50 protein-coding genes, 1 other RNA gene and 1 pseudogene (2 of these 52 running past the window's edge) are annotated in these 57,671 nt (G+C 65.7%); 26 read left to right on the top strand and 26 right to left on the bottom strand.

Annotated elements, in window-relative coordinates:
* A protein-coding gene (locus AU185_RS16640; RefSeq protein WP_059100986.1) for a TVP38/TMEM64 family protein crosses the window boundary here: on the top strand, window positions 1-713 show its 3' portion. It extends 7 nt beyond the left edge of the window; only the last 713 of its 720 coding nucleotides appear in the window; the start codon falls outside the window, past its left edge; its stop codon occupies window positions 711-713.
* Here AU185_RS16640 and AU185_RS16635 read toward each other — a convergent pair.
* The 5 genes from AU185_RS16635 to AU185_RS16615 are packed head-to-tail and all read right to left on the bottom strand — an operon-like array spanning window position 710 to window position 4,624.
* A complete protein-coding gene (locus AU185_RS16635; RefSeq protein WP_059100987.1) occupies window positions 710-1,309 on the bottom strand; it encodes a carboxymuconolactone decarboxylase family protein in 600 nt (199 codons plus the stop codon). The genes AU185_RS16640 and AU185_RS16635 overlap by 4 nt on opposite strands.
* Window positions 1,310-1,311: 2 nt before the next feature.
* On the bottom strand, window positions 1,312-2,172 hold the full coding sequence (locus tag AU185_RS16630) for a TIGR03619 family F420-dependent LLM class oxidoreductase (RefSeq protein ID WP_059100988.1): 861 nt from the start codon (window positions 2,170-2,172) through the stop codon (window positions 1,312-1,314).
* Window positions 2,169-2,999, bottom strand: a complete 831-nt coding sequence (locus tag AU185_RS16625; RefSeq protein WP_059100989.1) for a TauD/TfdA dioxygenase family protein — start codon at window positions 2,997-2,999, stop codon at window positions 2,169-2,171. The genes AU185_RS16630 and AU185_RS16625 overlap by 4 nt, the downstream gene beginning before the upstream one ends.
* 6 nt (window positions 3,000-3,005) lie before the next feature.
* Window positions 3,006-3,329, bottom strand: coding sequence for a hypothetical protein (locus tag AU185_RS16620; protein ID WP_059100990.1), 324 nt, complete (start codon window positions 3,327-3,329; stop codon window positions 3,006-3,008).
* A complete protein-coding gene (locus AU185_RS16615; RefSeq protein ID WP_059100991.1) occupies window positions 3,326-4,624 on the bottom strand; it encodes an aromatic ring-hydroxylating oxygenase subunit alpha in 1,299 nt (432 codons plus the stop codon). The genes AU185_RS16620 and AU185_RS16615 overlap by 4 nt, the downstream gene beginning before the upstream one ends.
* Window positions 4,625-4,754: 130 nt before the next feature.
* Here AU185_RS16615 and AU185_RS16610 point away from each other — a divergent pair, with 130 nt between their 5' ends.
* From AU185_RS16610 to AU185_RS16600, 3 genes are all read left to right on the top strand, one after another.
* Complete coding sequence (locus AU185_RS16610) at window positions 4,755-5,672, top strand: LysR family transcriptional regulator (RefSeq protein WP_059100992.1); 918 nt, start codon at window positions 4,755-4,757, stop codon at window positions 5,670-5,672.
* Between the two features lie 162 nt (window positions 5,673-5,834).
* Window positions 5,835-6,005 (top strand): hypothetical protein, encoded by a 171-nt coding sequence (locus AU185_RS16605; RefSeq protein ID WP_156425554.1) that lies wholly within the window; start codon window positions 5,835-5,837, stop codon window positions 6,003-6,005.
* Between the two features lie 148 nt (window positions 6,006-6,153).
* Complete coding sequence (locus AU185_RS16600; RefSeq protein WP_059101146.1) at window positions 6,154-6,951, top strand: SigB/SigF/SigG family RNA polymerase sigma factor; 798 nt, start codon at window positions 6,154-6,156, stop codon at window positions 6,949-6,951.
* A gap of 18 nt (window positions 6,952-6,969) precedes the next feature.
* Here the strand turns inward: AU185_RS16600 and AU185_RS16595 are convergent, their stop codons facing one another.
* Entirely contained in the window at window positions 6,970-7,332 is a 363-nt protein-coding gene (locus AU185_RS16595) for a Zn-ribbon domain-containing OB-fold protein (protein WP_059100994.1), read from the bottom strand.
* Between the two features lie 88 nt (window positions 7,333-7,420).
* Between AU185_RS16595 and AU185_RS16590 the strand changes: the two genes are divergently transcribed.
* Window positions 7,421-8,614 carry a thiolase family protein gene (locus AU185_RS16590; RefSeq protein ID WP_059100995.1) on the top strand — a complete coding sequence of 398 codons (1,194 nt, stop codon included), beginning with the start codon at window positions 7,421-7,423 and terminating at the stop codon, window positions 8,612-8,614.
* A 10-nt stretch (window positions 8,615-8,624) separates the two neighbouring features.
* On the opposite strand, the gene AU185_RS16585 is transcribed toward AU185_RS16590, so the two are convergent.
* Entirely contained in the window at window positions 8,625-9,497 is an 873-nt protein-coding gene (locus AU185_RS16585; protein WP_231740391.1) for an extracellular catalytic domain type 1 short-chain-length polyhydroxyalkanoate depolymerase, read from the bottom strand.
* Window positions 9,498-9,585: 88 nt separating this feature from the next.
* Window positions 9,586-10,917: an APC family permease gene (locus AU185_RS16580; protein WP_059101148.1), complete on the bottom strand. Its 1,332-nt coding sequence runs from the start codon at window positions 10,915-10,917 to the stop codon at window positions 9,586-9,588.
* A gap of 186 nt (window positions 10,918-11,103) precedes the next feature.
* Between AU185_RS16580 and AU185_RS16575 the strand changes: the two genes are divergently transcribed.
* A complete protein-coding gene (locus AU185_RS16575) occupies window positions 11,104-12,540 on the top strand; it encodes a glycoside hydrolase family 183 protein (RefSeq protein ID WP_156425553.1) in 1,437 nt (478 codons plus the stop codon).
* Between the two features lie 508 nt (window positions 12,541-13,048).
* Window positions 13,049-14,635: a hypothetical protein gene (locus AU185_RS25195; protein WP_156425552.1), complete on the top strand. Its 1,587-nt coding sequence runs from the start codon at window positions 13,049-13,051 to the stop codon at window positions 14,633-14,635.
* Between the two features lie 125 nt (window positions 14,636-14,760).
* Here the strand turns inward: AU185_RS25195 and AU185_RS16565 are convergent, their stop codons facing one another.
* Complete coding sequence (locus AU185_RS16565) at window positions 14,761-16,521, bottom strand: N-acyl-D-amino-acid deacylase family protein (RefSeq protein ID WP_059100997.1); 1,761 nt, start codon at window positions 16,519-16,521, stop codon at window positions 14,761-14,763.
* Between the two features lie 90 nt (window positions 16,522-16,611).
* Here AU185_RS16565 and AU185_RS16560 point away from each other — a divergent pair, with 90 nt between their 5' ends.
* The gene (locus AU185_RS16560) at window positions 16,612-17,946 is read left to right on the top strand and encodes an aromatic ring-hydroxylating oxygenase subunit alpha (RefSeq protein ID WP_059100998.1); all 1,335 of its coding nucleotides are present in this window, start codon (window positions 16,612-16,614) and stop codon (window positions 17,944-17,946) included.
* Window positions 17,918-18,553 (top strand): TetR/AcrR family transcriptional regulator, encoded by a 636-nt coding sequence (locus tag AU185_RS16555; RefSeq protein WP_059100999.1) that lies wholly within the window; start codon window positions 17,918-17,920, stop codon window positions 18,551-18,553. Before AU185_RS16560 ends, AU185_RS16555 begins: the two co-directional genes overlap by 29 nt.
* 125 nt (window positions 18,554-18,678) lie before the next feature.
* On the opposite strand, the gene AU185_RS16550 is transcribed toward AU185_RS16555, so the two are convergent.
* From AU185_RS16550 to AU185_RS16535, 4 genes are read right to left on the bottom strand one after another with little or no spacing between them, the layout of a single operon-like run.
* Window positions 18,679-19,101 (bottom strand): Zn-ribbon domain-containing OB-fold protein, encoded by a 423-nt coding sequence (locus tag AU185_RS16550; RefSeq protein ID WP_059101000.1) that lies wholly within the window; start codon window positions 19,099-19,101, stop codon window positions 18,679-18,681.
* A 5-nt stretch (window positions 19,102-19,106) separates the two neighbouring features.
* Window positions 19,107-20,327 (bottom strand): thiolase family protein, encoded by a 1,221-nt coding sequence (locus AU185_RS16545; RefSeq protein ID WP_059101001.1) that lies wholly within the window; start codon window positions 20,325-20,327, stop codon window positions 19,107-19,109.
* Window positions 20,328-20,345: 18 nt separating this feature from the next.
* Window positions 20,346-22,559 (bottom strand): acyl-CoA dehydrogenase family protein, encoded by a 2,214-nt coding sequence (locus AU185_RS16540; RefSeq protein ID WP_059101002.1) that lies wholly within the window; start codon window positions 22,557-22,559, stop codon window positions 20,346-20,348.
* A complete protein-coding gene (locus tag AU185_RS16535) occupies window positions 22,556-23,557 on the bottom strand; it encodes an NAD-dependent epimerase/dehydratase family protein (RefSeq protein ID WP_059101003.1) in 1,002 nt (333 codons plus the stop codon). Before AU185_RS16535 ends, AU185_RS16540 begins: the two co-directional genes overlap by 4 nt.
* Before the next feature lie 103 nt (window positions 23,558-23,660).
* On the opposite strand from AU185_RS16535, the gene AU185_RS16530 reads away from it, so the two are divergent.
* The 4 genes and pseudogenes from AU185_RS16530 to AU185_RS25835 all read left to right on the top strand — a co-directional run.
* Window positions 23,661-24,233 carry a TetR/AcrR family transcriptional regulator gene (locus AU185_RS16530; protein ID WP_059101004.1) on the top strand — a complete coding sequence of 191 codons (573 nt, stop codon included), beginning with the start codon at window positions 23,661-23,663 and terminating at the stop codon, window positions 24,231-24,233.
* Complete coding sequence (locus AU185_RS16525) at window positions 24,230-25,096, top strand: alpha/beta fold hydrolase (protein ID WP_082683933.1); 867 nt, start codon at window positions 24,230-24,232, stop codon at window positions 25,094-25,096. Before AU185_RS16530 ends, AU185_RS16525 begins: the two co-directional genes overlap by 4 nt.
* A 142-nt stretch (window positions 25,097-25,238) precedes the next feature.
* On the top strand, window positions 25,239-25,691 hold the full coding sequence (locus AU185_RS16520; RefSeq protein WP_059101005.1) for a hypothetical protein: 453 nt from the start codon (window positions 25,239-25,241) through the stop codon (window positions 25,689-25,691).
* Between the two features lie 344 nt (window positions 25,692-26,035).
* Window positions 26,036-29,875 (top strand): annotated as a pseudogene (locus AU185_RS25835) (cation-translocating P-type ATPase); the annotation flags it as partial.
* A gap of 92 nt (window positions 29,876-29,967) precedes the next feature.
* Here the strand turns inward: AU185_RS25835 and AU185_RS25675 are convergent.
* Entirely contained in the window at window positions 29,968-30,078 is a 111-nt protein-coding gene (locus AU185_RS25675) for an Rv1535 domain-containing protein (RefSeq protein WP_286132106.1), read from the bottom strand.
* 78 nt (window positions 30,079-30,156) lie between these two features.
* Between AU185_RS25675 and AU185_RS16510 the strand changes: the two genes are divergently transcribed.
* The 5 genes from AU185_RS16510 (at window position 30,157) to AU185_RS16490 (ending at window position 33,007) form a co-directional block, all read left to right on the top strand.
* On the top strand, window positions 30,157-30,429 hold the full coding sequence (locus tag AU185_RS16510; RefSeq protein WP_059101007.1) for a hypothetical protein: 273 nt from the start codon (window positions 30,157-30,159) through the stop codon (window positions 30,427-30,429).
* 100 nt (window positions 30,430-30,529) lie between these two features.
* Window positions 30,530-30,742 carry a three-helix bundle dimerization domain-containing protein gene (locus tag AU185_RS16505; protein WP_059101008.1) on the top strand — a complete coding sequence of 71 codons (213 nt, stop codon included), beginning with the start codon at window positions 30,530-30,532 and terminating at the stop codon, window positions 30,740-30,742.
* Between the two features lie 60 nt (window positions 30,743-30,802).
* Window positions 30,803-31,648 (top strand): mycofactocin-coupled SDR family oxidoreductase, encoded by an 846-nt coding sequence (locus AU185_RS16500; RefSeq protein WP_059101009.1) that lies wholly within the window; start codon window positions 30,803-30,805, stop codon window positions 31,646-31,648.
* Between the two features lie 105 nt (window positions 31,649-31,753).
* Window positions 31,754-32,017: a hypothetical protein gene (locus AU185_RS16495; RefSeq protein ID WP_059101010.1), complete on the top strand. Its 264-nt coding sequence runs from the start codon at window positions 31,754-31,756 to the stop codon at window positions 32,015-32,017.
* Between the two features lie 225 nt (window positions 32,018-32,242).
* On the top strand, window positions 32,243-33,007 hold the full coding sequence (locus tag AU185_RS16490) for an SDR family NAD(P)-dependent oxidoreductase (protein WP_059101011.1): 765 nt from the start codon (window positions 32,243-32,245) through the stop codon (window positions 33,005-33,007).
* A 363-nt stretch (window positions 33,008-33,370) separates the two neighbouring features.
* Here the strand turns inward: AU185_RS16490 and AU185_RS16485 are convergent, their stop codons facing one another.
* Both AU185_RS16485 and AU185_RS16480 read right to left on the bottom strand, forming a co-directional pair.
* The gene (locus AU185_RS16485) at window positions 33,371-34,099 is read right to left on the bottom strand and encodes a YwaF family protein (RefSeq protein WP_059101012.1); all 729 of its coding nucleotides are present in this window, start codon (window positions 34,097-34,099) and stop codon (window positions 33,371-33,373) included.
* Between the two features lie 15 nt (window positions 34,100-34,114).
* On the bottom strand, window positions 34,115-35,701 hold the full coding sequence (locus tag AU185_RS16480; protein ID WP_059101151.1) for a serine hydrolase domain-containing protein: 1,587 nt from the start codon (window positions 35,699-35,701) through the stop codon (window positions 34,115-34,117).
* A gap of 183 nt (window positions 35,702-35,884) precedes the next feature.
* Here AU185_RS16480 and AU185_RS16475 point away from each other — a divergent pair, with 183 nt between their 5' ends.
* A complete protein-coding gene (locus AU185_RS16475) occupies window positions 35,885-36,697 on the top strand; it encodes a DUF1906 domain-containing protein (RefSeq protein ID WP_059101013.1) in 813 nt (270 codons plus the stop codon).
* A 150-nt stretch (window positions 36,698-36,847) separates the two neighbouring features.
* Window positions 36,848-39,331, top strand: a complete 2,484-nt coding sequence (gene ponA2, locus AU185_RS16470) for a transglycosylase/D,D-transpeptidase PonA2 (RefSeq protein WP_059156989.1) — start codon at window positions 36,848-36,850, stop codon at window positions 39,329-39,331.
* Window positions 39,332-39,409: 78 nt separating this feature from the next.
* Here ponA2 and AU185_RS16465 read toward each other — a convergent pair whose 3' ends face one another.
* The 6 genes from AU185_RS16465 to AU185_RS16440 form a co-directional block, all read right to left on the bottom strand.
* Window positions 39,410-39,661, bottom strand: a complete 252-nt coding sequence (locus AU185_RS16465) for a hypothetical protein (RefSeq protein WP_059101015.1) — start codon at window positions 39,659-39,661, stop codon at window positions 39,410-39,412.
* A gap of 125 nt (window positions 39,662-39,786) precedes the next feature.
* Window positions 39,787-40,290 carry a DUF2505 domain-containing protein gene (locus AU185_RS16460; RefSeq protein WP_059101016.1) on the bottom strand — a complete coding sequence of 168 codons (504 nt, stop codon included), beginning with the start codon at window positions 40,288-40,290 and terminating at the stop codon, window positions 39,787-39,789.
* 55 nt (window positions 40,291-40,345) lie between these two features.
* Window positions 40,346-44,452: a papain-like cysteine protease family protein gene (locus AU185_RS16455; protein WP_059101017.1), complete on the bottom strand. Its 4,107-nt coding sequence runs from the start codon at window positions 44,450-44,452 to the stop codon at window positions 40,346-40,348.
* A complete protein-coding gene (locus AU185_RS16450; protein ID WP_059101018.1) occupies window positions 44,452-44,736 on the bottom strand; it encodes a hypothetical protein in 285 nt (94 codons plus the stop codon). The genes AU185_RS16455 and AU185_RS16450 overlap by 1 nt, the downstream gene beginning before the upstream one ends.
* 9 nt (window positions 44,737-44,745) lie before the next feature.
* Window positions 44,746-50,208 (bottom strand): alpha/beta hydrolase, encoded by a 5,463-nt coding sequence (locus AU185_RS16445; protein WP_059101019.1) that lies wholly within the window; start codon window positions 50,206-50,208, stop codon window positions 44,746-44,748.
* 105 nt (window positions 50,209-50,313) lie between these two features.
* Window positions 50,314-51,363 (bottom strand): methyltransferase, encoded by a 1,050-nt coding sequence (locus AU185_RS16440; RefSeq protein WP_082683931.1) that lies wholly within the window; start codon window positions 51,361-51,363, stop codon window positions 50,314-50,316.
* A gap of 212 nt (window positions 51,364-51,575) precedes the next feature.
* On the opposite strand from AU185_RS16440, the gene AU185_RS16435 reads away from it, so the two are divergent.
* The 3 genes from AU185_RS16435 to AU185_RS16425 are packed head-to-tail and all read left to right on the top strand — an operon-like array spanning window position 51,576 to window position 52,722.
* Window positions 51,576-51,905, top strand: coding sequence for an ArsR/SmtB family transcription factor (locus tag AU185_RS16435; RefSeq protein ID WP_059101020.1), 330 nt, complete (start codon window positions 51,576-51,578; stop codon window positions 51,903-51,905).
* Between the two features lie 2 nt (window positions 51,906-51,907).
* Window positions 51,908-52,363 carry an SRPBCC family protein gene (locus AU185_RS16430; protein ID WP_059101021.1) on the top strand — a complete coding sequence of 152 codons (456 nt, stop codon included), beginning with the start codon at window positions 51,908-51,910 and terminating at the stop codon, window positions 52,361-52,363.
* 2 nt (window positions 52,364-52,365) lie between these two features.
* Window positions 52,366-52,722, top strand: a complete 357-nt coding sequence (locus AU185_RS16425) for a VOC family protein (protein ID WP_231740392.1) — start codon at window positions 52,366-52,368, stop codon at window positions 52,720-52,722.
* A gap of 82 nt (window positions 52,723-52,804) precedes the next feature.
* On the opposite strand, the gene AU185_RS16420 is transcribed toward AU185_RS16425, so the two are convergent.
* Window positions 52,805-53,350 carry a TetR/AcrR family transcriptional regulator gene (locus AU185_RS16420; protein WP_059101022.1) on the bottom strand — a complete coding sequence of 182 codons (546 nt, stop codon included), beginning with the start codon at window positions 53,348-53,350 and terminating at the stop codon, window positions 52,805-52,807.
* A 99-nt stretch (window positions 53,351-53,449) separates the two neighbouring features.
* On the opposite strand from AU185_RS16420, the gene AU185_RS16415 reads away from it, so the two are divergent.
* The 3 genes from AU185_RS16415 to AU185_RS16405 are packed head-to-tail and all read left to right on the top strand — an operon-like array spanning window position 53,450 to window position 55,947.
* Window positions 53,450-54,595: an FAD-dependent oxidoreductase gene (locus AU185_RS16415; protein WP_059101023.1), complete on the top strand. Its 1,146-nt coding sequence runs from the start codon at window positions 53,450-53,452 to the stop codon at window positions 54,593-54,595.
* A 34-nt stretch (window positions 54,596-54,629) separates the two neighbouring features.
* Complete coding sequence (locus AU185_RS16410) at window positions 54,630-55,622, top strand: MBL fold metallo-hydrolase (protein WP_156425550.1); 993 nt, start codon at window positions 54,630-54,632, stop codon at window positions 55,620-55,622.
* A 49-nt stretch (window positions 55,623-55,671) separates the two neighbouring features.
* Window positions 55,672-55,947 (top strand): hypothetical protein, encoded by a 276-nt coding sequence (locus tag AU185_RS16405; RefSeq protein ID WP_059101025.1) that lies wholly within the window; start codon window positions 55,672-55,674, stop codon window positions 55,945-55,947.
* A 271-nt stretch (window positions 55,948-56,218) separates the two neighbouring features.
* Here AU185_RS16405 and ssrA read toward each other — a convergent pair.
* From ssrA to smpB, 3 genes are all read right to left on the bottom strand, one after another.
* Window positions 56,219-56,587, bottom strand: a transfer-messenger RNA (tmRNA) gene (gene ssrA / locus AU185_RS24780).
* A 97-nt stretch (window positions 56,588-56,684) separates the two neighbouring features.
* Window positions 56,685-57,530 (bottom strand): maleylpyruvate isomerase family mycothiol-dependent enzyme, encoded by an 846-nt coding sequence (locus tag AU185_RS16400; RefSeq protein WP_059101026.1) that lies wholly within the window; start codon window positions 57,528-57,530, stop codon window positions 56,685-56,687.
* Between the two features lie 103 nt (window positions 57,531-57,633).
* Window positions 57,634-57,671 carry the final stretch of an SsrA-binding protein SmpB gene (gene smpB / locus AU185_RS16395; protein WP_059101027.1) on the bottom strand. 469 nt of this gene lie beyond the right edge of the window, so only the last 38 of its 507 coding nucleotides appear in the window; its start codon lies off the right edge, out of view; it ends in the stop codon at window positions 57,634-57,636.

Genomic DNA, 57,671 nt, shown 5'->3' with positions numbered 1-57,671 from the left:
TCAGCGACGGGCCCGCCACGCGTCGGCGGCACATCCTCCGACTCGTACTGTTCGCGGCCTTCCTGCTGGGGTTGTTCTATCTGGTTGCCGTCACCGGTGTCGTCGACGTCGACCACGTCCGCAGCACGGTCGCGGCCACCGGCCCGGTGGCGCCGCTCGCGTACGTCGTGATCTCGGCCCTGCTGGGTGCGGTGTTCGTGCCGGGTCCGATACTGGCCGCCGCCAGCGGAGTGCTGTTCGGTCCGGTGCTGGGCACCTTCGTCACGCTCGGCGCCACGGTCGGCACCGCGGTCATCACCAGCCTGCTCGGCAGGCGCGCCGGACGCGACAGTGCCCGTGCGCTTCTCGGCGACGACCGGGCCACCCGGCTCGACGATCTCATCGCGCGGCGGGGACTGTGGGCCGTCGTCGGGCAGCGCTTCGTGCCCGGCATCTCCGATGCGCTCGCCTCCTACGCATTCGGCGCATTCGGAGTTCCCTTGTGGCAGATGGCCGTCGGGGCGTTCATCGGTTCGGTGCCGCGGGCGTTCGTCTACACCGCGCTGGGCGCGTCGATCTCGGACCTGTCCTCGCCGCTGGCATACGTGGCGATCGCCGTGTGGTGTGTGACCGCCGTCGTCGGTGCGTTCGCCGCCCACCGGGGCGTGCGGAGCTGGCGGCGGCGCGCACAGCCCGACGACAGCGAACCGGCGCCGGAAGCGGACGGTGCCTAGTCGGGTAGTGCCGCGCCGCCGGGCGGTGCGGTGAGCTGCCAGGTATCGCACGCCATCGCCAGCATCGCGTAGGTGCCGATGACGAAGATCAGCTCCATCGCCTGGTGGGTGCCGAGTTCGTCGACCATGCGCCGCCACGTCGTGGGGGTCGCCCGGCCTCGAGCGAGCAGTTCGTCGGTCGCCTCGAGGACCAACCGGTCGACACCGTCGAACTCGGCGTTGCCCCGAGTGAGCCGGGAGATGTCGGTGTCCGAAAGGCCGCCGGCTTTGGCGATCTTCACGTGCTCGCCCCAGAAGAACGACGAGCGCCGGACGTAGGCCAACCGCAGCACTGCGAGTTCCCGCAGGCGCAGCGGTAGTTCACCCTGCTGCAACAGAAACGCGTTGTAGCCGAGGAACTTCCGCGCCATCTTCGGATGGCGCGCCAGGACGCCGATGATGTCGAAGTTCAGCGGATCCCTGGCATCTCCCGAGCCGGCCCGCGGTACGTCCCCGCCAGGTATTCCCATCAGCGCGCCGACGGCGGCGTACTCATCGTCACCCCACTCCTCGGCCGTCAGCGGGGTCAGGAGCGGATAGCCGGGGTCTTCGGCCATGGTCACCCTTCATCTTCGTGGTGTAGTTCAGCGAGCGCGTGGATCTGCTCGAGGTAGTGCTCGACCGAGTGATGGACGAACCGGGCGGACACCACGGTCGTGCCGGCGGCCGCCATCGCACGCAACGTGTCCCTGGTCGAGCCGGGTTCGCCGACCGGGTCGAGCGGGTGGTCGGCGGGCAGCACGACCTCGAAGCCGGGCGGCACCTCGCGCGCACGCAGCCATTCGCCCGCGGTGGCGACCGCGATGCCGAACGGGCACCACCCGTCGGCGAGCGTGAGTGCGCGCCGCAGCGAGCGTTTGGTCCGGCCACCGACCCAGATCGGCATGTGGGGCTGCAGCGCGCAAGGGTCGACGATGAGGCCGCCGAACGAGTAGTACTCACCGTCGTAGGACGGCTCGTTGCTCGACAGCGTCGCCCGCAACGCTTTCAGCGCATCGTCGGCCCGCGGACCACGGTCATCGAACGGAGCACCGAGAAGGTCGAACTCTTCCTTGAGCGAGCCAACGCCGACGCCGAGCGTGACACGGCCGCTGCTGACGTGATCCAGTGTGCCGTACCGCTTTACGATCGCCAATGGGTGGTGGTACCCCAACACCAGCGTCATCGTTACCAGCCGGATGCGTTCGGTTCGGGCCGCCACGTATCCGAGCGTGGCCAGCGGGTCCCAGTACCGCGCGCCGCGTCGCCCGGCTTCGGACGCCGGAATGCCGATGTGCTCGCTGCAGGTCAGGTGGTGGTAGCCGAGCCTGTCCGCCGCTTCGGCCACCCGGCCGATGTCGGCGACCGTGGCGTCCTTCTCCCAGGTGAGTGCCGCACCGGCGACATTGGTGACGACGGGTGTCGCGATGCCGAGTTTCAATTCAGCGGCTCTTCGCCCGCCAGGATCGTCCGGTGCATGAGGCGCCCGCTGTCGACGGCATAGGGCAGCGCACGATGCATGGTCCCGGTGTTGTCCCAGATGAGCAGGTCGCCGACCTCCCACTCGTGCCGGTAGACATACTGCGGTTGGGTGGCCCAATCACGCAGCCGCGCAAGCAGTGCCCGGCTCTCCTCGGCCGACATCCCGACCACGTAGTCGGCGGTCGCCCCGAGCAGGAGGGACTTACGTCCGGACTGATGTGTCCACACGATGGGACACGCCTTGGTCGGGGACTTCTGCCAGAAGGCGATCTCTTCGTAGCTCATCTCGGGCGTCACGTAGTGCTGCGACCGCTCGGCGCTGTGCATCACACGAAGGTCGGCGATGAGATCCTTGTCGGACTGCGGCAAATCGTCGTAGGCCGCGTAGGTGTTGCAGAACTCCGTTTCGCCCCCGGTGTCGGAGAGTTGCACCGCCCGCAGCAGCGTCGCCAGGTTCGGATAGGGCTGCAGCGATCCGTCGAAGTGCCAGAACAACGAACCTTTGAGGTACTTCGCGCGCTGGTTGATGTTCTCGTCGAGCGAGATCTTGTAGATCCCGTCCTCGCCCTCATTGCCGACGACGGTGCCCAGCGTTCTGGCGATCGCGACCTGCTGTTCGTCGCTGATGTGCAGACCGCGAAAGAACACCACCCCGCGTTGTTCCAATGTGGCGCGGATGTTTTCGGCCTCCCGACCGCTCAGCAGTGTGTCGAGGTCGGTTCTGATCTCGCTGCCGATCCGCGGCGTCAGGTCGACGATGTCCAGTCGTGCGGAGGTCAGGCTCACGGCGGCTCAGCTTACTCTCGTCAGAATTGTGTGGGCCGAATGTTTGACTCGCGGTTGGTTCCACAGCTCGACCGCAAGCGAGACGGTGATCAGCGAATAGAGCAGGTTGCGCAGGTTCGCGACGTCCTCGGGTAGCGGCTCGGAGTAGTCGAACTTGTCGATGTAGGCCAGTGCTTCCTCGCCGTACGGAAAGATCTCGTCATAGAAGGCGCGGATCTGTTCCATGGAACTGTTGACGCGCTTCACATAGCGCTCATGACCGTCCTCGATTGCCCATTCGGGCACCAGGTGTTCGAGATGCGAAAACTCCGGTGGCAGAACTGCGTTCATCGCTGTACCGCCACCTTTTCGCTGACACGCTTCTCGCCGTCCTCTACGTAGTCGGCAACCACCTTGTGCAGATGGCGCAGCAGGATCTCCTCGTCATTCATCGTGAAGTGGGTGAGCACACCGCTGTTCAACATGGCCTGCAGGCCTTCGGACGGGCTGGCGTCTTCGAGGATGATGTCGTTGAGGAAGGTGACGGTCAGCTCCTGGCCGAGCCGCTCCTTGTGCGTCGTCGGCGGTTGGTAGTACATCTCGGTCTCGAAGATGTGCGAGTGCGGCCCAGTCGGCCAGTGCGTGTGGACCGTGAAGCCGGACGCCCCGAAGATCAGCACGAAATTCGGGAAGAATTGAAACGAATCGAACCCGTATTTCTCCGATCGTGTCGGGTTCAGCCCGGCTGGAAGCGGCCCGCGGTCGGTGCGCTTGTTCCACGGGCCGGCCGCGCTGGCTTCCATCAGACATTCGATCGGCTTGGAGTACGGCGTCTTTCGCGATGGCTCACCGGAGAAGGAGAACATCCGATGCGGCCCCTTGAGCTGGTATGCCAGGGCATCGGTGAACGGGTTCGGCTTGTCGAGCGCCTCCTTGGCCTCCGCGGTGAGGTTGCCGAACGAGGACGCGTGCAGATACGGGCCGTGGTAGCTCTCAGCGAAGCCGTCGACGAAAATCTTCCAGTTGCACTGCAATTCGACCTTGAACTTGTAGACCTGGTGAGGTCCGGCGAACGGATACCCCTCGATTCCGTGCGCCAGCTCACCGAGGAACGAGCGAAGCGGTTCGGTGTTGTCTGGATTGAGGTTGACGAAGATGAAGCCCTCCCATACCTCGCACTGGATGGCGGGCACGCGGCAACTGTCGGTGTCGAAGTCGAGCAGCAGGTCCTTGCGGGTCGCCGAGTGTAGCGAGCCGTCCAACTTGTAGCGCCAGCCGTGGAAGCGGCAGTACAGCAGCGGCGCGCGGCCCTCGACCTCCTCGAAGGGGTCGTCCTCCCACAACATCTTGTTGCCCCGGTGTGGACAGATGTTGTGGAACGCCCTGATCACGTCATCCTTGCCCCGCACGACGATCACCGAAGTGTTCAGGAACGTCAGCTCGCGGGTGAAGTAGCTGCCGGACTTGGGCACCCGCTCCACCCGCCCGACGTAGAGCCACGTCTTTCGAAAGACGTGCTCGCGTTCCTTCTCGTAGAAGGCCTCCGAAACGCAGTCCTCGAGCGACACCGGGCCGCGACCGAGTTCGGGGTGGGCGTCGGTCCAGTGCCCGCTCGCGGGCTTCGTCACCAGGCTGTCGTGGCTCACGGGCTCTCCTCCGTCGGGCTGAAGACGGTAGGCCGAAGGTACCGCCGCCGAAATGGCCGAAACAGACCCGGCCATGCAACACCCTGTTGCATATTTGGAACAGCGGCGATCGAGAGGATGCGTAAACGCAGTGGAGCAGAACCTGCCGTTCGACGTGGACGCGCTGCTGATCTTCGGCAAGGTCGTGGAGAACCGAAGCCTATCGAAGGCCGCGGCACTGCTCGGTATGCCGAAGTCGACGGTCAGCCGCAAGCTGGCCAAGTTGGAGTCCGACCTCGGCATCAAGTTGCTGCGCAAGAACACCCACCAGCTCACCGTCACCGATCTCGGCGAGAAGGTGTACGGCCACGCGGTCAACATCCTGGCCGAGGCCAACGGTGTCCGCGCGCTCGTGGAGGGCAGCCGACAGGAACCCCGCGGGGAGTTGCGGGTGGCGATCCCGGTCTTCGTCGGCATCGATTACGCGTCGCGGGTCGGTGCGGCGTTTCTGCGGCACTATCCGAACTCGCGGTTGGACATCCGGTTGGTCGACAGCATGGTCGACCCGATCCGGGACGGGTTCGACGTGGTGTTCAGCACCGGCCCGCTGCAGGACTCCACGCTGATCGCCCGCAAGGTGTTCAGCCTCGAGCTGTTCCTCTGCGCTTCACCGCAATTCGTCGCAGGCCTATCCGTGCCGATCACCGATCCGGCGCAGTTGAACGCCCTTCCGTTCATCGACTTCGGATTCGGCGGGCCTCGCCGGCTTGCGGTCACCGGCCAGCATGGGCGATGCGAACTGACACCACCAGTCCGCGCGCGTGCAAACAACTTTCAAGTGTGCAAGCAGTACATCTTGCAGGGGCTCGGCGTCGGTGCGATGCCCACCCAGATCATCTGCACCAACGAGTTGCGCGACGGCAGCATCGTGCCGGTGCTGTCCGACTGGCACCTCGATCCGCTCGACGTGCACATGATCTACCCCTTCGAGTTGTCTTTTTCGACGCTCATCAGCGCGTTCTACGAGACCGCCTGCGAGATCATCGTCGAGAACATCGCGCGAGCGTGACGTCACCGCCCGCAAGCATTTCCTTGGAGAGCGAACAGCAGCAGGCGACGGCCGCCGGGCGCGAGGTCCGGCACGTAGCTTGCCCGCCGTGCCGGTGACGGCCGAGAGCGCGATTCGACGATCGGCGTTGCTAAACGGCCGTCGGTGGGTATGCCTGGGGCCATGGATGCCGACACGTTGATCGCGATGGCTGGGCTGACGGCCCTGGGTGCCGCGGTATTGACGGGCGCGATCTGGGACAGCCCGCTGGTCAGCGCGCCCGCGCGGCTGGGACGGCAACAGCGCCCGTACGGCCGGCACGCGATGCCTGTCCCGGCAACGAGCAAGCGGTGAGACTCGCAGTTTGACGGCGCGCGGACCTGTCGAGGTCGCGTCGGCGATGTTTCGCCACACCGTCCGAACGGGTAAACCGCTTCAACCGCAGGTTCAGATCCGAGTCCTGTGACCAGTACGAAAAGGTCGCAAGTAAGGAGCCTGCGTGGTGTCAGAGCCGAGATCCGAATACGCGGACGTGACGGGCATGTTCCACCGCCTCAAGGCGCTCGACGAGGAATCCGTCGCCTACCGGCGTCAACGAGAGGCGATTGTCGAACGGACTCTGCCCCTCGCCGACCACGTCGCACGTCGATACCGCAATCGCGGTGAGCCGATCGACGACTTGGTGCAGGCGGCGCGCGTCGGGTTGGTGAACGCGGTCAACCGTTTCGACCCCGAGAACGGCGCCGATTTCCTGTCCTTCGCGATCCCCACGATCATGGGCGAGGTGCGTCGCCACTTCCGTGACTACGGCTGGGCGGTGAAGGTGCCGCGGCGGCTCAAGGATCTGCAGGGTCAACTGGTGAAGGTGCGCGCCGAGCTGTCACAGCAGGTCGGGCGCGCGCCGACCCCGTCAGAAGTTGCCCGGCATCTCGGTATCGAACGCGAAGCGGTGATGGAAGCAACGATCGCCAGCAGCAACTACTCGACCTTGTCGACCGACATCCAGACCTCGGCCGACGACGAGTACCGCTCCGTGGGTGACACCCTGGGCGACATCGATCCCAACATCGACAAGGTGGTCGACCTCGAGACCGTACGACCGCTGATCGCCGCGTTACCCGAGCGCGAGAAGAAGGTGTTGGTGCTGCGGTTCTTCGAAAGCATGACGCAGACCCAGATCGCCGAACGCATGGGCTATTCGCAGATGCATGTCTCGCGACTGCTCGCGCAGGCGCTTCGCCGACTTCGCGAGCAGGTGGGCGAGACCGCGCCGGTGCCTCACCTCAAGCGGGGCGCGTAGGCCGCCGTCACAGCCAACTCACTCCCGCGGAGCGAACACGGGAGCGAAACCTTCGCCGTCAAAGCGGTGTTGGAACCGCATCTCGACCGGCAGGCCGACGCGGACCGAATCCGGTTCGCAGTCCACGATGTTCGTCGCGATACGCAGATCAGGCTGCTCGTCGAGTTCCACGATCGCGATGACATAGGGCACGGGGATGGCGGGATTGAACGGCTGGTGGTTGACGGTATAGGTGAACACCGTGCCGCGGCCCGACACCGGACACGAGACGAGCTCCGCCCCGCAGTCGGGGCAGTCTGCGGCCGGCGGCGACACCCACCGCTCGCAGGGCTCGCATCGAGTGATCAGCAGTTGCCCACCGGGACGCGCCTCATCAGGCATGGTTGAAAAGTACAGTCTGCACTGATTGGTGTCACAGACAGATTTCCGCGCCGCGGAAGTCCAAGCGAGACGACGGGGCGGTGGCGGGTTGAGCAGCTTCGAGAAAGACGCGATTTTCAGCGGCCTCGGCATCTCCCGGATCGGAAGGCGCACCGGGATCCCCGGTTTGGATCTGACGATGGAGGCGGTCCGGGCCGCCATCGCCGATGCCGGCCTGACCGCCGACGATATCGACGGAGTCGTCACATTCGGCGACACACCGGTGGCCGACGTCGTTGCGGCGCTTGGCAATCGGGCCGCCGATCAAGGCTATGGGTTTGCCACCGGTGGTGTGCTCACTCCGGTGATGTCGGCGATGTTGGCGGTATCCGAGCGGCGCGCCCGGCATGTGCTGGTCTACCGGACCGTGCATATGCTCGGCGGGACGATGACGCAACCTTCGCCGACTTCCGAGCCCAATCCACTGGCCAACCCGCCCGTCGAGCCACGCAGAGCCGGCGCGCGGCGAAAACTCGGGCCGTTCGACGACATCGATGAGTTGCTGGCCGCGCACGCCTACTCGGCGGCGAACTGGCTGGCACTGCACTGCAGGCGGCACATGGAGCTGTATGGGACGACTAAGGAACAGCTGGGCTGGCTGGCGATCAACAGTAGACGCAATGCCGGGCTCAATCCGCTTGCCGTTTACCGAGATCCGATGACGATGGATGACTATCTGGCGTCGCGGTCGGTGTCCACTCCGTTCGGGCTGTTCGACTGCGACGTGCCGGTCGACGGATCGATCGCGTTCGTGATCTCCCATGCCGACTTCGCGCGGGACTGCCCAAACCCTGCAGTGGGCGTGCAAGCGGTTGGCGGAGCTTATGGTTCAGGTGGCTGGTTTCACCGCGACGACTTTCCGAAGATGGCGTCCGCCGAAGCCGCGGACGAGATGTGGTCACGCACCGACTTGACACCGTCCGACGTCGACGTGGCCGAGCTCTACGACGGATTCACTTTTCTCACGTTCGCTTGGCTGGAAGCGCTACGGCTGTGCGGGGAGGGCGAGGCGGGCCCGTTCGTCGAAGGGGCGTCCCGGATCGCGCTCGACGGGACACTGCCCCTCAACACCTACGGAGGTCAACTGTCAGCGGGCCGCATGCACGGTTACTGGCTGCTGCACGAGGCGTGTCTGCAGCTTCGCGGGCAGGCCGGTGAGCGGCAACTGGCGCGCCGTCCCGAGGTTGCCGTCGCCGCGGCCGGCGGTGGACCGATCGCCGGCTGTCTGCTGCTGACCTGCTGAAGGCGTTCGTTCACCTGCCGTGGGAGGCGAAGAACTGGCCGGTGGACTGCGACGCGTCGAACGGGGCGAATGGACCACCCGGCCAGACGTGGGCACCTCCGTCGATCTGCACGAACACCACCTCGGCTCCACCCGCGCAACCGGCGGCCGTGAACCGGTGAACGTTTCCCTGTACTTCGTCGACCGGCGGTGGGCAACCGTTCACCTCGCGCCACCGCTGCGCCATCGCCGGCGCCGCGACGATCTCGCTGGGTCCCCCACGGCCGACCATCGGTCCACCCCCGAACGGCACGACGGGGTCCGCCGTTCCGTGCACCGCCAGCACGGAAACCGGTTGCGACGGCGCGCACGGGAATCCCGCTGCCAACGTGCCTGCGACGGGTGCCACGGCGGCGAAGACGTCGGCGCGTTCGCACGCCAGCCGCGAAGCCATGAAGGCGCCCGCCGACGTCCCGGTGGCGAACACGCGGCCGGGTTCGACGCCGTACTCCTGACGGAGTCGATCTACAAGCGCGACAAGGAAACCCACGTCGTCGACGCCTTGTCGGTCGGGAATGGAGGCGCCGCGCCCATCGGCCCAGCTGAGATCGACGCCATCGGGATAGGCCACGACGAAGCCGTACTGATCGGCGATCGCGTTGTAGTTGGTCGCCGCGGCCTGCGCGGGTCCGGTCATCCCGGCGCCGTGCAAGTTGAGCACGAGTCCGGCCGGACGATCGAGCCCGGGCGGGGCGTGCACCTGATACGTGCGGTTCACCCCGCCGATCATCAGCGCGCCCGCGGCGTCGCCCCCGGGGAACGCTGACGCCCGTCCACTGCCATAGCCGAAAAGACAAACCAGAACTGTCAGGACGGCCGTCGTCCGGATGATCAACTCGCCCACCCCTTTGATAGCTGTTGACCGCGAACGTAATGCACCGGTGTAACCCAATGCGCGCGAACGCAGTTCTTCCTTGTCGTCAGCTTCGTCGTCAGCGTCGCGTCGCCGCGCGGGCCGCCAGATGAAGCACCGCGCCCACCGCCACCAGGATCGCGCCGTAGAGCCACACCTTCGCGGTCTGTTGGGTCAGCAGCAGCACGCAGGACGCCACGCCGAGCACCGGCACCGCCGTCCACACCTGAAAGTGCGGATGCTCGACCCGGTCTCGGCGCAGTACCAGCACCGCCACGTTCGTCGAGATGAAAACGACCAACAACAGCAGGACCACCGTCTCGGCGAGCGTGGACAGATCGCCGATCAGGCTGAGCAACATCGCGACCGCGGTCGTCGCCACGATCGCCGTCCACGGGGTGCGCCGGCGCGGCAGCACGCGAGCGAGCACGCTGGGCAGCAGGCCGTGCTCTGCCATGCCGTAGGTGAGCCTGCTCGCCATGATCATCGTGAGCAGCGCGCCGTTGGCTACTGCGACGAGCGCGACCGCGCTGAAGAACCAGTCGGGTACGCCCACGCCCGCCGCCTGCACCACTTCGAGCAACGGTCCCGAGGACTTCGACAGCTCATCGGCTGGCAATGCCGTCGCGCTCGCCAGCCCGACCAGTGCGTAGAGGACGCCGGCGGTGATGAGCGCGCTGAACAGCGCGGCTGGGTACACCTTGCTCGGGTTGCGGATCTCCTCGGCGACGTTGGCCGAGGTCTCGAAGCCGACGAAGGAGTAGTACGCGACGATCGCCGCGCTGAGGATCGCCAGCGCCGGCGTCGCGCCGTCGGGGAACTGGCTGATCCTGCCGACGTCGCCGCGGCCGGCGCCGACCATGACCGAGACCGCGATGACGACGATCAGCAGACCGGTCAACTCGATCACCGTCATGACCACGTTGCTCTTGACCGACTCGCTGATGCCCCGTGCGTTGAGGCAGGCGATCAGCGCAAGAAACGCGATCGCCGCAGGCACGGCCGGAATGTCGACGAACGTCGCGAGGTAGTCACCGGCAAAGGCCAACGCCAAGCCGGCCGCACTGGTCACGCCCGCGGCGAGCATGCAGAACCCCATCAGGAACGACAGCGCGGGTCGACCGAACGCGCGCTCTGCGAACACCGCTGCGCCACCGGCCTTGGGATACTTGGTCACGAGTTCGGCGTAGGAACCGGCCGTGAGCAGCGCGAGCAACAGCGCCACGAGCAGCGGCGCCCACAGCACCCCGCCCACGTCCTCGGCCAACACTCCCATCAGCGCGTAGATGCCGGCACCGAGCACGTCGCCGAGGATGAACAGGAACAGCAGCGGGCCGGTGATGCGCCGTTTGAGCTTGCCTCCGGTCGACTCGTCCGAATCGCTGGTCTGCGCCTTCGCCGCGGAGGTCATGCCGCTTTTGATACCCCGCGCGACCGGTAAGCACACCGCGCGCAGCTGCGTCGAAGCCGCAGGTTGCGACACGGTCACGGATGGATACCCATCCGTGAACGAAGATCACAAGAGTCACTTTATTCACTAACGTCACATCCGCCATCGCAGACGTCTGCCTGACGTCCGCCTTCAGAAAGGTGTGACATGTCGCCGCGTCCGCGAATCGCCTCCATGTCGGTGGCATCGACAGCCGTGATCGGGTTGAGCTTCGTGCTGGGCGTGGCCGCGCCGGCGACGGCCGAACCCTGCACCGGCGCCGCGGCGGCCGCACAACCACCCGCGGCACCGAACACCGAAGCGACGCCTGCGCTGCCGGGCGGGCCACCGGTCGGCCACCGGCCGCGTGGCACCAACGAGGAGGCGCCCTCGCCTCGCCTCGGACGGCTGCCCGCAGAGATCCTCAACTCGCTGTCGCCCCGTTCGGCGACCGTGGAGCAGCAGGCAGACGTGCGGCCGAGCCCGCCCCCGCCGAGCGCCGACCAACCTGCGGCCCAACAGGTTCCGGCCGCCACAGCCCCGACACCGCCCCCACCACCTGCTCCGCCGGGCACGACGCTAGTGGGCTGGGTGACCGGCCCGGAGAGCCCGAACAACACCGTCGGGCGGTTCGCGATCACCGGCACCGACCTCGGGATCATGTGGGACAACGGCGATCCCGGCAATCGCCAGGTGCTGATGGCCTTCGGCGACACCTACGGCTACTGCAGCGTGCGCGGTCAGCAGTGGCGGTACAACACGCTTTTCCGTACCCAGGACGGCGCACTCTCCAAGACGATCGCAATACCCGACGGCGTGCTCGCCAACCGGTACTCCGGTTCGCCGCTGTGGGCGCCGGGTCTCTCCAAGCAGATCATCAACAGCACCAAGTGGGCGGACAGCGAGAAGGGCATCATCCCGACCGCGGGTGTCGCCGTCGGCGGCAAGCAGTACGTGAATTTCATGTCCATCAAGAGCTGGGACAGCGACGGGCGGTGGACGACGAACTTCTCGGCCATCGCGGTCTCTCCAGATAACGGCGAGCGTTGGGGTGTCTACCCCGGCAGCGTGCGCACACCTCGCGAGGGCGGCGTCGAAGGGGCGGCGTATGTCCGCGGTAACGAGAACTTCCAACAGGCCGCGTTTCTTCGACCCGGCCCGGGCGACCCCTACCTCTATATGTTCGGGACACCGGCCGGTCGCGGCGGTGCCGCGTACGTGTCACGCGTTCCGCAGGGGGCGGTACCCGACCCCAATCGATACGAGTACTGGAACGCCGAGCAGAACGCTTGGGTGCCAAGGGATCCCGGTGCGGCCACGTCGGTGATCCCCGGCCCGGTGGGGGAAATGTCCGCCCAGTTCAACAGCTATCTCAAGCAGTACCTGGTGGTGTACTGCAACGGCGCCAACGATGTCGTCGCGCGGACGGCGCCCGCCCCGCAGGGGCCGTGGGGGCCCGAGCAGTTGCTGGTGCGCTCCGCTGAGATTCCCGGCGGAATCTATGCGCCGTTCCTGCATCCGTGGTCGACCGGCAAGGAGCTGTATTACAACCTGTCGTTGTGGTCGGCGTACAACGTGATGTTGATGCGCACCGTCCTGCCGTGACCTTGACCATCGCGGCTCACCTCTGACGACGCCGTCTGGGCACCTGTCGTCTGTCGGCTACGGCGTGCATCCAGACAAGGCGAAAGATCATAGAGCGTTACCGACCACTTTGCTTACCGCGGGTGCCCCAGTGGGACGATTGGACACAGGGCTAAGTCTTTTTCCTGGGTCGGTAACCTACCGCCGAGATGTCGAGCGTCGCCGCAGCAACTCGATGACACACTCGGCAGCAGATCGTGGGCCCGGACGTGGCGAAGGTCACCTGCGCGCGCGAGGACGTAGCTACCTACGACGGGTGACTCTGGTGTAAATTATCGCTCGGTCGCTGCGTGACTTGGCAATTACCGTGCTTCAGCAGCGATATCACTGCGTCTAGGCCTCCGCGCCATCGCTGGATCGGCCCGCAAGTCACATCCTGATTAGTTCAGCGAACCACTTGCGCCTAAGGATAGCCTCAGCTAATCTTCAGCAGCCATCTGGCAAATTCCCAGGCACAACAGGAGACAACGTGCAACTCGCAGTTCATGCCGACTCGCCGGTTTACGATCTCTCGCCTAGTTACTCACCGTCGACTCGTCGCAGCTCGAAGTTGTTGGTTGCTGGCGTCGCGATGGCAAGTGCCGGCGTGATCGCGGTCAGCCCCGTAGCCCCACCGATGCCCAATATTCAGGACATCCAGGAGCGCGTCGCGCAGGCGGCGGTCCAGCTCACGGCGGCCACCAATCCGCTCCTCGTGTGGCAGCAGACCATCGCCAACACGTTCGCAAGCCTGGAGACCCTGGGCGAGGGCTCCACCGAGGCGACGGCCAATCTGGTGGAGGCGCTGAGCACTGGCTATATCTTCCACGAAGTCGCGAACGTCTTGATTCAGAACACCCTGAACCCGCGTCCTCTGCTGGAACAGTTCGTCAATTTCAACTCGAACTTCGGGCCGGTGATCAGTAAGGCCCTCTCGGACACCGTCAACGGACTGGCGACGGCGGCTGAGCAGTTCCCGGGCGTGGTGACCGAGTCACTCACCTACCTGTCGCAGGGCCAGTTCGTTGAGGCGTTCTCCGAGATCAACGGCTGGTTCGTGCTCAGGGTATTGGGCGGGATACGCCCGCTGATTCCGATCTTCTCCATCCCCGGGCAGTTCGTGGATGCCCTCCCAGGCACGGAGAAACTGGACGATCTGCTCAACGTCGTGTCCGAGTTCGGGCTCACCAAGGCCATTTTCGAACCAGTGCTCGGCGGGATCCTCCAATCGGCGGAGCTGCTTGACGCAACGCGGGCCGCGTTGGAAGCGGGGAATTTTGAGGACGCCGCCGCCAACCTGGTGAACCTGCCGGTACTGGCGATCAACGCGCTTGTCAATGGATTCACGCCGGCCACCTCTCCCTCAGAGTGGCAGGGTCTGCTCGACCGTGGTCTTATCTCCTACCTTGCGGTCACGCTGCCCAACCAGATTGCCGAGGCAATCAAGCCCCCTGCTCCGACTGAGTCGACCTTCGGCGTACAAGGCGGCCCGTCCGAGTTCAGCTTCGGCGGTGGTGACGCCTTTGCGATCAACGTCGGCAACGACGTCACCGGCGAAGGTTCCAATGACAGCACCGGCGAAGGAACCGGCACCGGCGAAGGCGAAAGCACCGGCACGGGCGAAGGCGAGGCCACCGGCGAAGGCGAAAGCACCGGCGAAGGTTCCGGCGAAGGCACCGGCACGGGCGAAGGCGAAGGAACCGGCACGGGCACGGGCACGGGCGAGGGCGAGGGCACGGGCAGCGATACCAGCACCGGCTCAAACAGCAACACCGGCACCGGCAGCAACACGTCGGGCATCAGCACGAGCAGGGGCGAGGGCAACGGCACGGGCTCGAACAACAGCACCGGAACGGGCTCGAACAGCAACTCCAACTCGGGCAGCAACACCGGCTCGAACTCGGGTAGCAACACCGGCTCGAACAACGGCACCGGTTCGAACAGCAGCACGGGCTCCGGCTCGGGCACAGGTAGCGGCTCCAACTCCGGCAGCGCGGGCTCCGGCTCGGGCACGGGTAGTGGCTCCGGCTCGGGCGGCGGCTCCGGCTCGGGCGGCGGCTCGGACAGCAGCAGCTAAGTAAGTAGGAAAGTGGCGGCCCCCTCGGCAACGAGGGGGCCGTCGCTCGTACATGGGTGAATCGGGATCAATACAGCTGCATCACTTTTCGCGTCTGCCGAGGCATAGGCGCCACGCGGACCTGCTCAGCGGGCGCCGCGCACCAACCGACCGGGCCGCGCGCCGGTGTCCACGCTGTCGCGACGAGTCACCACGCCACTGACGATCGTCGCGCTGTAGCCGCTGGCGCCCTGGACGAGGCGCTGGCCGCCGGCTGGCAGGTCGTACGCCATTTTTGCCGGATGCAAGGTCAGCGCCGCCATGTCGATGACGTTGATGTCGGCCTTCTTGCCGGTTTGAATGACGCCACGGTCGGTGAGCCCGAACAGTTGGGCGGTGTCGTGGGATTGCTTGCGCACCAAGTACTCCAGCGGCAACTTTTCGCCGCGGTTACGATCGCGCGCCCAGTGTGTAAGCAGGAATGTCGGGTACGACGCGTCGCAGATCATGCCGCAGTGCGCGCCGCCGTCGGACAATCCGACCACGCCGGCCGGATGCAGCAACATCTCCCGGATGGCGTCGTGGTTACCGTAGAAGTAGTTGTAGAACGGCAGCATCAGCATGGCCGTCGCGTTGTCCTCGAGCATCAGGTCATAGAGCGTCGACAACGGGTCTTCCCCACGGTCACTGGCGATCTTCTCGACGGTGCGTTCGACGGTCGGCTCGTAGTCAGGCGGGTCGCCCAGCGCATAGATACGCCCGAGCGAGTACTGCACGAGCGCGAACATGTTGTCGAACAACACATTCGGGTCGGGTGGCAAGTCCTCTTCGGCCAGAATCGCGGACTTGACCGCCGGATCGGCTAGGCGCTGCGCCAACTCCTCCCGGCTGTGTTCGGCCTTCAGCCGGCGGAAGGTCGGCCGGTGGGTGAACGCGTGATGTCCCGGGAAGCCGAACAGCATCCCGAATGGGCGCGCCGCGATCTGCGGGTACAGCTGGCTGCCCGCCGCATGCGCTTCGGCCGAGATGTCCAATTGCTCGCGCCACAGATCGGGCGCCGCGTCGACCTGGATCATCCCGAACGAGATTGGTCGGTCGATCTCCGCGGCGAGGCGCTTCATCCACTCCAATTCCTTCTTCGGCGCGATGATGTCCTCACCCGCGACGCCTTGCGGCGCCAACTCGAAGACCGCCCGCCCGCCTGCGGCCATGGCGCGACCGAGTCCGAACAGCTCGTCCTCGGCGGCGAAGGTTCCCGGCACCGGCTCGCCGTCGATGGCGCGGTGGCCCAGGGTCCGCGACGTCGAGAACCCCAGCGCGCCCGCCTCGATGCCTTCCTGCACCAGGCGAGCCATGGCCGCGATGTCGTCGGGTGTGGCGGGCTCGTTGCGGGCACCGCGCTCGCCCATTGCATACGCCCGAACCGCGCCGTGGGCGATCTGACTACCGACGTCGATCGCGAATTCCTGCTTTCCGACGACGTCGAGGTATTCGGGATAGCTCTCCCATCCCCACGAGATGCCCTCGGTGAGCGCGGTGCCGGGAATGTCCTCGACACCCTCCATCAAGCCGATCAGCCACTCTTCCTTGCCCGGCCGCACCGGGGCGAACCCGACACCGCAGTTGCCGGTGACGACGGTGGTCACTCCGTGTCCGCTGGAGGGCTCGAGCGCGCTGTCCCAACTGACCTGACCGTCGTAGTGCGTATGGATGTCGACGAAGCCGGGCGCGACGATCTTCCCGGTCGCGTCGATGGTCTCGGCGGCCGGGCCGTTCAGCGGCGGATCGCCCGGGCCGCGGCGACGGAGCTCGACGATCTTGCCGTCCTTGACGGCAACGTCGGCGTCGAACCGCGGCTCGCCCGTACCGTCGACGACGGTTCCTCCGGTGATCTTGAGGTCGTACACGATTGCTCCTCCGAATGCGGGTGCGGGCCGTTAGGATTCGCACTGTAACACCGTTACAGAGCGGTGGCGCCGACTTGGAGGGAACATTTCGTGACGCACACGCAGAGCGTCCGGCGCGAGGATGCGATCGGCACGCCGCCGGCGCGGCCGACCCTCGTGCCCGCGGAGCGGTACTACTCGCCGGCGTTCGCTCAACTCGAGGCCGAACGGATGTGGCCGCGGGTCTGGCAGGTTGCCTGCACCGTCGACCATGTGGCCGAGCCCGGCGACTACTTCGAATACCGGTGCGGGCGCTACTCGGTGCTCGTCGTGCGCGGCGACGACGGAACGTTGCGCGCCTTCCAGAACGTGTGTCGCCACCGTGGCAACTCAGTGTGCTCGGGCTCCGGTGCGGGCTTGCGCGAACTGCGGTGCCGATACCACGGATGGACCTGGGATCTCGACGGTGCGCTGCGGCGGGTGCCGAACCGCAAAGGCTTCGGCGCGCTGCGCATGGCTGACTTCCCGCTGGTGCGCGCCGCTGTCGACACCTGGGAGCGGCTGGTCTTCGTCAACCTCGACGTCGATGCGATGCCGCTGCTCGACTATCTGGAAGCGATACCGCGTGACGTCGAGTGGTGCGGGCTCGGCGACTTTCGTTGCTACGCCACCATGACGGTCGAGGTCGACGCGAACTGGAAGACGATCGCCGACGGATACAGCGAGACCTACCACATTCAGACCCTTCATCCGGAATTGCACCGGTGCATGGACGATGTGTTTGCGCCGCAGACGATTTGGGGGCACACCGGCAAATCGGAACAGCTCTACGGCGTCCCGAGCCCGCAGCTCAACGAGCGACTGACCGACAGCGACGTGTGGGACGCCTACGTCAGTACCCAGGGTGCGCTGATGGGCGTCGAAGAGGGCACCCCGCTGCCCGATGAGCACGAACCCGGCGCGTCGGTGGCCGATGTCATCGCCGCACGAACCCGCGCGTTCGCCGCCTCACGCGGCGTCGATCTCAGCTGGGCCGACACCGACCAGCTGATGCGGCTGCACCAGTACAACGTGTTCCCGAACATGACGCTGCTGATGAACGCCGACCATCTGACCGTGATGACGTCGCATCCCGGACCCGACCCCGACCACGGCGAGCTGGTCATGCTGTTGTGGATGCGGATGCCGCCGGGCGCCTCACGCGCCAAACCCGTCGACGTGCGCATGACCGCGGCCGAGGCGCACCCGGGCCTCGTTCTCACCCAGGACATCTCGGTGCTGGCCGGACTGCAGCGGGGTCTGCACCAGCCCGGCTTCACCCACCTGACACTGTCCAGCGAGGAGCGTCGGGTGATCAACATGCACCGCAACCTGGAGCGCTACCTCGACCTGCCGCAGTCCGACCGGATGACCGGGGGTGAACCCGTTGACCCGCCCGACCGGTAAGGAAGCGATCAGCGCGGCGGTGGTCCTCGACACGGCGGCGCGGATGCTCGAAACGGACGGCGTGCAGGCCTTCTCGATGCGTGGCTTGGCCGACGCGCTCGGCGTGGCGGTGACGTCGATCTACTGGCATGTCGGAGGACGGGACAAGCTGTTCGACAGCCTGGTGGACCGGCTGGTCGACGAGATGGCGCATCTCCCGGCCGAGGGCGACACCGCCGTCGATCGCATCGCCTCGCTTGCGCACGCTCAGCGGCGCGTGCTCATCGACCGGCAACACCTGCTTGCAATCGCACACGAGCGCGACAAGACGCCGCGATTGTTCCTGCCGGTTCAGCAGGCGTTGGCGACGCAGCTCGCCGAGCTGGGCGTCACGGGAACCGACGCCGCGCTGGTGCTGCGATCGGTGGAGGTGCACGTCATATCGTCTGCGGTGATGCAGTTCTCAGCCGTGCGCGGGGAGAAGCACGACGAAGAGGATCCGTCGCTGTGGACCGACGAATGGCCCGACCGGGCGTTGGTCGAGGCACTGCAGTCGCCGACCGACTACGACGCCGTGTTCGCCTACGCGTTGGATGCGCTGCTGGCGCCGCTGCGACGGACGAACTAGTCGTATTACCTGGCAATGCTATCGACGAGATTGCACTCAGGGCTGCGATGACCACCCCACGACCCTCGGTGCAATCTCGACCGTAGGAGCTGCCGCACACTTGGCGCAGCTCTCCTCTGAACGCATCAGCGCGGCGGCTCGGCAGGCTCGTAGCGCAGCATCGTGACGTCGTGTTCCGGGTAGTCGCAGAACACCGGCCGTACCCGCATGCCGATCTTCAGGTCCGCGGGGTCGACGTTGACAAGCTCGGTCGAAAAGCGTGGTCCTTCATCCCATTCGACGATCGCGAGCAGTTGCGGTACCGCGTCGGCGAAATGCGGCCCGACCGGGCGGCGCGCCACCGTGTAGGTGTAGAGCGTGCCCGTGCCGGAGATCTCGCGCCACTCGAGGTCATCGGCGAGCGTGCGCGGCGCCCGCACCCGTGGATAGAAGACGTAGGCATCCGCTGACGGCGAGTACTGGATCACGATGTGATGCCGCCTCAGCGCGTCCCAAAACGGCGCAGTCGTCGGCGTTTTGACCGGCATCGGTCTTTCGAAGGTGGTCATGGCTATCAATCTCCTTCGAGGATCAGCGCGGTCTGTTCGGACAGGATTCCGCCGTTGCCCGTCACGAACGCGCGGTTGCAGTCGGCGACTTGCGCGGCGGCGGCTCGGCCCATGATCTGCCGGGTGGCGTCGCAGACATGGTGCATGCCACCCGCCAATCCCGCCTGGCCGAAGCCGAGTTGGCCGCCGGCGGTGTTGAGCGGGAAATCGCCGCGGAACGTCAGGTCGTGGTCGGCGACGAACTGCATGCCCTTGCCCTTGTCACAGAAGCCGGCATCCTCCAGCGACAGCAGCACCGTGATCGTGTAGCAGTCGTAGATCGACACCATGTCCATGTCGTCGCGGGTGAGTCCGGTCATCGCGAAGGCGGTTTCAGCGGCTTCGACGATCGGCGTATGCAGCAGATCAGCGGCGTACGTCGGGGTCTTGAACGGCACGTGCTCGCCGAAGCCCTTGACCCACACCGGCCGGTTGCAGGCCCGCTTGGCGACGTCGGCGTTGGCGATCACCACCGCGGCGCCGCCGACGCATGGCATGACGATCTCGAGCATGTGCAGCGGGTCGGCGATCACCGGGCTGGCGAGCACGTCATCGACGGTGAGCGGCTTGTCCTTCCAGATCGCTCCGTCGGTGTGGTTGGCATTGACCCGCTGGTCCACCACGATCTTGGCCATCGCCCGCTCGTCGTAGCCGTACACCGCGCCGTAGCGGGTGGCGACCTGGCCGTATGGACCGTTCTGTCCCAGATTGCCGTACGGGATCTCGAATTCGGCCTGTGGGGAACCGTACTGATTGCTCGACGACCCGAAGAACACGGCGTCCACCAACGGTTTCGGCTTCTTGTCCGACGTCGGCGTGATGTAGCGGGCAGGCAGCGCACACAGCACCACGTCACAAATGCCGAGTTCGACGGCAGCGGCCGCCCGCCACACCATGGCTGCGGCGCTGGCCCCGCCGAGGTCCACGAGCTCGGCGAAGTTGGCTCCCACCCCGAGGTATTCGGCGATGGTCGAAGGCACGAAGATCTCTGACTCGGCCAGGTGCGAGGTGACGATGCCGTTGACGAGTTCACCCGACAGGCCGGCGTCGGCCAGTGCCGCGGCACCGAGTTCGGCCCACTGCTCGAGGGTGAACGGCGCGGGTCTACCGCTTGCCGCGGCCTGGTTCATCCGCTCCGGCGATAGTTCGACGTATCCGACGATCGCTGCTTCGCCGCGTAATCCCATGTGCTGTCCTTCGATTGGTTACTTGCGCGGAAGACCGAGAATCATCTGAGCGATGATGTTCAGCTGGATTTCCTTGGTGCCTCCGCCGATCAACTCCGCGGGCACGCGTAGATAAGGCTGCACAACGTCGGAGTCGATGGCCATCGCGAGCCGGCCCGTCGACCCCAGCGTGGCCGCAAATGTCCGGCGCAGAAGTACGTTCATCGCGACCTTGGCGATACTGGAGGCCGGCCCGGAGCCCTGCCCTTCGAGCAACCGTATGGTTTCCCGCACGCCCAGCGCCTTGATCGCGTTGGCGTAGGCGTCCAGCTCGCCGAGTTCACGCACAACGTCGTCGTGCTCCTCTTCTGCGGCGAGCCGACGCAGGGGTGCCGCCCGGTCGTACTGGACGTAGCCACTGATGGCCGAGCGCTCCTCGGCCATCGTGGCGATGGCCAGCGCCCATCCCCCGGTGGGTTCGCCGAGCAGCATCTCGTCGGGCACGAACACGTCGTCGAGAAAGACTTCGTTGAACTCCTGCTCGCCGCTGGCCTGTTTGATCGGCTGGACCTCGATACCCTCCGACCGCATGTCCACGATGAAGTAGCCGATTCCGCGGTGCTTGGCGGCGGCGGGATCTGTTCGGGCCAACAGCGCTCCGAAGTCCGCCCGATGTGCCGACGACGTCCAGATCTTGTGTCCGTTGACACGCCAGCCGCCGTCGACCTTGGTCGCCCGCGTCGACAGCGCGGCGAGGTCCGAACCCGCTCCGGGCTCGCTGAACAGCTGGCACCATGCGAGTTCTCCCCGCTGGGTTGCGGGAATGAGCCGCTCCTGCAGAGCTTTTGACCCGGCCTTGATCAGTGACGGCAGGATCCACTCGGCGATGCTCAGGGACGGACGCACCATGGCGGGGCGCTTGCCGAATTCCTCGTCGATGATCAGTTGCTGAAGCGGGCTGGCGTCGATGCCCCACGGCGGCGGCCAGTGCGGAGCGATCAGCCCCGCCTCGGCGATCGCCGTCCGTTGCGGCCCGGCGGCGAAGTGCTCGTAGTCGCCCTGGCGTCCCGGGCTGTCATTGCGCAAGGCGGCGGCCGCGTCCAGCGCCGCGGCAACACTGGCCCGGAACTGCGATTCGGCATCGCCCAGGTCGACCGAGAAGTCGCGCTGCTGCGTCGTGGTCACCTCGCCGAGTCGCCGGGCCCAGCGGCTTCTCGGTCCGATCGACGCGGCCAGGCTGGTGGCACGCCGCCAGTACAGATGCAGGTCATGCTCCCACGTGAAACCGATCGCGCCGAACATGGTCAGCGTGTCGAGCGCGAGGTCCGGGCACGGCGCAACCGCCATCAGTGCTGCGCCGGCCGCGGCCATCCGATGCTGGTCGAGCGGTTCGCCTGCCGCCCGAACGGCGTCCCACGTTGCGGCGCTGGCCAACTCGCTGTTGACCAACAGCATCGCCGCGTTGTGCTGGAGCGCCTGGAACGTTCCGATGAGCTTGCCGAACTGCTCGCGGGTGCGCAGGTGTGCGGTCGCGGCTTCCACGCACCACTGTGCAATTCCCGCGGCCATGCTCGCGGTCAGCGCGGTGGCGAGGTATTCGGCCCGCCCGGCGTCGATGCCGTGCAGAACTTCGGCGCGCTCGACCGGATATTCGGCGAGGCGCATCATGCCGAGGTCGGTCAACAGGTCGGTACCAGCGACGGATTCGACCACGACGGCCGGGTGCGCTGTATCGACGGCGGCCCAGATCGTGTCCCCGTCCTCGGTGACAGCACACACCAAAGCGGTCGCAGCAGAGCATATTCCGGACGCCAAGCCCGAGCCGCCGGAGATCAGCCACCGGTCGCCGTCGCGGCCGGCGGTGAACTGCGAGTCCCGTGGCAGCACCACCACAGCCGCTACGCCCCCGGCCAGACACCTCAGAAGCGCTTCGGCCGACGGCGACTGTTCGGCGAGCGATACGACCGCGCCCGTCGTCACCGTGGGCAACAGCGGGCCGGGCAACGACGCCTTGCCCGCCGCCTCGAGCACACAGGCCGCGTCGATCAGCTCGCCGCCCTGACCTCCGTAGCGCTCCGGTAGGTGCACGGCGTGAAAACCGCTGGCACAGAATTCCTCCCACCACGGCGGAAGGTGGCCTTGCGCCAGCAGATCGAAAGCCTCGCGCGTGGCGGCTATCGGAGCCCGGCGCGCGGCGAACTGGCCGACCGAGGCGCTGAGCTCGCGTTGTTCGGGGGTGAGCGCCAGGGTCATCGGGCCGCCCTGCTCGTGCGACGCGTTTCGACGAAGAAGCGGGCCGCGGCGACGATCGCATCAGAGGTGGGCGACGGGTTCCAGCCGAGTTCGTGGACCGCCTTTGCATGATTCAGCGGGGTCATGATGTGCATCAACCGGATGTTCAGTGGGGTCAGCTTGGTGTCATGTCCGCGGAGCTTGGCAATCCAGCTGTTCGGGTAGCTGGCCGCGGCCATGACCGGGATCGGTACCCGCCGCCGAGGCGGCGTCACACCCACTGCCGTACAGCCGATTTCGTGCACCTCGCGGGTGCTCATCCAGCGTTCGGAGACGATGTACCGCTCGCCGACGCGGCCTCTCTCCCCCGCCAGTACAAGGGCACGGGCGGCGTCCTCGATGCCGACCACCTCGGCCTCGTAACCGTCGATGTAGAACGGCATCTTGCCGTGCACGGCCGCGGACAGCAGCGCGCCATGCGGCGTCGGTACCCAGTCACCGGGACCGAAGGTGTTCGCCACGCACATCGCGACGGCCGGCAGCCCGTTCTCGGCGCTGTAGCGCAGCACCATTCGCTCGGCCTGCACCCGGCTGCGAATGTAGTCCCCGCCGATGTCGAGCCAGTTGTGCGCGGTGGCCTCATCGGCGAGCCCGTCCTTCGACCGCCCGATCGTGCCGATCGAACTGGTGAACACGAAGCGCTCCAGGTCGGCCTCGACGGCGACATCGAGCACGCCGCGTAGTCCATCGACGTTGGTGCGCCACAGCGGTGTCGGATCGAGCAGCCAGGGGCGGGCGTCGACCACGCAGTAGTACACGACGTCGCAGCCACGCATCGCCTCACGCACGCTCTCGAGGTCGAAGATGTCGCCGTGGCGAATCTCGACCGGGAGCTCGTCGATACCCCGCGTCGAACTGGTCGCTCGGATCAACACGCGCACGTCGTCCCCGCGCGCGACCAACTGCTTGGTGACGTGCGAGCCCAGGAATCCGCTGGCACCGATCACGAGCTTCTTCATCCACTTCTCGCTCTATCCGAAAGTAGCGAGACGGACCGTCTCGTCTTGCCAAGACTAGGTGTTGCTGTCACCATCTGTAAAGCCGTCAGATGCGGAGTAGGCAATGACCACCCCTGTGAGCGCTCCCCGCCGTCGCAACGAGAAGTCGCGGCTGGCGATCGTCACCGCCACGAAGGAGATCCTGCTCGAGCGCGGATTCGACGGTTTGAGCATCGAGGCCGTCGCCGCGCGCGCGGGCGTCGGGAAACAGACGATCTACCGCTGGTGGCCCAGCCGACCGGCGCTGGTCGCCGATGTCCTGCTCGAAGACGCCGACAAGATCCTGCGGCCCGTTGACCGTACCGACGATCTCATCGCCGACCTCACTCGGTGGTCCGGCCGACTGGCGGCGACACTCACCACCGAACGGGGGAACGCCATGCTGCGAATCCTCACCGTGGCGGCCATGGAGCACGAGGACATCAAGGCGCGTATGCAAGTCGGTTTCAGCGCACCCTTGCACGAGAGCGTCAATGCGCGGCTGGCGGCCGACGGCCTTGATCCCGCCACCTCGCAAGCGGCGGCCGACGCCATCGTCGGCGGCATCGTCTACGGGATCCTCAGCGAGGGCCGCTCGTTCCGTCGGAGCCGAGCCGAGACCATCACCCGGACTGTCATCGCGGGTGCTGCGCTGTGAAGCCGTCTCCCGACGTGTTGCGCGTCGTCGGCGCCGACGGGGTGACGATCGTCGCCGACCGTCTCGGCGACCCCGATGCGCCGGCGGCCGTCTTCCTGCACGGCGGCGGTCAGACGAGACGATCCTGGGGCCGGGCGGCGGCCGCGGTGGCCGAACGCGGTTGGCAGGCAGTCACTGTCGACTTCCGCGGGCACGGCGAGTCGGACTGGTCGGCCGACGGCGACTACCGCGTCACCACTTTCGCCGAGGACGTCCTCGAAGTGCTCCGACGGCTGCCCGATCGGCCCGTCATCGTCGGTGCTTCGCTCGGTGGATTCACTGCGATGCTGCTCGCCGGCGAACTCGTACCGGGCGCCGTGCGGGCGATCGTGCTCGTCGACATCGTGCCGGACATGAACGAGTCCGGCGCGTCGCGCATCCACGATTTCATGGCCGAACGGATGACCTCGGGGTTCGCGTCGCTTGATGAGGTCGCCGACATGATCCAGCAGTACAACCCGCACCGACCCCGACCAACCGATCTCGACGGGCTTCGCACCAACCTGCGCGAGCGCGACGGTCGCTGGTATTGGCATTGGGACCCGAAGTTCATCGACGGCACCGCGGCGCTGCCCCCGATCGAGGTGACCGAGGTCGACAGGATGCACACCGCGGTCGAAACAATTCTGCGCAACGGCATTCCGATGCTCCTGGTGCGAGGCCAGATGAGCGATCTCGTCACCCAGGAGCGCGCCGACGAGTTCCTCGCCCGCTTCCCCGCGGTCGAGTTCGTCGACGTCGGCGGGGCCGGGCATATGGTCGCCGGCGACCGCAACGACCTGTTCGCCGACGCGGTCGTCGACTTCCTCGCCCGTCACAGCTGACGCACCTTGGACACCGACGCCTCGCGCGCCGACGCCTGAGCCATAGGCCCGGCCTTTTCACGCTCTTCTGTGTTCACCCAAGCGGTGTATAACGCCTACTTACGGGTAATTGACTAAGGGTTAACGAGCGCGAGGAGTTCCGATGAACATCGTTTCCGCGGCCACCCGAGCAGTGACCAAGACGGCTGATGTGACGACTGCGGCGGCGGGAGCGATCGGCGGTGCCGCCATCAGCGGTGCAGTCGGCGCGCTGCAGGGCGCGGCGTCCGGGGTCCGAACGGGCCTCGACAACGGCAGCCGGTCTTCTGCAGCGGCGGCACTCACGATCGGGGCCATCGGCGCCGTCGGACTGGTCGAGTGGCCGGTACTGCTGACGGTCGGCGGAACCGCACTTGTGCTGCATCAGCTTTCGCAACGCGCCGGCGATTCCGGCGACGCCGAACCGGTGCTGCGCTCAGTTCCGTCCTCGTCAGGTGGCCCGCGTAAAACCTCGGCTGCTTCGAAGACGAGCACCCGCAGGGCCACCAAGTCGAACACCCGTCGGTCGCGCCCGACAAAGAAGGCGACGGCGGCGCGTCGCACGACCAAGAAGTGAGTCTTCTCGGAAGGTTGGTCGAAAGCGCCACGACAGTCGTCACCGCGCCGATCGGGTTGGCGGCCGGATCCGCGCGTAACCTTGCCGGCGCGCTGCCGTCGCCCGAAGCGCTGACTGCACTCGGAGCCGCCGTCAAAGAGCTCGCCGGAGGCCGGCCGAGCCGGCGGTGTTGGCGCAACGGCGACCGATGCTGGATCGAACTTCGCGGCCTGGACGGTGACAACGGCAAGGCGCTCGGTAAAGCAGTGCTCAATGCCATCCGCGCCGAGGACGGGGTGCGCACCGTCGGCTTGAACCATGCCCTGTCCCGGGTGGTCGTCACCGTCTCCGACGATGGGCCGGCGATGGAGCGGCTGTGCGGATTGGTCGCCGAGGTCGAGCGCGGGGTCGGGGCCGACGCCGACCTGCCCACCGAGCTGCCCGCCGACGGCATCGTGTTGGCCGGCAAGGTCATCGCGGCCACCGCGAATGGCGTTGGTCTGTGTACCGCGGTTGCCGGCCGGGCGTTGATGTGGCCGGCGTTGCCCGCCGGTCTCGTGGCCGCGGTCACGCTCGTGGACTATCAGCCGCGCCTGCGGGAAGTCGTCGAACAACGACTCGGCCGCAGCGCGGCCGACACCGCCATCGCGCTCGCCGCCGCGACGGTGTACACCGTGACAGAGGCACCGACCTCGTTGGCCGTCGAGACGGTCCGGCACCTCTACCAGGTTGGGGAGGCGCTGGCCGGCTCCCGCGCCTGGGAACGTCAGGAACCGGCGATCGCACCCTATGCGGATGATCCCGATGCCGGTGCGCGTCCCCAGCGCCCCCGTCCCGCGCCGCCCGGCCCCGTCGAGCGCCACGCTGACCGCACCGGCATGGCGCAGGGACTGGCCGCGGCCGCCGTGGGCCTCTTCAGCCGCAACCTCAACACCGCCGCTACCGCAGCGGTGGTCTCCACACCCAAAGCCGCGCGTAACGCCCGCGAAGGGTTCGCCTCCGCCCTTGGCCGCGGACTGGCGGACAACCACAACATCATCGCGCTCGATCCGCAAGCGATTCGGCGCCTCGACCGCGTCGACGCCGTCGTCCTCGATCCTCAAATCCTGCTGACCGGCGAACTGCGAATCGGTCGGCTGCGCGGCATCTCCGATCGCGACCGGGCCGCGGCGTGGCAGTGGGCTCGCGAGAGCCTGGAGCGGGGCGACTTGGGCGTCGGTTGGCAACGCGCACCTTTGCGCAACAACGGCAGCGCCAATGGTGCCGCGACGGCCGAGGTGCTGGTTCGGCACGTGCATCACCCATTGGCCGCGAGTGTGCTCGGCGAAGTTCGTCGAGCAGGCGCCGAACTGATCTCGGTGCAGAGCGACGAACTCGACGACCTACGACCATCTTTCGACGAGCTGTATCCGCTCGACGGTCCCGTCGACGCCGCGCTGCTGGGCGCCGTCATCGCGCTACAGGGTGAGGGACGCACCGTCGCTGTCATCGCTACGCATGCGCCGCAGGCGCTTTCGGCCGCAGACGTGGCGGTCGGGTTGATCCCCGACGACGGTCCGCCCCCGTGGCACGCCGATCTGCTCGCCCCCGACCTCGACGCCGTGTGGCGGGTCATGCATGCCCTGCCCGCCGCGCGCCGGGCGAGTAAGCGAGGCGTGGAACTCGCGACCAGCGCCTCCATGTTGGGCGCCCTGCTCATGATCCCCGGCGTGCGGGGCCGCGGACCCGGACCGGTGACAGCAGGCGCCGCCGCCGGCCTGACCACCGGTCTCCTGCTCGCGCGGGGCGCCCTCAACGATCAGACCCCGACCCCCGCCACCGTGTACGAGTGGCATGCGATGTCCCCCGATGAGGTGCGGGACACGCTGCCGCAGCCGAAGCGCGAAGCGGCTCAACGTAAGTCGCGAGTGGCATCTGCCGCCAGCACGTCGGCCAACGTGATTCCCCTGGTGGCCGGGCCGCCGCTTCGGCTTGCCAGGGACTTGACGGTTTCGCTGCGCCAGGAGTTGTCGGACCCGTTGACACCGATACTCGCCGTCGGATCCGCGGCTAGCGCGCTACTGGGATCACCGGTTGACGCGATCTTGGTGGGCTCGGTGTTGGCGGGCAACTCGCTTCTTGCTGCCTCGCAACAGGTTCGGGCCGAACGGCTGTTGAGCCGCCTGCTGGCCGTGCAGGTACCGCCGGCCCGGCTCGTCACCGACGACGGCTACGAGACCATCGATGCGGCGCAATTGCGACCGGGCGATCTGATCGAGGTCAGACCCGGGGAGGTGGTGCCCGCAGACGCGCGGATCGTCGAGGCGACCGATGCCGAGCTCGACGAGTCGTCGCTGACCGGTGAGTCGCTTCCGGTGCCGAAACGGGCCGCCGCCACACCGGGCGCCACGCTGGCCGAACGCAGCTGCATGCTGCATGGCAGCACGACGGTGGTCGCGGGAACGGCGGTGGCGCTCGTCACCGCGGTCGGCGACCAAACGCAAGCAAGCCGGGCGGTGCATGTTCAGTCGGCCGAGAAGTCGGCGGTCGGCCTGCAGGCGCAACTGCGTGACCTGACCGATCGCGCGCTGCCGTTGAGCCTCGCGGGCGGAGCGCTCGTCAGCGGGCTCGGACTGCTGCGCATGGTGCCTCTTCGCCGAGCGGTTGCGAGCGGCGTGGCCGTCGCGGTGGCTGCAGTGCCGGAGGGCATGCCGCTGGTGGCCACGTTGGCGCAGCAGACGGCTGCACGCCGGCTCACCAGGGCCGGCGTGCTTGTTCGGACACCACGTTCCGTGGAGGCGCTGGGCCGCATCGATGTCGTCTGTTTCGACAAGACGGGAACGCTCAGCGAGAACCGGCTGCGGGTCACGCAGGTACACCACGCCGACGGCGTCACGCGCGAGCAAGTGCTCGATTGCGCGGCGCACGCCACTCCGGCGAAAAACGGCCATCGTCATGAACACGCCACCGACGCGGCCGTCGTCGAAGCGGCCGGCGACCAGTACCGACCGGATCCGGACGCGACCTATCTGCCGTTCCGGTCGGGCCGGCCCTTCTCCGCGTCGCTCATCGACAGCGAGCTGTCCATCAAGGGCGCCCCGGAGGTCGTCCTGGCCGCGTGCACCGGTCTCGACCCGAAGGCCAAGCGGACGGTGCATCAGATGGCGGGGTCGGGTCTGCGCGTCATCGCCGTGGCTCGTCGCTCATTGACAAAGCAACAGGCACAAAGGGCCCGGCGAAGCGATGAGGCACTGATCGATCTCTGCGACAAGGGTTTACAGTTCGTCGGGCTGCTGGGCCTGTCGGATACCCCTCGTGCAGAGTCGGCGTCGTTGTTGGCCGCGTTGCAGAAGCAGGATGTCGGGGTCAGGCTCATCACCGGCGACCATCCGGTCACGGCGACGGCCATCGCCGCCGAACTGGGGATGCCGGTGACGGCCGACCAGGTCATCAGCGGCGGGGACTGGGAAGCGCTCTCCCGACGGGGCCAGGAGCGGGCGGTGCGCGACGGCTTGGTGTTCGCGCGCATGACGCCCGAGCACAAGGTGCAGGTCGTGCAGACGCTGGAACGCATCGGCCAGGTGTGCGCGATGGTCGGCGACGGCGCGAACGACGCGGCGGCGATCCGGGCAGCCACCGTCGGGATCGGAGTGGCCTCGAGGGGCAGCGATCCGGCGCGCACCGCCGCAGACGTGATGCTGCTCGACGGGCGCATCGGCTCGCTGCTCGATGCGCTCGACGAGGGACGTCAGCTGTGGCGGCGCGTGCAGGCCGCGGTGTCCGTGTTGTTGGGGGGCAACGCCGGCGAGGTCGCGTTTTCTATCGTCGGGTCGGCGCTGACCGGAAGGTCCCCGCTCAACACCCGCCAGTTGCTGCTGGTGAACATGATGACCGACGCGCTGCCCGCGGCGGCCCTGGCCGTGAGCCCGGCGAGGCCCAACGGCGAGAACGGTCACGGTCCAAACCACGCCGCCATCTGGCGCACGGTGGCGATCCGGGGCACGACGACGGCGGCGGCCGCCACGTCGGCATGGCTGATGGGCGGCTTCATCGTGGCGCCGCGTCGGGCCTCGACCGTGGCATTGGTGGCATTGGTGACGACGCAGTTGGGCCAGACGCTCATCGATTCGCACAGTCCGCTCGTGGTGGCGACCGCGGTCGGGTCGTTGGCCACGCTCGGCGCCCTCATCAGTACGCCGGGCGTCAGCCAGGTCCTCGGATGCACACCGCTGGGCCCGCTGGGTTGGACGCAAGCGCTCGGCACGGCGGGCGTGGCGACCGCTGCGGCCGGATGTGCACCCTGGGTGCTGCGCCGCGTTCAGTCCTCGATCTCGACGACGCCGACGCGCCACAGCACGGCATACAGTTCACGAAGCGGGATCGCGAACAAGCCGGAGACGACGGTCAACGGGTCCGAGGAGGTTTTCACACCGGTTGTGGACACGCCTCCGACGGTCCGCACATCGAGCGTCCAGACGTCGAACACGCCATGACGGGAGGTTAACGAATGGCCGAATCCTCACGAAACGCCGCGACCCACCGCGACGCCGTCGAGCGGGTCCGTCACGCTCAGACGTTCTCGGTGGATTTGCCGATCGTCGGTCGGGTTCGCATCCCGCGACCCGAACAGCTCGCGTTCTACGGGGCACTGGGAGCGCTCGCGGCAGTGGAAATCATCGAGTGGCCAGTCGCTTTGGCGTTGGCCGCGGGCCACGTGCTTCTGCAGAACGAACACAGCCGCGTCGCGCAGGAGATCGGCGAGGCCTTGGAGGACGTGTAGCCGACGGCGTGGACGAGCGACAATCTTGCCGTCCTCGTCGTGATGGGAATCATGTGGCCGCGGCTTGACCGATTAGCCCTGCTAAGCGCACGATCACAGAGTGATCGAGTTGAGTGAACAGCAGATCCTGGAGCAGATCGCCGACCGGCTCACTGGGACCTATCCCGGCGTTCCCGTCGATGCGGTGTCGCGGCTCGTCCACGAACAGCACGCGCGCTTCGAGGGCAGCCGCATCCGCGACTTCGTCCCGCTGTTCGTGGAGCGGCATGCGCGAGCCGAATTGAACAAGGTGAGCAGCTCGACCGCGGTGTAGCGTTCTGCGCGCCGGGTCGTCCAGGGCTCGCGTCTACCCCGCATAACGTGAAAGGCCCGCATGGCAGACGAGAAGGTCGGCAGAGTCGCCGGCAAGGTCGCCTTCATCACCGGCGCGGCGCGTGGTCAGGGCCGCGAACATGCGATCCGGCTCGCCGAGGAAGGCGCCGACATCGTCGCGGTCGACGTATGCGAGGACATCGACGCTGCCGGATACCCCGGGCCCTCCGAGGCGGACCTGGACGAAACCGCGGCACTGGTCGAGAAGTCGGGACGGCGCATCGTGACCGCCAAAGCCGACGTACGCGATCTGGCAAGCCTCCGCTCGGCCGTCGACCGCGGAGTCAGTGAAATCGGCCCGCTCGACATCGTGGTGGCCAATGCCGGCATCAGTGCCAGTCCGGCCCCTGCCGCGATGATCGAAGAGTCCGCATGGCAGACGATGCTCGACATCAACGTGACCGGCGTCTGGCACACCGTGGCGGCGGCCTTACGGCACATGACCAACGGCGGTGGATCGATCATCTTGGTCAGCTCGATGTTGGGCTTGCGCGGCGGCGGCTACATGGCCCATTACGCATCCGCGAAACACGCCGTGGTCGGTTTGATGAACTCCCTCGCCAATGAGCTTGCGCCACAATGGATCAGGGTCAACTCGATTCATCCCGGCAACATTCTGACGCCGATGATCGACAACGACCACTTCCGTCGCACGGTGCGACCGGACCTCACCGATCCGACGATGGAGGACGCCACGCAGGTGATCGGTCACTTCCATCTGCTGCCGAAGCCGGTGATCGAGGCGAGCGCCGTGAGCAACGCCGTGCTGTTCCTGGCTTCCGATGAAGCGCAGTACATCACCGGGGCGGCGCTGCCCGTCGACGCCGGCGCGGTCGCGAGATTCTGACCAAGGCGACCGCCGGAGAACTTTGGGATCGGTAGCCACTTCCGCTGGATGTACTTCTGTCACGACGACGCCACCCGGGCGCCGTGATGACGAGAAGGATCAGCAATGAACATCGTGCCCGCCCGCCTCCAGGAACAGATCAACCGAATCGACCGCACGTACAGCCTTGTCATCGGTATCTCCGCAGGCCTGACCGCGCTCTGGTCCTTCTACCGGGTCTTCTGGCTGTTCTACACGGCCGCGACGTTCTCCAGCGTCGGGTGGTCGCCGGTTTCGTTGATCGTCCCGCTCCTGCTGTGGGTCGTGTTCGGCACCGCCGCAGGGGTTGTGGCCGCCGCCTTTCTACTTCGCTACGCCAAGCAACCCTGACCGCGACCGAACCGAAGGGGACGCAGCCATCGCCGCGTCCCCTTCGCGTGAGGAGACGCAAAGTGTCCGCTTATCAACGGATTTCGAGACAATTCACGTCTGGTCGGCATCGGCACCGGCACCCTCTCCACTGGGGCTGCCCTACCGCCCTGCCAACGCCACCATCCTGACGCACTACGGTTGTCCGATCGGAGCCGACCACGACAGATCAGGAGACCGTCGGAGATGACGATTCTGGACCACTTCCGACTCGACGACAAAGTCGTCGTCATCACCGGCGCATCGTCCGGCCTCGGCGTCTCGTTCGCCGAGGCGTGCGCCCAAGCCGGCGCCGATGTGGTGCTGGCCGCCCGGCGCATCGAAAAGCTTGATGCGACAGCTGAACTCGTCCGCGCAGCCGGTCGGCGTTCGCTCAGCGTCCAGACCGACGTGGCGGATCCCGACCAGTGCGCCGCGCTCGTCGATGCGGCGATGCAGGAGTTCGGTCGTGTCGACGTCCTGGTCAACAACGCCGGCGTCGGCACCGCGGTACCCGCTGTCAAGGAGACTGCCGAAGAGTTCCGCACTGTCATCGACGTCAACCTGAACGGCTCGTATTGGGCCGCTCAAGCATGCGGGCGGGTGATGGCGCCGGGCAGTTCGATCATCAACGTCTCGAGTGTCTTGGGTCTTACCACCGCCGGGCTGCCACAGGCGGCCTACAGCGCAAGCAAGGCCGCGGTTCTCGGGCTCACCCGCGACCTCGCCCAGCAGTGGGGCGGACGAAAAGGCATCCGTGTCAACGCCCTGGCCCCAGGCTTCTTCAAATCCGAGATGACCGACGAATATGCGCCGGGATACCTGGAACGCACAGTGTCCAGCCGCGTGGTGTTCAACCGGGTCGGTGAGCCGCATGAACTGTCGGCGACGGTGGTTTGGCTCGCCTCTGACGCCAGTGGCTATGTCACCGGTCAAACCATCGTTGTCGACGGCGGTGTGACGATCACATAGCGCGACTGCGCCGCTAACACTTCTCACTCGCTTTGGTCACGAACAGCCAACGCCCATCCCCAGCCGGCGATGAAGGTGATTTGATCGGGCCAGCGGCTCGATCAGACGACGGCCCGGAAGGTTGTTCATGGGTTCGTTCGGACCGCCACATTCAACGGCCCTGCTGCTGGCGGTCGCCATCGTCGCCGCGCTCTGTGGGTTCACCGCATCGGCTGCGGTGCGCCGTAACAAGCGACGCACGCGGAACGTCTTTCTCCTGGGCGCGCTTTGTGGATTCGTGGCGGGCGTGACACTGCGCAGGCGGGTCAGGATCGGCAATCTGTTGAAGGCGGCCTTGCGTGGGCCCGGGGGCCGCTGCATGACTCAAGCCACGCTTGCTCTCTCGGCGGCATTCTTTCGCATCCGCTCCCACGGCCAGGTCATCAATGCCCACACGATAAGGACGATCGCTACTTCGACCAGCAGATACACCGGCCACGGACCTAAGACGTCCAACAAGGACGCGGTCGGTGGTTTTCTGTTCAGGTAGCCGTAATTGGTCCCGACGATCGCGTTGAAGACGAACGTCGAAGCTGCCCATACCAGCGTGACGACGACCACGAAACGGTAACTGCGCCAACGTGGACGCATGCCTCTGCCCCAGGTGAGGTAGATGGCCGCCCACACGGCGAAGACGTGAAGCACGAAGAACGTGACGAACAGGTGGTGGGGAAAATCCGGCGCACCCTCTTCCGGTGTGCCCACGTCAGGTGTGATCAACGCCTGCGAGCTCAGCACCAGGCACCAGTAGTACGTGAGCGCGAACGCCCAATGCCGTTGCGACCAAAGCGCGTAGGCGGCCGTCAATTCCGCGATGTCACACAGCTGGATCGGCACCGAGGTCTGGACATCTGGCCGGATCAGTTTGTAGACCAACGCCACCAAGAAGGCCGCCAGGATCAGGAGCGCGAAGATTCGGCCGAACACCCGGGCCTGGGCTTCGCTCTGCCGGCGTCCAATCCAGACCAGAAGCGCAGCGCCTATGGCGAACACCGCGAGCACGACCAGATGCGACGGCCCATACGCCGCGAATTCACGTTCTGCGTGCAACATCCGACACTCCGTCTTTCAGCGTGGCCTGGGGGCAGGCGGCGAAGGCGTAGCCGGTGGTGTGCTGCCGTAAAGGCCGAGGGTTTGCGCGGCTACCGTGGCGAGTTGGCCTTGCAGGTCCGAAACCGGTCGACTGCCGCGAATATGGATGGCGTTCGTGAGAAGGATGACGTAGGTGTTCGATCCCGGGTCCATCCAGATAGAGGTTCCGGTGAATCCCGTGTGACCGAAGCTACCGACGGGAAAGACCAAGCCCCGCGGCCTGGAATGACCGGTGTCGATGTCCCAGCCGAAGCCGCGCAAATCTTGGCCCATGATCGCCGGATACGGCTCAGGCACCGCTGAATTCGAGTTCGATGCCTCGAGAACGGCTCTTCGAGCGGCGTCGTTCGCCGCTTCGAGTTGCTGAGATGCATGCCCCGGCTGCTCGGGAGTGGTCATCAACTTCAGGGTCGCCTGCTTCAGCGGAAACTTGCTTGGGCGGCCCGCCAACCGGTCGAGCAGAGCCTGTGCGTAGATGCTCAGATCCCGCGCCGTCGAGAACACACCGGCATGCCCGGCCACTCCGCCCATGCGGCGCGCCGTCGGATCGTGGACGGTGCCGCGTAGCAGGCGATTGATATCTGGATTTTTGCTCGGGTCGGCTCTGCTCTCCTCATCCAGTGCTGTCGGTGCGATACGCGGCAGAAGGCCGGTGCTCCAGGTGCCCGCGGGACAAGCGGCTGGTATGCGGGGTTCGGCCGCGGGGGCCCATGCAATCGCAGCTCCTCTGATCTCGTGCGGGCCACATGCTTTGGCGGGGGGAAGGTAGCGAGTGTCGCTCATGCCAAGCGGCACAAACACATTGCGGTGAACGTAGACGTCTTCCGCCTCACCGGTGACCTGTTCGATCAGCGCGCCGAGGAGAATGAAGTTGATATCGGAGTAGCGAAACACCTCGCCGGGCATCGACTGCAGCGGTGTGGTGAGCGCACGACGAAGACCTTCTGACTTGTCGGCTCCGTCGAGCCCCCACGGGTCTCTCAAATCGATATCGCCCGCGATGCCCGACGTGTGCGTGAGCAGCATGCGAACCGTGACCCGCGCGCGCTGAGGGTCGTTCGCCTCGTTGAAGCCGGGCAGATACGTCTGGACGGGCTCATCGAACCCAACCTTGCCTTGTTCGTACAGCTGCATGACGGCAGTCGCCGTTGCAAGGCATTTGGTCAAAGACGCGAGGTCGAAAATCGTGTCCTCGGTCATCGGCTCGGCAGGTGCGGGCGCTCCGTCCAGCCCCGGTTCACCGGCAAGCTTGCGCGAGCCGTACGCCTGGTGCAAGACGAGCCTGCCGCCATGCCCCACCGCCACCACGGCGCCCGGCATCCTGTGGGCGGCGACCGCGTTGTGCATCAGGACCGAAACTGCCGAGAAGTCCGGCGTGGGAACCGCAGCCGGCGTCGGCGACGGTCGTGGACTGATGACCGTCGTGGAGTGGTTATCGGTTGCGGCCGGTGGCTCCGACCGGCCGCACGCGGAAGGCGCTGCGGCGGTGAGCAGGACGGCTGCCACCACAATGGCCCTCCGCACAGATGACCGACCGAACCGGGCGAGTCGGTCTGCTGACATGACCACCTTGTCGGTCGAACGTGCGTGCCACGACATCGCTACCAGCCTCGTGATTGCCATCAGCATAGGGCGAAGGCAACCGCTTCAGAACCGAATCCGAACCGCGCCGCCCGGTGTTTCGTGCCCGGGTGGGAATCCGCCAACCGGCATCCCGGGCAGCCACCGTGTTGTTACCATCGCGCCGTGCACGACTCCCCGGCGACACCTGGTCGCGGCGGAGGGCCGTCTCGTTCACGTCGCGAAGTCCTCAGGTACGCCGTCTCCGCGCCTGCTCTGTTGGTTCTCGGGACCGCGGGGGCGGCCATTCGTACGCCGGAGGCGTCGGCCGAATCCCTCAGGCTGGCCGATTTTGCGACGCGGTTGGCCCCGGCAGATCAGCTCAAGGCGGCCGGCTTCGACGGCGCCCTCGTTTACGTGTCCGAACTGCGGCCGGGTGCGGACTTCGACTTCAAACCCGTCACCCGCGAATATGCCGATTCGCTGCGTGCGGAGGGACTTCACGTCGTCAGCTGCTATCAGTACGGCAAGCCGGGTTGGCCGACCCCGTCGGACTACACCCGCGGGTACGAGGGCGGCGTGGCGGACGCCCAGACAGCGCTCCGTCTGCACGGTGCCGCCGGAGGTCCGGATTCGGCGCCGATCTTCTTCAGCGTCGATGAGGATATCGACCGCGACACCTGGGACAGTGTGGCGGTCGAGTGGTACAGAGGGATCAATTCGGTGCTCGGCGCACATCGCACCGGCCTCTACGGGCACTCGCGGGCGTGTTCGTGGGCGATCGAAGACGAGGTGATCGGGCGCTCGACCTCCGAGGGCCACTGGTGGGCCTGGCAGACGAAGGCGTGGTCTGGTGGTCAGCGGGAGTCCAGGGCGGTGCTCTACCAAGCTGTGGTGATCGGCCCGTCCGAGCCGGGTGTTCCCGTCGGCGACACACACGTGGACGAGAACGAGGTCCTTGCGCCCGACTTCGGGCAGTGGGGCCTTGACAGAGCTTGACGAACAAGCGTCGGCCGTCGTCCGTGGAAGAGGTCCTGGCCAGCACCGATGACGCTGCCCGCCGTCGGTCCGGCCACATTTTCGCCACATCGCGGTCAATAATCGGCGGGGGAACACTCGCGGCCGATTCCGATTTAATACTCTGCTGACATGCCGGAGCGTCTACCGGCCGGGGGGACGGTCGCAAAGCTGGGACTGTGCTGCCTGCTGGCTGGTGTGTTGGCGGCGGCCATGATGTTTCCGTTCGCCGGCGGGTTCGGGCTGCTGTCGAATCGCGCCTCGGACATAGTCGCCAACGGGTCGGCCCAGCTGGTGGAGGAAGACGTCCCGCAGGTGACGACGATGGTCGACGCCGCAGGTCGACCGATCGCCTGGCTGTACAGCCAGCGGCGGTTCGAGGTGGCGACCGATCAGATCGCCAACACGATGAAGCTGGCGATCGTGTCGATCGAGGACAAGCGGTTCGCCGAGCACGCCGGGGTGGACTGGCAGGGCACGCTGACCGGCTTGTCCGGCTATCTTTCCGGCAACCTCGACACCCGCGGCGGATCGACCATCGAGCAGCAGTACGTCAAGAACTTCCAGTTGCTGGTGACGGCCCAGACCAACGCCGAGAGGCGCGCCGCGGTGGAGGTGACACCCGCCCGCAAGCTGCGCGAAATGCGGATGGCGCTGACGCTCGACAAGACGTTCACCAAAGCCGAGATCCTCACCCGCTACCTCAACCTCGTCGGCTTCGGCAACGGGGCATTCGGGGTGCAGGATGCGTCTCAGACGTACTTCGGCATCAACGCGTCGCAGCTGAATTGGCAGCAGGCGGCGCTGCTGGCCGGCATGGTTCAATCGCCCACCTCGCTGGACCCTTACATCAATCCCCAAGGCGCGCTGCAGCGTCGCAATCTGGTGTTGGACACCATGATCCAGCACCTTCCTCAGCGTGCCGACGAGCTTCGCGCCGCCAAGTCCCAGCCGCTCGGTGTGCTGTCTTCGCCCAAACAGCTGCCCGGCGGATGCATCGCCGCAAACGACCGCGGGTTCTTCTGCGAATATGTGCTGGCCTATCTCGCACGTGCCGGTATCAGCAAGGAACAGGTTGCGCGCGGCGGATACCTGATTCGTACCACGCTCGACCCGAAGGTCCAGGAGTCGGTCAAACGCGCGATCGACAAGGTCGCGAGCCCGACGCTGGAAGGCGTCGCCAGCGTGATGAGCGTCATCAAGCCGGGCAAGAAGTCGCATCGCGTGCTGGCGATGGCCAGCAACCGGACGTACGGCCTCAACGACGACGCCGGCGAAACGGTGCAACCGCAGCCGTTCTCGCTCGTCGGCGACGGGGCGGGGTCCATCTTCAAGATCTTCACCACCGCCGCGGCGATGGAGATGGGCATGGGAATCAACACTCAACTCGCCGTTCCGGGCTTCTTCCAAGCCAAAGGGCTGGGCAGCAGCGATACGCCGGGTTGCCCCAAGGAGACCTGGTGCGTACGCAACGCGTCCAACACCTACCCCGGCTCGATGAATGTCACCAACGCACTGGCCACCTCGCCTAACACCGCGTTCGCCAAGTTGATTCAACAAGTCGGAGTGCCCCGCGCGGTAGACATGGCCGTTCGGTTGGGGCTGCGCTCGTATGCCGTTCCCGGAACGGCGCGTGCATATGACCCGACAGGCAACGAAAGTCTGGCTGACTTCATCAAGAAGCAGAACGCCGGGTCGTTCACGCTGGGACCGTTCCAGCTCAACGCACTCGAATTGTCCAACGTGGCAGCGACTTTGAGCTCTGGCGGCGTGTGGTGCCCACCGTCTCCGATCGACAAGATCGTCGACCGCGATGGCAAGGAGGTCACATTCACCACGGAGAGCTGTGACCAAGCCGTGCCGGAGGGACTGGCGAACACGCTGGCGAATGCGCTGAGCAAGGACGACAAGGGTGGCGGCACGGCGGCGGGCGCGGCCGCTTCGGTGGGCTGGGACCTGCCGCTGTCGGCCAAGACCGGCACGACCGAATCCCACCGGTCCTCCGGGTTCGTCGGCTTCACCAACCAGTACGCGGGCAGTGTCTACATCTTCGACGACTCCAACTCGCCGTCCGAGATCTGCTCGTTCCCGCTACGGAAGTGCTCGAGTGGCGACCTGTACGGCGGTAACGAGCCGGCACGCACCTGGTTCGAGGCGATGAAGCCGATCGCCACCGATTTCGGCGAGGTGCGTCTTCCGCCGACCGATCCCCGCTACGTCGACGGCGGACCGGGTGGCGAGGTGCCCGACGTGTCGGGCATGAACGTCGAAACCGCCCGCCAGCGGCTGCGAGATGCCGGTTTCCAGGTGGCCGAAAAACCGACGCCGGTCAACAGTTACGCATCGTATGGTGCCGTGGTGGGCACGACCCCGAGTGGTCGAACCATCCCCGGGTCCGTCGTCACGATCTACACCAGTAACGGGGTCGCGCCCGCGCCGCCGCCGCGGCGGGAAGAGCCGCCGCCTCCACCGGGTGCGCCGGGTGGCCCCCCGCCTCCTCCGGTGAATCCGATGATCGTGCAGATCCCGGGGTTGCCGCCCATCACCGTGCCGATGATGGGCCCGCCACCGCAGGGTGCACCGCCACCACCACCGGGACTTCCGCCGCCGCCGTAGGGCTTGTGCAGGGGTGCCGAATCCGCAGTGGATCTGTCGTTCGCTAGTCGGACGAGTAGAGCACTTCGGGTCTCGGAATCACTCGCGGGAAAGTTGGTCGGAATCTGCGAACAGGAGATTCCCCTCATCGGAGATCACCGCCCAGCGTCGGGCAGGATCGGCGAAATGGTTGGTTCCGATGTCCACCGCTGCCGCCGCCATCTCGCCGAAGTCCTCGACGATGACGCCGTGAATTTCGGTGTCTTTGCCCGGGTTTACGCGGACGCGGACGTCCACCGCGAACTCCGAGTCGTCGTTCTGCTCGCGATCAGCAGCACCTTTGTCAGCCACTGTCTCCCCCTGACAACCGTCAAGTGATCCCCGAGAAGGTCAGTGAATCACGATCTTTGCCGCCCGACCACGCAATTGCGGTTTTCCATCCCTCCCGCTTCCCTGCATGGCCGTGGGCGACGGCGTCAGGCACGCTCCTTGATCCACTTCATGGCCATGCGCAGCATCTCGGGTGTCTGATCGGCCAAGTGGCGACCGAAATAACTCTCGAGCTTTCCTCCGACGATCGGAACTTTGATTTTGATGGTTCCACTGCACATGATGCGCGCGCCGTCGCGCGACGGCACCATCACAACGGTGCTGTGCGCGGAGCCCGGTGCGCCGCGGGCGTGAACGTGTACCTCCCCGCGCACTTCTACCCCGCGATCCAGAATCCACGTCTCGTCCTGCACGAGTTCCAGACCACGGGGATAGAGTTTGCTCAAGAAGCCGGGTAGAACTGCGGTCCGTAGATTCTGGACGACCCTCAGCCGTACGTCGCCGTTCGCATCGACGGCGAATGAGTCGAGTTCGGTCGTCTCACTGTGTGGCGCGATGTGCTCCAGCCAATAGTCCCGCTCGGAGAATGCGGCGTGAATCTGTTGCACAGTGACCGAGGATTCGACAGAGCAGTCGAACGACCGAGGCATGCCAGGAAGGCTATCGCCGTCGACCCGCGCGCGGCACGCGAGGCCGGTACTGCGTTTACGTGTTGCCCGGGAAGTGATAAATCCCGAATCCGGTTGTGACCACATCAGCGGCCTGCAGTCGAGCCTGTAGCTCGCTGAAAAGCCTCTCTCGTGGTTTGTCCTCGCTCGGGTCGTTGCTCAACACCCTGGTCTTGTCCGGTGTGCCGTCCCCGACTATCCCCGTGATGATTTCGGCGTGTGTCATGCCGTTGGTCGTCATGTCTTCGTCGGTCACCACCCACAGAGGACCGGTTCTCAGCAGCCGCTCGATCCCGCGTGGGAAGTAGTTCGCCGGGGGCTCGGAAACCAATCCGAGATCGGCCATCAGATCTGGCAGGGCAGAGTTGGGAATGGGCTCTTTGGCTGCATACATCTCCGACCAGCGAGCGCTGAGACGTCCGAGAATCTCCTCGATGGAGGCCATTTCCCCGTGCCGCCATGCGTACATCATTGCCGCGGCGGCCGCCCAACAGGTCAGGAGGTCGGGTTGCCGGATGAACGGCACCACGGGTTCGACGTTGAAGTTCACGCTCGACGCATCGCCCGCCTTCACGGTGACCGATCCCTCAGGGCGGTTGACGTTTACTTCGCTTGAAGCGCTTGCGGCCGTTCGGTCCAGGAAACGTTGGACGGCGGCGCTGGAGGTCGGACGGGGCTGTTCAGATTGTCGATCGCCGACCGAGCCGAGGAGTACTTGTTGCGTCAACTCCTCGGCACCCTCGTCATCGAGCAGGCCCTTCTTCTTCGCCTCCGAAATCGCTTTCAACGTTCGGTCCATCGCGCCGTTGAGGTATCGCTGCTGCGCGAGGTCGGCTGCGCGGCCGCCGAAGAACTGGGCCGTTTCGAGCGCGGACTGGAAAGCGGCTACCGCGTTCTGCTGATTGAGGTCCAGCCCGGTGATGTCTTTGAACAGATTCGGTGTCCCGATCAGGTTCATTGCGGCGGCGAGCGATGCGGGCGCGGGCAGGTCCGGCGCATTCTGGATCCTGACCAACGGAGATGCAAAGGGTGTGGGGGTCAGTACCGGTTCGCCCCTGGCCCTGCTTTCGGTGGCGACGTCTTGAATTCGTGGCGGATCGTCCGGGCAAGGAGCTTCTTCCCAACGCCAGAAGCGGGTGTCGTCCGGCGTCTCGCAGGAGTTGCACGCCCCCATGACAGCCTCGACGAAGACTCCCCGCGTCGGCACGCTGACGCGAATCGGTGATACTGGTGTCGTCGGGCGGTACGCATCGAAGAGAGTCGCCTTGTCTGACTCTTCGAAGGTGGGGTCGAGGTGGTATCCGGGCGCTACGGGTAACACCAGACAGTTCCCGACGACACCCAAAACACGGTTCTCGCATACGCTGGCGACGCTTTTGCCTGCGGCGCCAGGCGCGGGCACGCCGTCGAGCAGGATGTAGCGCTTGTTCGGATCCATCAGCATCCATGTGGCCTGCAGGTAGTGCTCGAGATTGCTGTTCAAGTGGTCGAGCAGACGTTCTGCGAGATCGCGGTCTCGCGCACGGGGATTGGACTTCTCGTGCGCGTCGAGGCTGAGAGCGACGTCGACGTGATCGATCGCGTTGAGGTCGTTGTTGATCCGGTAGTCGTTGAACAAGTCACGCGCCAGATGGTCGGTTCGATATCTGGCACTACCGCTCTCGACGAGTACCCGGCCGCCGACCGGGAGACTGGCGGCGGTGGTGATCCGGAAAGTCTTGATCCGTGCGCGCACCACATTCGGGGTGGTGTTGACGGGACGAATGCTGACCAGCAGTGCTGTCCCCTGTCGGAACCGGCCCACCAGCGTGGTGTCCATGTCCAGCGGCTGTGTCGAGTTGTCATCGAGGATCAACTCGTAGCGGAATTGGTTGACCAGACGCTGGGCAATGCGGGGCGCGAGTTGCGCATTCCACACCCGGTCTCGGTTCTCCGGTCGCTCGAGCCCGAGGAACGTCGTCCAGATCCGTTGGGCCGCCTGAGGTTGTGTCTCCGTCGAGTCGGCCGGCGTCAACAGCCCGTGGTACGGCGTCCATTGCGCGGCATCGAAGAGGTCCGTGTCGTCGGTGTCCGCCGGGCGCGGAAGATCGAACGAGATGTGGAACTCGCCGTCGAGATAATTCACCCGCTCATCTGCGTATCGCCCCTGCGGGTAATCGGCGTTGGCCCAGTTTGATTGCATCCTGTTGAGAGCGTCGAAACCGCCGGCGAGCTCGGGTCTCCGCAACGCGGTCAACAGCGATTCGCGCCACCGCAGCGCCCGGTCTCCGTTGAAATAGCTGACGGCCATCGGCACGAAGAGGCACTCCTGGGCGTCCGCCAGCTCGTGTGTCACCTGGAAATGCCTCATCACCTCGAAGTACTCCATGGTCACGGCATGGCAGTGATTGTGGTTGGCCACGACTTCCGTTTGCACACGCATGGTTTCGCCCTGCCGGACGGTCTGGACGACTGTGCTGCGCTGGCTGCGTGTGGAACTCGCGGCCTGGAGGGTGCGATCTCGCACCTGCTGCAAGCTGGATGCCGCCAGGTGCCGAGCCGAGTCCTGCCATGCCGTCGAGCTGGATCCGCTGGCGCCACCGCTTCCGCCGATCACCAGCGGTCCGATGAATGCGCCGAATCCACCACCGGCCGACCATGTTTTCGCTTTCGACCCACCCCGCATCGACTCGGTGAGAGTGGTGCTGATGATCTCGCTGATGTCACGGTCACGGGCGAGGGTGGCTTGCAGGCTCTCAGTGGCGGTCCGCGATTCCACCCGCGCGGTGACGGTTCGGCGGTCCCAGTCGATGACGGCGATCTGCTTCTTCTGACATGGCGCCAACGGCAGCGAGTACAGCAGATCACCCAGCGAGTAGCCGTCGGCCCGCCACACCTGCTTGAGCGTCAGCAGGTGACCGTGCGCGACGGTGATCGCTTGGTAAGTCGTGGCCGTGCCGTCCCAGTCGATCGCGTTTGTCGCGGACACCGCACCGCGGGGGGTCCCGCTGAACAGCGCACCACTGATGAGGTCCGCCGCGTGTTGGTACTTGGAGACGCGGTGAGCGGTGGCGAACTGATCCGACGTGAACAATCCCGGTCCCATCAGCATCTCCGAAACGACCTGCGGATGGAGCTTGGCCCCGGCCAGTGCTTCGTCTCGTGTCGCCACCGTCGCACCGCCGGTTTCGCGCGAACGCGTGGTGGACGGTCGGCCGGTCGACGTGGCGTCGCCGGATGCCGGTTGTGTTGCCGCACGGGCCAGATCGGCACGCTGTGACAGTTCGAGCAGCTTCTTGACCACGGGCTTCGGCAGCACTCTCGGCGGGTCTGCGGTCAACCCCTTCACATCGGGCTGCGTCGTGCGAACCACGGCGTAGAAGGAGAACTCCTCTAGGACTCGATTGGGCATGGTGAAGTCGACACAGCTGCCGCCGAGATCTGTCGAGAACGCTTCGGGATTCGCCACGAGATCTTCCTGATCGGGCGTGCGCGGCGACGCTTCCTCACATTCGCAATCGGTCGTCGATGGCAACGGGGGCTCGGCGAGGTCGAGCACGAGGACCACCCGCCTCGGAAGGCGCTCGTCGTCGAGAGAAAGGGGTCCGGCGTCGAGGCCGGACACGGTGGCGAAGGCCCGCGCGAGTCGATCAGGCGGCCAGTCCGCCGTGAAGTAGCCGCCGGTGACGGTCGCGGTCGTCACTACCGCTCTCGGCGGCCCGTTGTCTTCGGACGCGCCCCACAGGACGACGGGAAGATCGGCGGCAGCGGGTTCGCCCGTCGTGCGAAGTACCCGGCCCTTGATGCTTAGCCGGACCCCTTCGAGCGGGTCGCGCCCCGCGGGGAGCGTGACGGCCGGCACCGGCACGACTTCGATCTCCACGGGCTGTCCGATGTCACCGGGTGCAACGTCACGCTCGGCGACGGCGTTTCCCGTCGGCGAGGTGACGAGCAGTTTGAAGGGGCCTTGCACCTCGTCGTCGGGTCCCAAGTCGACGGCGAAGGAGCCGTCGGCAGCCGGCCGGTCGGTAACGGACGCCGGGGACAACAGCCCTTCGTCTCCACGACGGGGCGGCACGACAACCCGCTGGAACAGAACCGTGAGACCGAAACGGGTGAAGTCGGTTTCAACGGCCGCGGACAGTTCGCCCCTCAAGGTCACCATCAGCCGACCACCTCTGAACCGAACACGACGTTCGTCGTCAGTTCCATGGCGTCGGCGTACCTCACGAACAACCGATCACCGTCATTCGGTACCTCCGCAAGCACGCCCGCGAACCCGGATCCATCCGGCGCGACGAAGAGTTGGTCGACCCGCTGCTCGCCGACTCGCGCCTGCAATGGGACCGCCCGTCGCTCGAAGTCCTCCCCCTCGACGTACACCTTCATCGCGAAGCCAGGAACCGCGCCCGACTCCAGCTCCTCGAAATGCGCTCTGGTCACCTGCATTTCGTCACCTCACCGGTCGAGTTCAAGAGAGTCGATGTAGACGTGGGTGTTGTCGGTCTTGTCCACGTCGAAGTGGACCGCTCGGACTTTGTTCAATTTGGCACCGCGCTTCTTGAACAGCGCCAACGGGATGCGTACGGTGTCCATTCGCAGGAGCGTGGACAGCTTGTCGGGTGAGTTCAGCTCACGGTGTTTGTGTACGAACGGCTTTCCCGGCGCTTCGGCGGGAAAGAACTCCGACTCGTTGACCACCGCCGAGTTGTTGTCGAAGTCTTCGAGCGTGACACGCAGATGCGCGGGCTTGCCCGAGATCGTCTCTGTGGTCACGTCGTACCACTGTCCGAACCGGAACTGCAGGAACGTGAAGGCCGACCAGTCGGAGTTGGCGCCCATCGGGTCTGGCAGAGGATCGGTGAACCACCGCGATGATGTGGTGGCCAGCGTGACGTCGGCGTGCGCTACGCCCGTGACATGCGGGATGTGTCGGCCCTGGGGGATCGGCGCCGGGGCGCCGGCCGGTTTGACGGCGAGGTCCTTGAGTGGTGTGACGGTTCCGATCGCCATGTTGCGTGCGACACCGAGCTCGTTCTGCGGTCCCTCGAAGCTGTCGAGCACCTTCTTCTGACCGAACGAGTATTGCAGCGCAACCGTGATACCTGCCGGTGGCTTCTGGTCTCGGGTGAATCGACGATGTAACGCCGACTCTCCACCGAGCCGGTTCCTGAAGAACCCGGCGATGTAGAAGTTCGCCAGTGTCTGATGCTTCGCATCATTCAGCAGTGCCGGATCGGTCGTGATGACGCGAGGCTCGGTTCCCCAGTTCGTGTTGAACCGGTTGTGGCAGGCCCCTTTCGCGAACACCATCATCTTTCTGCACAACGCGCGGTCATAGAGCCGGAAACCCGTTCCCGCGAGGGTGCCGTGGGGCCCGAGGGCGCCGAGGCTGTCACCCAGGATGTCGCCGTCGAGAGATCCATACACCACCAAGTACGTCAGGAGAAGAGGGCTGACCGGCATGTCGTTGTTCACCAGCGTGACTGCGTCGTCGGTAGCCGAGCCGGTGAAGTCCGACGGGGCCAGCGAGCAGACCGCACTGACGCCGAACCTGCGCGGTCCGGATGTCGACGATGTGCGAGCCTTGTTCATCTTCACCGCGGTCACCACGGCGTCACCGCCCCGCGAATGCCCAAGGAAGCCAACGTTGTCGAAGTCCAGCATGCCGTGACACGGATTCTTGGCATTGCCGTCGACTTCCTTCTTCCATTCGTCCAGTGTCGTGAGGAAGGAGATCGCGCGTGCGTTCAGGAAGTTGTTGACCAGGTCGAGCATGGTGTTGTCGACGCTGATCGAGGCGATGCCGTGCTTCGCCAACTCCTTCTGCAGGTATTCGAAGCCGTGGTAGCTGGGTTTTGGCTGGCTGATGGTGGTGGCCCTGCCTCTGATCGTCACCTTCAGCGAGCCGTTGGGCTGCTGCTCCTGTTTGCGGTCCAGCTCGGACCAGTTGTCGAACGCGAGGTCTTGAGGTGCCCAACCGTGCAGGATCGCGACGACCGGGACGCGAGTGGTGCCCGCAACGCGATTGGGTTTCTTTGGATTCGCGGGATAGCAGATTCGGCCCGCAATCCGAATCTGGAACTTGGTGGGGTCGCTCGGATCCACCTTCGCGAATTGTCCGTGATCCAAAACGGATCGGCCCCAGAGCATCTGGGTGACGATGACCGCCGGGGTCTGGCCCACCATCCCCGGCTGAGTCTTCGTGGTCAGTAGGTTGTCGAGGAAGGTACGAGCCGTCGTTGCGGCCGGCTCTTCGAACTTCGTGTGTCCCGGAGACCCGCTCACCGGGTTGACCTGTCCACCTGTCGACAGACCGATCGAGGCCCAACTCGAGAAGTTGTCGAACTGCGGGACGAACGCGCCGCCCGTCACGCCTTCCTCTGCCACGTCTGGTTCAGCATCCTCGAAGCTCGCTTGAACCGACTCACCCGGCGTCGTGACCGTGATCTCGCCCTTCGACCCCTGAGAGGCCGCGTCGATCGCCTTCTGTATTGCGGGTGAGTCCTGCGGTGCCTGTGATGCGGGGCGCGACTGACCGATCATGGATTCCAGCGCGCTGCGGGTGATAGCGCGCGCCTGTTCGTCGGTGATGAGGTCGGCGGCGCGGGCCCGCTCGATGTTGTCCAATGTGCGGTCGATGCTCTTGCTGGTTTCCTGCTGCATGGCGAAGTCTGCGGCCTTGCCGCCGAAGAACTTTGCGGTGTTCATGGTGCCCTGTAGAGCGGCGAGAGCGTTCTTCTGGTTGCCCTCCAGTCCGGTGATGTCTTGGAAAAGGTCGGCGCGGCCGAGGATTCCGAGCGCCTGACTCAGACCGGTGGGATCCGGCACGGCCGGCGCGTTCTGGATGTTGATGACCGGTTCGGGGAATCCTGTGGGCGTCACATCCGGTGCCTCGGTTGCGCGGCTGGCAGTCGACACCGGTTGGATCGGAGTCGGCTCGTCCGGGCAAGGGGCCTCTTGCCACCGCCAGAACCGGGTGTCGTCCTTCTTCTCACACGCATTGCAGTCGCCCATGATGGCCTCGGCATACACGCCGCGGGTGGGCACGCTCACCCGCATTGCCGGCACGGGTTCGGTCGGCGCGTAGTGCGCCAGCAGGTCGATGGGGCGCTCGACATCCTGGTTGAAAATCGGATCGAGGTGGTGTCCGCGTGCCACCGGCATCACCAGACTGTTGCCGACGATGCCGATCAGCCGGTTCTCCACCACGCTCGCGAGACTCCTGCCGCTCCCGTCCGGCACCTCGAAACCGTCGAGCAGCATGTAACGGTGATTGGGGTGGAAGCTGCGAAAGATGATCTGGTGGAAGAACTCCAGGTGCTTGTTCAGGTGAGCGATGAGCTCGCGGCTGCGCTGCCGATCCTCTTCCCTCGGGCTGCGTAGCTCCTCGCGCGACAGAGGAGTGGCCACCACTACCGCGTCGTTGTCGACCAGGTCGTTCAGCAGCCGGGGCGCCTGGAAGAGGAAATGCCGGAGATGCGGTGTGTGATAGCGGATGGCACCGCTTTCCACCATGATTCGCGCATCGGGCGGGAGGTCGCCGTCGAACCAGATCTTGAACCGGGCGATTTCTTCGCGTGGGATCGAAGGCAATCCGCCCGCGGGCCGGAGGCTGACGTAGAGCGGCGCGCCTTCAGAGTAGCGGGAGACCAGCGTTGCGTCCAAGCTGATTTCGATCTCGCCACCGGAGGTGGTGACATAGCCGAAGCGAAGATTCTGGATCATGTTCTCGGCGATGCGCGGGGCTGCTTCCTCCCGGAAGACGCGATCCCGCTCTGCGATGGCGAGCCGCTCCAGCTTCGCCACCCACCACTCGACGGCGCTCGACCACAGATACGGTTGGTAGGGACCCCAGTTGCCGGGAACGAACTTCGCCTCTTCGTTGTCACGGGGCCGCGGAAGAATGAAGCTGATGCGAAGTTCGCCCTCCAACTGCTCGGGCGCCTCTTCACTGTAACGATTCTGCGGGGTGTCGCTGTTCAGCCAGTTGTTCCGGACCCGCTGCGCACAGTCGAAACCGTCACCCAAGCTGGGGTCGAGCAATTGGCCGTCCAACATTTCCCGCCACCGCAGCGCCTTCTCTTCGTCGAAGTAGGTCATCAACAGCGGGATGAACAGACACTCCTGCACATCCGCGAGCTCGTGTGAGAGCTGGAAGTGCCGGAGCACTTCGAAGTACTCGACCGTGATGGCATGACAGTGGTTGTGGTTGGCCACCACTTCGGTCTCGACGTTCATCGACTCACCTTGACCGAATGCCTGGACGACCGTGGCGCGCTGATCCCTTATCGCGCTTGCCGCTTGCATCGTCTGATCGCGGATCTGCTGAAGCGAATTGGCGCTCAGACTGCGTGACGAATCCGACCAAGCGGTGGAGCTGGCCCCTCCGCCACCGCCTGCCGCCCCGGCGAAGATTCCGAAGCCCGATCCGATGAATCCCAGTCCGCCGCCTCCGCTGGCGCCCCACACGGTTGTCGAGGAGCCCGCGCGTTGGCCCTCTTCCAGCGACGAGCCGACGATTTCAGCGACGTCGCGATCGCGGCTGAGCAAGGACGTCAGCGCCTCTTCTTCTTCGAGCAGCTCCTGGCGTGTCGCCGTTTCCTGTCGCTCCCAATCGATTACCGCGATTTCCTTCTTTTGGCATGGCGCCAGGGGCAGCGAATACAACAGGTCGCCCATCGAGTAACCGTCCGCGCGCCACGTCTGCTTGAAGTGCAGCAGGTGACCGTGCGCCACGGTGGTCGCCTGCCAGGGCAGCGACGAGTCGTCCCAGTCGATCGCGACGCCGAGGTTCGCGTCGCGCCCAGGGGCCGGGCAGGCGATGGCGCGGACCACGTCGGCAACTTGCCTGAACTCGGTGCTGAGGCCGACGTTCGCCAGCGCGCGCGATGTCACGTTCTCGGGGTAACCGAGTGTTCGTTTGGCGACGGCCGCCTCGAGCGCAAGCTCCGGCACGGGGCGATCGGGCGCTTCTCGTCCGACCGTGGGATCGACTGCAGGCTCGGCGACGAGATCGACCAACTCCGACACGATCCGCGGCGGCAGGATCGGCGGTCGAGTCGGCGTGACGCCCTTCACCTCTGGCTGTGTCGTCCGCACCACCTTGAAATACGAGAACTCTTCCAGCACTCGGTTCGGTGTGTTCAGGTTGACGCAACGGCCGCCACCGAGGTCGGTCGAGAAGGTCGCCGAATTGCTCACCAGGTCGACGGCGTCGGGTGCTCGAGGCGGCGAAGCATGGCACGAGCACGGATCCTCGTCGGAAGTCGAAACATCAAGCGGGGTAACGAGAATGACGCGGCGCGGCAACCGCATCTGCGGGTCCAAGGGAATCGGGATCCGCGGGCCTCCCGCTACGGTGCCGAACGCCGTCGTCAACGCCGCCGGAGGCCACGAACCGGAGAAGTAGCCGTCCTTCTGTGTCTGCGTCACCACGAGTGGATGGGCATCGGCCCCTTGGTCCGGTCCGATCCCCCAGATGACCACGGGGAGGCCGACCGGGGTCTTCTGTCCGGCGGGCCCCATCGCACGTCCGGTCAACCTCACCGGTCGACCGAGCGTGGGGTCGTCGGTGGGCGTCAGGACGAACGGTTCCAGCTCACCGATGTCGAGCGTGACTTCTCGTTCCAGTGCGTCGGTTTCGACCGTAATCTGCCCGGCGGTCGAGCCGTCAGGGGCCAGCGCCGTGACGGCGACCGGTCCCTGAATCTCGTTCGCAGGCGCCAGTTCGACGGCGAACACCCCATCGGTGTCTGTACTCGCGGAGCGCGAGACCGGTACGGGAACAACGCTTGTGGCGTCGTCAGGATCGATCGCGAAGTTCTGCCTGAAGGCTGCGGTGACCCGATAGCCGAGGGGCAGGTTTCCGCCCGTCGGCGATTTCAGACGACCCCGCAATACGACAATCGCGTCGGCCATGACCCCACCTTTGGTGAGCCTCGTGAGAGCTCATTGCGACCGCATCAACGGTAGACCCATGGCGCGCGCAATTCCGCGGAATCGGAGAACCGGTTGACGGTACCGTCAGTTACCTGCTCTCACGGCCTCGATGAGGAACTCCGACATGCCGCCGGGGAGAGAACGCCGCGAGCAGGACTCGAAACCGGCCTCCTCCAACCAGCTCATCCATTCAGCCCATGTTCGGACCATTCCCTCGCCGGAGGCAAGCGTCAAAAAGTAGGCGCAAAGGTGCGCTACGAAGGGCGGCCCCATCTCGTCGTCGTCCTGCAGCGCCTCGATCACATAGAGGCTCGCTCCCGGCCGCAGCGCCCGAGCGGCCTTGGCGAGCAGACTGCGAACCTTCTCTTCGGACCAGATCGAGAGGAATCGGGAGAACAGCATCGCATCGAATCCTTCGGGGAGCTCCTCCGCGAAACAGTCTCCGCCGACGGCCGCGACTCTCTCGGCCATCCCCTGCGCCGCCAGCCGGGCACGGGTGGATTCCGCGACGGTCGGAAGGTCCAGGACGGTCACATGCATGTCGGGCCAGCGGCCCGCGAGGATGGTGGCGTTCACCGCCTCGCCACCGCCAACGTCCAGCAGCCGACGGTGACGGGACAGGTCGAGCGTTTCCGCGAGGAAGGCCGCGGTTCCGAACGAAACGAGGCTCATCATCTCGTGAAAGATCTTCTCCAACGGCGGATTTTCCGCGAGCCGCATATAGAGGTTCGACGCGGATCCCGGGATCTCCTGCAGCCCGACATTGGTGTTGGTCCTGAGCGCCTCCGCGAGCCGCGCCATGGGCCGATATTGAATATGGTTCGCCATTCGCACAGCGGGCACCATGTTCGCCGGGTGCGCTTTCGAGAAGAACCGCTCCGCGCCTGATGTGTTGAAGTAGCGGTCGCCCTCCTTTCGGAGCAGGCCGACCGCGCTGCAGCCGAGCAGGAGAATGCGCGCGGGCTGGTTCTCGAGCTTCAGCTGCTCGGCGAGCTCTTCGCGTGTGAGACCCGGCGAGCGGGAGAGCACCGTGAACAGGTCGAGTTCGACGGCGGACGCCAGAAATTGGAAATAGTACATCCCGAGAAACAGATCTAGGATCGCATTCTCGTCCTGTTCGGTGAGCTGCTTCATGGCGGGCTCCGTGTGCTGATGGCTCAAACGAGTGGTAACAGCATTGCATACGGCGGAATCCGCGGTTACGAAAAATTCGCCTGAGCCACAACGGGTTTAGACGTAACTGTCGCCGGAGGCCCGGCGACGGTACGAGGATCGGCATGGCGGCGCCGACGTAATAGTTAACGATTTACTTGACTTTCCCGCGGTCTACCGTAATAGTTAAGTATGTGCCTAACCAATCCGGTGCCGACGGGATCGGCCGCGTGTTCCAGGCACTCGCCGACCCGACCCGTCGCGCAATTGTCGAGCGGCTGGTGCGCCGTCCGGCGACGGTGAAGGCGCTGGCTGAGCCGCTGACGATGTCGTTGCCTGCGGTGATGCAGCACCTGCAGGTGCTGGAGGCGGCTGGGGTGATCGTCACCGAAAAGGTCGGCCGAGTGCGCAGCTGCCGGATCGAACCCATGGCGCTGCGTGAAGCCGAGCAGTGGCTCGGCCGCCAGCGTACGGAGTGGGAACGGCAGCTCGATCAACTCGACGACTATCTGAAGGGACATTGATCATGGAGATAACGCACTCGACGTTCACGCTGGAGCGTCGCTATCCGGTCTCGGTCGAGCGGGTCTTTCAGGCTTGGGCGGATCCGGAGGCGCGCAGACGCTGGATGGCCCAGGGCGCCGAGCACTCTCAGAACTTTGTGGTCGGCGGCCTCGAGACGGTGCGGGGGTTCGATGGCGAGGGTCGAGCGCTCACCTATGAGGCCCGCTACGCCGACATCGTGCTCAATGAACGAATTCTCACTACGTCGACGCTGCACACAGAGGACCGACTGTCGACGGTCTCGGTCACCAGTGTCGAGTTCCGGGCAGAAGATGCCGACACCCGGCTAGTGCTGACCGAGCACGGAATCTACCTACCCGGCCAGGAACAGCCCGAGTGGCGGGAACACGGAACCGCGCAGCAATTGGACAGCCTGGCAGCGGAATTCGCCGAAGTCGCTGATGCAAAGGAGAACTGATCATGGTGCATGTTGACTTCGTGCTGGCCGTCGTCGCGGTGAGCGACATCGAAGCAGGACGAGCCTGGTACACCACGCTTTTCGGCCGCGAACCCGACAACAACCCGATGCCGAACCTGGTCGAATGGCAGGTCACCGAGGGCGGCTGGGTGCAGGTGACCGAGGACCCCGTGCGCGCCGGCAACGGGATGCTCAACTTGGCCGTTTCTGACTTCGAGGAAGGCGTTCGCGAACTTCGCGAGTTGGGTCTTGGGACCGGCGAGATCATCGACGCGAATAGGGGCGTACGACTATTTCCGATCGCTGATCCCGACGACAATGTGGTCCAGCTGATCGGCAACTTCCGGGTGGAGTATTAAATGCGAACCGCAGGCCTCGTGCGCAGACGCGTTCGCCGACAGCCGGGGCGCGGTAACCCACCAGAGCGCTGGTCTCACCCGGCTACCCGGTCAGGTAGCGCTGGAGCGTCGGGCCGATCCAGTCGATGACATCGGCCCGTGACATGTTCGCCAGCGGACCGAATCCCAGCACATACCGGCACAGCGCCATCCCGAGCACCTGAGAGGCCACCAGGCCCGCTCGTACCGCCGCGTTCTGCGGATTCTCAATCGCCCGTGCGATGGCCGGGGCGAGCTGCGCGGCGAACATCGTTCGCATCCGCTCCGCCACGGCGTTGTTGGTGACACCGACGCGCAACAGGATCACCAGGGCGTTATCCCGCTCCCAGCGGTCGAGAAAGTGTGCGGCCACGGCCGCCCCGAGTCGGTCCCGCGAGACCTGCGTCAGATCCGGCAGTTCCAGGTCGAATTCGGCTGCGCTGGCGAACAACTGCTCTTTACTGCCGAAGTAGCGCATCACCATGGCCGGGTCGATCCGGGCCTCCGCCGCGATGGCCCGGATGGTTGCCCGGTCGTACCCGTCTGCCGCGAATCGCTCGCGGGCTGCGGCCAGGATGACCGCCTTGGTCTCGGTCGAAGATCGCCTCATGTCAACGATTGTAGGCCAACAGCCGTTGACAAGAGCCGGTAATCGGCATACCTTGATGCCAACAGACGTTGACCAACAAACGTTGACAAAGGAGCCAAGATGCTATTCACCCCGACAGATGTCCTCGTTGTCGGAGCCGGACCCGTCGGCCTCACAGCCGGCATCGTCTTGACGCAACAGGGTCACGACGTGACCGTCGTCGACAACCAAGCCGAAGGCGCCAACACGTCCCGAGCCGCCGTCGTGCACCCGCACACCCTCGAACTGCTCGAGCCTTACGGCGTGACACCTGACCTGGTCGCGCGCGGTGTCCACACACCGACGTTCACGATCCGCGACCGCGACGACCTGCTGATCGCCGTGCCGTTCAGCGAGCTCCCCACCCCGTACCCGTACACCCTGATGATCTCCCAGGCCGACACCGAGGCGTTCCTGCTGGCTCGGCTCGAGGAACTGGGTGCGAAGGTCATCCGTCCGGCGGCCGTGACCGAAATCGTGCAGGACGGCGACGCAGTCCACGCGACGTTCGCTGACGGACAACGGGTTCGGGCGCGTTACGTGGTCGGTGCTGACGGCATGCACAGCACGGTCCGCGAGCAGGCAGGCATCCTATTCAGCGGCGGCACCTACGAAGAATCGTTCACCTTGGCCGACGTGCGCATGTCGGGCGGTGTGCCGGCCGACGAGGTCATCTTGTACTTCTCACCGGCGGGTTTGGTGGTGGTCGCGCCGCTGCCCGACGGGATGTACCGGATCGTGGCGACCGTCGACGATGCGCCCCAGCACCCGAACATGGCGTTCGTGCAACGCCTTCTCGATGAACGCGGGCCGAAGGCCAGGCCCGTCGTGATCGAGGAAGTGGTGTGGGGTTCGCGGTTCCGCGTGCATCACCGCATCGCCGATGCCTTCCGTGACAAGCGGATCCTGCTCGCCGGTGACGCCGCACATGTCCATTCACCGGCCGGCGGTCAGGGGATGAACCTGGGTATCGAGGACGCGGTCGCGCTCGGCAGTTCGCTGTCCCGTGTGCTTTCCGGGGAGCCCGCCGGCCTCCTCGACGACTACGCCTCCGACCGTCGTCGCACCGCAGAGCAAGTTGTCTCGCTCGCCAGCAGGCTCACCGACCTCGCCACCGTATCGTCCCGTCGTCGTCGGATCCGCAACCGCGCCATGCGCATTGCCGGAACGGTCCCCGCGATCAGACGGCGTCTCGCACGGCGACTATCCGGCCTGGACCGACGCTGACTTCCCGCGAAACCCATCCATGAAAGGCAGAACCATGCACATTTTCGACAAAGAGATCGCCGAACGGCCGGATGGGTTCCGTGGACCCGACCTGAGCCCTGTCGGTCTAGAACTGCGGCCCCACCGCATCGCAGATGGCGTCTTCGCGCTGCTGGCAAACCGGCACCCAAAGGACAACAACGGTGTGGTGTTCGGGTCGAAGGCCACCCTGGTGATCGACGCCGGAATCGTCGCCGATGTGGGCCGCACGATCCAGCGCCACGCCACGCAGCTTTCCGAGGCGCCGATCCGGTACCTGGTCAACACCACCTATCACGGCGACCACACCTTTGGGAACATCGCGTTCGCCGACGACGTCACCGTCATCTCGTCACGCATCAACCGCGACAATATGTCCGATCTGGAATACGAGAAGCTGGTGCGGTCGGCGAACATGTACGACGACAAGGCGCTTTTCGACGACATCACCGCCTGGCGCCTGCCGGATGTCGTCTTCGACGACTATGCCGAGATCGACCTCGGCGACCAGAGCGTCGAGCTGCATCACTTCGGGCCCGGCAACGGTCCCGGCGACACCATCGTCTACGTGCCGTCGGCGCGCACGGCCTGGACGGGCAACTATCTCTGCCATGCCGGGGTCGCTCACATGCTGCTGCAGGCCGGCCCCGAACCCTACCTCGATTCGCTACGCAAGATGCGCGAGGCCCTCCCGGAGTTGGAGACGATCGTTCCCGGCCACGGGCCGATGGGAGCCGGACCCGAGGCGATCACCGCACTACTCGAGTACCTCGAGCGACTGAACGACGAAGTGGCGGAGGCATTCCGGGTGGGCCGTACGGTCGAGGAAACCGCGGCGTCCTGCACGAACCCCTGGGCCGACGGCCTCGACACCGGCCTGATGGAGACGCTCGCGGCCCTACCTGGACCGACGGCGCCGGCTCAAGCGGGGCTGCTCGACCTGTGCCGAAACCTGCACCGCCTCAACGTCTTGACCGCCTACCGGGCGTGCGAGCGCACCGCAGCGTGAACCGATCTGCCACCACCCGCATCCTTCAGCACCCGATTAGGAGACAGCCATGCCGTACGCATTGATCAGACAGCGATTCACCGACTACACCCGGTGGCGCACCGCGTTCGACTCGGTCACCGAGGTTCGCCGGGCAGCGGGGATGAACCTCGTCTTCGTCGCGCTCAACGCCGCCGATCAGCAAGAGGCGATCGTGCTGTTTGAGGTCACCGACCCCCAGAAGGCGCGCGAGCACGCCGGCTCGCAACTCCTCGCCGACGCCCACCAGCGTGCCGGCGTCATCGACGGCAGCAGCCACACCCTGCTTCTTCACGGGGTGCAGTGACGGACGCCCCGGAGTAGCCGTCGTCATCGACGATGAACGGAAGGCCGTCCGGGATGTCGTGGCGGTCGAGCGTCTGCACAACCGACGACCACAAAGTGACGCCAAATCGTCGGGACCGCGCAGCACTTCGCGCGGATGTGTGCTCCTCTGCACCGCAACTATCCGCATGAAGAAACCTCCTTGCCGACTGCGCATCCCGTGGTACTCCACGGGTATGACACTTTGTCGCGTCGGCAAGGAGGTTCTCCGTATGAAGTTATCTGTACTTCAAAAGTGGAGCTGCCGGGAATCGAACCCGGGTCCTACGGCATTCCCTCAAGACTTCTCCGTGCGCAGTTCGCTATGCCTCTACTCGGATCTCCTGATCGCGCGAACAAGTCAGGATGACGATCCCAGTCGCTGTTTGGTGTCCCGATGAGTCCCGCGACCGGACTCACCGGTTGATCCCTCTAGATGACGCCAGGATCCGGGTCGAGGGAGTCCCCGGTCTGACGGACCAGCTGTCGCTTAGGCAGCGAGAGCGTAGTCGCGCTGATTGGAATCGGCGCTTAATTGGTTGCAACGACGCTTACGGTGGTCTCTTGCCTGCACCGGCACGCTTCCCTTGATTCGATGCGCGAAGTCGAAACCGTTCAGCCCCTCGCATCCCCGCCGACCTTCGGCAGGACAATCCATCGTACGCCAGACTCAACAGCCGATGCCAAGGATTTATGCCCGTTTCGGCCCATCGTCGCTGGTCAGATCACGTAGTTGAGGTGCTCGACAACACGCCTGCCGGTGTCCTCGTCGCCCGCGTAGGCGATCGCATCGGCATGTCGAGCCAGCGTGGTCCGTCCACCGGCCAGGCGGGCGAACAGTAAGGCATCGAGGGTGATCGTCGCCGTTGGATCGGCCTCGCCGAAGTCCTCCACGACCCTGCCCCGGCCGTCGACCGCGACGTTGATGGTCCTGCCCAGCGGGCCGGTCAGCACGATCGAAACCCGCGATCCGTCCGGAGCCCGGCCCAGCTTGCCGACCACGAACCCCATGCTGGCCGCCATCTCGTCGAGCGCGAGCTCGGCCGGCGCGCCGGTCGGGTTCGCCACGGGTCGACCGATCGCGTCCCGGATGTCGTGTTCGTGCATCCAGCAGTCGAAGATCCTCACCCGCATGAACCGCCCGTAGGTGTCCGGACCCGCCGGCGTCGCGGTGACGTCGTTCCAGTCGGCCTCGCCCATCGCCGTCAACGCATCGCGGCGCTCAGCGGTGATCGTTCGATACGTCTGCAGTAGTTCGTCGGCGGGAAGGTTGCGCAGCTTGCGCACCCACCGTTCGTTCATCACGCCGATCTCGTTGCGGACGTGCTCGAGCGTCGACACGTCGATATCGGCCTCAGGCGCGGCCACGCCCTGCACCATCGACTCGGTCCCGATCACGTGCGCGACGACGTCGCGTACCGACCACCCCGGCAGCGCTGTCGGCGCCTGCCACTGCGCGTCGGACAAGCCGGCGACCACGTCGTCGATGGCGTCCCACTGCGCGAAGAGTGCGGCCAACACTTCGGCTTTGTCGAGATGGGTCACCGGTCGCGAAGGGCTGCTCACGCGCCTGAACGTAACGCTCACCAGCGGCGAGCGACCGCGTTTGTACGCATTTTCGCGGCGTGTCGATGTACAGACACGGTCGCTCGCGGTGAAGGGCGGAAGGTCAGGTCATACCCTTGGCGCGGCGACCCAGCTCGCGGG

The organism is Mycobacterium sp. GA-0227b (assembly GCF_001499855.1).
In the GTDB taxonomy this organism is placed as follows: domain Bacteria; phylum Actinomycetota; class Actinomycetes; order Mycobacteriales; family Mycobacteriaceae; genus Mycobacterium.
The sequence above is the reverse complement of the archived record's forward strand: the minus strand, read 5'-3'. Positions and strand labels throughout refer to the sequence as shown.

Bases quoted from the DNA above. Each gene is read 5' to 3' on its own strand.
- AU185_RS16510 (WP_059101007.1), top strand. From the start codon at position 30,157: ATGGCCGAATCCTCACGAAACGCCGCGACCCACCGCGACGCCGTCGAG.
- AU185_RS16540 (WP_059101002.1), bottom strand. From the start codon at position 22,559: ATGACCCTGGCGCTCACCCCCGAACAACGCGAGCTCAGCGCCTCGGTC.
- AU185_RS16520 (WP_059101005.1), top strand. From the start codon at position 25,239: ATGAACATCGTTTCCGCGGCCACCCGAGCAGTGACCAAGACGGCTGAT.
- AU185_RS16500 (WP_059101009.1), top strand. From the start codon at position 30,803: ATGGCAGACGAGAAGGTCGGCAGAGTCGCCGGCAAGGTCGCCTTCATC.
- AU185_RS16495 (WP_059101010.1), top strand. From the start codon at position 31,754: ATGAACATCGTGCCCGCCCGCCTCCAGGAACAGATCAACCGAATCGAC.
- AU185_RS16405 (WP_059101025.1), top strand. From the start codon at position 55,672: ATGCCGTACGCATTGATCAGACAGCGATTCACCGACTACACCCGGTGG.
- AU185_RS16530 (WP_059101004.1), top strand. From the start codon at position 23,661: ATGACCACCCCTGTGAGCGCTCCCCGCCGTCGCAACGAGAAGTCGCGG.
- AU185_RS16480 (WP_059101151.1), bottom strand. From the start codon at position 35,701: ATGTCAGCAGACCGACTCGCCCGGTTCGGTCGGTCATCTGTGCGGAGG.
- AU185_RS16410 (WP_156425550.1), top strand. From the start codon at position 54,630: ATGCACATTTTCGACAAAGAGATCGCCGAACGGCCGGATGGGTTCCGT.
- AU185_RS16425 (WP_231740392.1), top strand. From the start codon at position 52,366: ATGGTGCATGTTGACTTCGTGCTGGCCGTCGTCGCGGTGAGCGACATC.
- AU185_RS16440 (WP_082683931.1), bottom strand. From the start codon at position 51,363: ATGAAGCAGCTCACCGAACAGGACGAGAATGCGATCCTAGATCTGTTT.
- AU185_RS16485 (WP_059101012.1), bottom strand. From the start codon at position 34,099: ATGTTGCACGCAGAACGTGAATTCGCGGCGTATGGGCCGTCGCATCTG.
- AU185_RS16635 (WP_059100987.1), bottom strand. From the start codon at position 1,309: ATGGCCGAAGACCCCGGCTATCCGCTCCTGACCCCGCTGACGGCCGAG.
- AU185_RS16595 (WP_059100994.1), bottom strand. From the start codon at position 7,332: ATGCCTGATGAGGCGCGTCCCGGTGGGCAACTGCTGATCACTCGATGC.
- AU185_RS16580 (WP_059101148.1), bottom strand. From the start codon at position 10,917: ATGACCTCCGCGGCGAAGGCGCAGACCAGCGATTCGGACGAGTCGACC.
- AU185_RS16415 (WP_059101023.1), top strand. From the start codon at position 53,450: ATGCTATTCACCCCGACAGATGTCCTCGTTGTCGGAGCCGGACCCGTC.
- AU185_RS16535 (WP_059101003.1), bottom strand. From the start codon at position 23,557: ATGAAGAAGCTCGTGATCGGTGCCAGCGGATTCCTGGGCTCGCACGTC.
- AU185_RS16455 (WP_059101017.1), bottom strand. From the start codon at position 44,452: ATGGTGACCTTGAGGGGCGAACTGTCCGCGGCCGTTGAAACCGACTTC.
- AU185_RS16575 (WP_156425553.1), top strand. From the start codon at position 11,104: ATGTCGCCGCGTCCGCGAATCGCCTCCATGTCGGTGGCATCGACAGCC.
- ponA2 (WP_059156989.1), top strand. From the start codon at position 36,848: ATGCCGGAGCGTCTACCGGCCGGGGGGACGGTCGCAAAGCTGGGACTG.
- AU185_RS16445 (WP_059101019.1), bottom strand. From the start codon at position 50,208: ATGGCCGACGCGATTGTCGTATTGCGGGGTCGTCTGAAATCGCCGACG.
- AU185_RS16550 (WP_059101000.1), bottom strand. From the start codon at position 19,101: ATGACCACCTTCGAAAGACCGATGCCGGTCAAAACGCCGACGACTGCG.
- AU185_RS16545 (WP_059101001.1), bottom strand. From the start codon at position 20,327: ATGGGATTACGCGGCGAAGCAGCGATCGTCGGATACGTCGAACTATCG.
- AU185_RS16460 (WP_059101016.1), bottom strand. From the start codon at position 40,290: ATGCCTCGGTCGTTCGACTGCTCTGTCGAATCCTCGGTCACTGTGCAA.
- AU185_RS16490 (WP_059101011.1), top strand. From the start codon at position 32,243: ATGACGATTCTGGACCACTTCCGACTCGACGACAAAGTCGTCGTCATC.
- AU185_RS16420 (WP_059101022.1), bottom strand. From the start codon at position 53,350: ATGAGGCGATCTTCGACCGAGACCAAGGCGGTCATCCTGGCCGCAGCC.
- AU185_RS16450 (WP_059101018.1), bottom strand. From the start codon at position 44,736: ATGCAGGTGACCAGAGCGCATTTCGAGGAGCTGGAGTCGGGCGCGGTT.
- AU185_RS16605 (WP_156425554.1), top strand. From the start codon at position 5,835: ATGGATGCCGACACGTTGATCGCGATGGCTGGGCTGACGGCCCTGGGT.
- AU185_RS16620 (WP_059100990.1), bottom strand. From the start codon at position 3,329: ATGAACGCAGTTCTGCCACCGGAGTTTTCGCATCTCGAACACCTGGTG.
- AU185_RS16430 (WP_059101021.1), top strand. From the start codon at position 51,908: ATGGAGATAACGCACTCGACGTTCACGCTGGAGCGTCGCTATCCGGTC.